Genomic DNA, 57,671 nt, shown 5'->3' with positions numbered 1-57,671 from the left:
TTTAGATAATGAATATGAAAAATTCCAAAAAATTCAAGATGAATATGATAATAAACTTCAAAATATGAAATCTCCAGATATTGATGCTTTATATGGAGAAAATGAAGTTTATGATTTTTTCACTGGTTTAGTAGGAAAACAAGGTTCTTTATATGAAAAAATCAATAGAGAAGAATCATCTTTTTCAAAAGCTAGAAAAGCTTTCACTAAATCATTAGAAATAGATGATGCTAAAAAAGTAGTTGAAAAATTAATTTCCGATTGAGGTAATAGATTAGCTGGTTGAGTTAAAGAATTAGATGATCTTAAAACTTTCTACTATGATTTAATGACTATTAGAAAAGACTTAAGAAATAAAATGAATAAAGCAAATTCTACACCAGAAGAAAAGGAACAAGCAAAACAAGCTTTAGTAGAATTAGCAAAATTTCTTTTAGTTGATGAAAATGGTAATAAAAATGAAAATCGTGAAGTTATAAATTATGATGAATGACTTTCTAATCCCCCTACTTTAACTACTAAAAATAAAGCATATTACACTAATATTATCAATATTTCTGGTATTCAATTAAAAATTATTAGACAAGCAATTAATGATTTAGTAACCCCACAAATGAATAAATTAAATGGGTTAAAACAAGAAATTAATGCTAATAGACATTTCCAAATTTTAATGGATGATGTTCAAAAAGCAGTAGCAGAATTTACTCCTAGAACTACACAAATTGGTTCTTTTAAAAATAGAGAAGAAGTTGAAGAATTTGCTAATCAAATTAAGCATAAATATGAAACTTTAGATAGACTTTTCAAAAATTCTGTTGAAAGATTTAATTTCATTTCTGAATTAAATGCTTTGGTTGAAACTTATTTAACCAAAGTTGATACAAGTAATAATGTTAAAGATTTATATGATCGTGCTAGACAAAAACATATTGATTTGCAACAAAATGGTGTAACTGATACTGATTTAAAGAAATATTACTTACCTTTTGGTTTTATTAAATACTATAAAGATCATCAAGCAGCATTATCTAATGATGCATTTTTAGTGTATAACATTATTAAAAAACAAGAAGATATTAATAAAAACATTACTGGTGCTACTTCACCAATCAGATATACTTTAGAAGAATTAGATAATATTTATAATGAATTTTTAGAATCATTTAAACAAACTATTAAAGAAATTGTAGAAATTGAAATTAAACGTACTGAAGCTAAAAATGAAATTCAAAAAGCACATAATTGAAATAATGGTAATTTAGATGCTGCTCCATATAAATATTCAGCGTTTAAAAAAGAAATAGAAGAAGAATTTTTAAACAAAGACACCAAAATTGTTGGTGAATTTTATGATTACCGTGATTATAAAAATAATTTTGCTACTTTAAATGGAGTGATTAATTTCTATAAAGAAGCTTTAAAAGATAATGGAACCGATCCACATAAAAACTTTAAAATTCGTTTAATTCAATTTAGACAATATGTAGATGAAGCTATTAAAGTTAGAGATTGGATTGGTGGTTTTACTTCATTAAAACCAGAAGAAGCGAATAAAAATCCGTTCAAGAATTTTGATAGTCAAAAAACTTTATTGAGAAATGAAGTATCCGTTTTCTTAACTAATGAAACTAATTGAACTTTTAAAACTTTTAAAGAAAAATTTGGTAATGATGCCAATTCTTTAAAATCAAGAAAAGAAAAAATTAATGAACAATATAATATTCTTTCTAATGGATTTAATGATTTAAAAAATAAAATTACTGAATCTGAAACTCTTATTAGTAATTTAACTAATAATGGTTTTACTTATTTGGGAAATGAATTATCTTTAGCTAAAAATGAAGCAAACCTTGCTTATAATTCTAATGCTTTAACTCTTGAAGCTGCATATTATAAAAATGCTCTCAATAAATTGCAACAAGCTATAGAAAAGAATAATCAAGATAAACTTGTTTATGACCAATTAAAAGTTAAAATGGAAAATAAAAAAGTTGAAGCTGAAAACTTATGAACAGCAAATAAAAGTATTGTTTGATTAGAAAACGAAGAAGCAAAATTAGCCGAAGCTTATACTAATTGATTAGTAAATAAATTTGATCCAATTAAAAAATTAGATCTTCAAGAAGCAACTAATGAAGCGAATAAATTTATAGATTCTTTATCTTCTTTAATGAATATTATTACAAATAGAAAAGAAGTTCACACAAGTTTAGAAAAAGGTATTAACAATGCAAAAACTCTTTTACATAATCCCGATCCCGATAAAAGAGTTAAATGAACTAATGAGGGAACTCCAACTCATTACACTCAAATTGGTAAAAGATATGAAGAATATATTACTGAAGCTCAAAATAATCTTAATGTTAAAGATGTAACAACAGAAACTTGACAAAATTATATTAATGGATTATTAACCAAAAAGAATAAACATGATGAAGAATATACTGAATTATTTAATTTAGTTCAAGAATTCAATAAATTAGTTGCAGATTATACAAATACTTTAAATGCTACTAAAACTAATTCAACTAGTATTAAATTTGGTAATCAATCATCACAAAGTTATGATTTAAAATCAGAACTTTATGACATTATTCGTGATGATGAAAAAAATATTCTAGATAATAGTAAAACAAATTTTAATGTTTTAACTAAAACTATTCAAGAATATCAAAATATTAAAAATGATCTTCAAAACAAATTCAATAATCTTTTAACAGACCAAGGTTTATTATATAAACACTATGATGCTATTACTCAATATAATGAAGTAATAAAAAAATATAATAATTTATTTATAGACAATAATACTAAAGGTATTGAAAAAGATTTATTAGAAGAACTAGAATTAAAACTCGGTAACAAACTTGAACAAGTTAAAAATGGTTTATTTTCAGATATTGAAAGAAGTGCTCAAGCAAATAAAAATAATGTTGCTTTTAGTTCAAATAAAAATACTAGAACTAATGAATATATATCTAAAAAGCAAACTATTCAATCATTAGATATTAATAGCAGAATTCAAGAAAGAAAAGAAATTTATACAAATTTATTAAAAGTACATAAACAAACTAAAACATTTAATAAAGAATTATTAAATAAATCCTGAGCTGAAGAAGCAAATTCAAAATATAACAAGGTATGAAAATCTATTCAAAAGAATAGACAAAATAGAATGAAACATCTTTCAACAGTTTTTGCTGAATATTTTGTTAGTGCAACTAATGATAATTACAATCAAAGTAATCAAATTAGTGGTTATTTCACTGAACAATTTAGTCAAAGCGAAGATGAAAAGAAAGATTTTATTTTAAACAATATGTTTGAATATGCTAAAAGTATCTTTGATGAATATGATACTATATCTAATTGAATTAAAGAAGCTAAGAAAAATGTTGAAGAAACAGGACAAGACCTTGCAAAAGCGTATTCAGATATTGAACAAGTTAAAAATATTTTTGATGGTCATTATGTAAGTAACTATGATAAAACAGTTAAACCTCTTTATGATTTATTAAGTGTTTCTTCATACAAAGAAGACAATTTCTTTGAAGAATTTTTATCTTCAAAAACTAATTTAAATGATGATTTAAATAATTTTCAAGATTTAAAAACAAAAGCAATTCAATTTAAAGATTTAGAAAAGACTGAACTTTGATTAAAAAGTGCATTAAAATGATTATGAAGAGAATATGCTGAAAAAGAAATTTTAACAACAGTTATAGAAGAAGAAATTAAACACGAGTTTTATAATGATAATAATAGTAAAATAAAAGAATTATTTAGTAAAAATTTAATTTCTAAAAATATATTTACTACTATTAGAGAAAAATTAAATAATTTCAAATATTTAAGAAATGCACAATATGTTTTAGGTGGTACTAATATAAATATTGAAGGCATATCTTTGAAAGATCTAAAAATAAATGATATTTATAAAGAATTAAAAGATATTTATAAAAATAAATATAATGCAAAATTATTTAATGGTCAAGACAGTTCTGGAATTGGTATTCAAAAATTTAGAGAAATTATTTATGCACAATCTGCTACTTATTCATATCAGGATAAACTTTTAGATAATTCTGGTCAATATTACAATTCAGGTTCTACCTATAAATATTATATAAACCCAAATAAAAATAATAATAACAAATATGATTTTCAAGTTGAAAATGGTTTACTTGATAATTTTGGTAGTACTTTAAATTATGTTGAACAAAATTTTGATACAGAAATTAAAAAAGAAGCAAAAGAATTATTTAAAAAATATAATAATAATTTAAATTATTTAAATAATGGTAATAGTTCTTCTATTTTAACTAATGATATTTCTACCGTTACTTTCGTTAATTTATTAAAAGTTTTAAATACTTTAAAATCAGAAAAACAATCTTTAAAATCAGAAAAAGATTCAGTTACTCAAAAAGTAAATAAAATTATGAATGACAAAATTAATGAAAATATTAAGAAACAAATTAGCAAAGCATTAAATGAATATATGCAAGCTAAAAATATTAATATTCAAAATAACACAACTGGTATTTGATATGAAGAATATCGTTCTAATTTAAAATCATTCATAGACAAATTTACACAAGAAGCTAATCAACATAATTCTGGTTTAAATTTTGCAAAAGAAACTAGTGAATTCTTTACAGAAATTTATGGAATTAAGCAATATGGTAAAGTTTTTCAAACAATGTTAGAAATTATTGAACAAATAAAAAACTTTAATTTATTGAATGAAGCACATAATAATTTTAATGGTATTATTGAAACATTAAAAAAAGATTATTTAGAACAACTTAAAGCAGTGCAAACTAATTTAAATGCTACTGTTGGGAATGATACTAATTTAAAAGATGATATAGATAATGAACTTCTAGAATTAAAAAATAAGGAAAAAGAATTTATAAACATTTTAAATACTGCTAATAAATTTGATGGTATTAATTTACTTCAAGGAAATAAAAATCAAACAGATATTATTAATAAGTATATAAACAAAATTAAAGAATGAAATACAACGTTCGTTACAAAAATGATTAATAATATAAATACTTTTAATTGAGGTAATAAGAAGTGAGATAATAATAATGTTACAAAATCGATAGATGATTTTAAAAAGAAAGTTGAGGAAATTAATAAATTAATTTCTAATAATTCTAAATGAGAATACATACTTAAAAAAGTTTTAGATAAGGTATTTAATAATGATATTTATTTAAATGCGGATAAAAACAAATGAAGTTATATTAATCCTAATAATCACCTAAATTCTAAAGAATGATTAAAAAATATTAGTGAAACAATTTCAGAATTAAATGAAGCAAAGAATGAAACAGCTAAACTTCACAATAATGGAAAATTAGATTCTGGAAAAATTAATTTATATTTAGAAAAATCTAATAAGGCAATCAATTATTTTGATAATGTTAATAATAGATATACCAAAATATTTGATTCATTAGTTTCATTTGTAAATTTCTTTAATAAGGATTTATTAGATTTTTCAAGTAGAGTAAAATTAGGTTCTCATTTTATTGAAGAAAAATTCTTTGCTAATGATTTTAATGCTAATGATATTTCATATGATTATGATTTAACCAAAAACTTAAAAGTATCTGGAAAAAATGAATTAGTATTTAATGATGTTACATTTAATGTATTAAATTTAAATAAAAATAATGAACATGCTTCAATTAATTATCAACTAAAATTTAAATTTAGTGCTACAGAAGAAACAACATATTATGATCAAAAAATGATAAATTATAAATTTTTAAATTTTGATGAAAATAAATTAAATTCAACAAGTAGTTATTCATTTTTAAATTCACTATATAATGAAGATCAAGACGCTATAAAAAATAAAAGTTTAAATAGTAATATTGATTACTCTATAAATAATTTGAATCAAGTAAATGAAGAAACAAATAAATATGATATTACTTCTTTAATTTATTCTGAATATAGACATTTCTTTAATAATGGTATTAATGATTTCAAATATAAATTAAAATTTAATAATTCTAATTATTCATTAACTAAAAATAGTTTTTTAGGTAACAAAATAGAATTTAATACTTTAAATAATCAAACATTTGCAGTTGATACATTAGGAACAAAAATTGATGGCTCAATAAAATTTAGATTTGAATCATTTATTAATAAATATCATAGAAGATTTTTAGAATTATTTGGACTTTTAAGCTTTATAGAAAAGGAAAAAATAGATATTAAAACTAATAATAATTATTCTTTAATTAATTCTAGTGAATTTAAGGATTTAATGTTTTTATTTAGATGATATTTCTTTGCTGTAAATCACAATACTAGAAAAGTTGTTGATAGTTGATTATTAGACAAAATAACAAGAATTTTTAATAACAATGTTGATTTTGAAAAAAATGTTTTAAATGTAGTTGAAGAAGTGATTAAAAATTCATCTATATTAGATGAAATGTTAGCAAAATTAAATGATAAAAAATTTATGAAATTTTCAATTCAAAATATTGTAAATCCTGGTGATAATAGCCAAAGAATAAAAACAGAAATTAGCTATGAAAATTTATTTAATAGTGATGTTTTAGATCAAAAAGATAGTTATATATTAGCGTATAAAAATATGTCATTACCATCATGAGCAACTGATAAAACAAATTATGATAAATTAATGAATAAAACTTTAATTTATAAAGAATTAAATAGTAATATTTCTACTAATCAAAGTATGATAAATGAATATAATTCACTTTTAGATTATAAAAATGATATGTATCATCATACCATAGCAAATTCAATTAAAGAAAAACCATATGACATTGATTTAAAAGACAATACAGAACTTAATGTTAGAAATTCATATATATCTAATTTAAATATAGTTTCTAATCAAACTAATAGTAAATTTAATTTTGAAATAGTTAATTCATATATTGAAAAATTAACTATAGATGAAAATACTGCTCAAAGATTAAAATCAATGAAATTTATTAATTCTTTTATAGGTAAAATTGAAATTAAAGGATCAAACACTACATTAAACTATATTGATAAATTAGAAATTAATAATTCTTTAATAAAAGATAAAAATTCATTATATGCTTTATTAAAAGGTATAAATAATGCAACAAAAGCAACATCTAATTCTACAGCTTTACATTTATTAAATATGTATCAATTAATAGATTTTAGTGGATTTATGAATACATATAATTATAATTATTACAATGAACAAAATAGAGTTAAATTAGGTTATACTGAAGTTAATAACAATTTTAATTTTATTCCTAAAATTAATAATAATAATTTAGGGAATATTGGTCAAAGAAATGAAAATAATGTTGTGAATAATTTTAATGAATTTATAGTTAAAAATACCACCATTTCTAATACTGAATATATAAAATATGCTAACGGAAAAATAATTAATAAAAACTATGATGCTTCAAATGAATTTCAACATCAACAAAAATTTATGAATTTCTTATTAACAAATAATTTTAATAATTTAGATATAAAAAAATATGTACAAGGAAATAGATACTTTAATAAATATGCTTATGCTTACTTCAAAACCTTAAAATATAAATATCAAAACAGTAAACTAGGTAAATGAGAATATAAACAATATAATTATTTAGATACTAAGGATGAACGTGATAGATTTAATAATTATTCTGGTTATTTACATACATACCCTGATAATGTTTCTGATATGGGATATACAGAAAGTGCTGTTACTAAACAAAAATTAAATTATAATTTAATTGCTGCCCAAGTAAATAAATTATTATTTGATAATGTTTATATCAAAGATACAAAAGATAATAATATATTAAGTTATTTAAAAAACCAAAATACTAAATTAAATATAGATGGAAAAGGTACTTTAGTTACTAAGAATGGTAATGAATGAACTTCAAAAGATAAATCACCTATGCCAGGTAGTCCTTATAGAACATACCCTACTGACCCATTATTAGCTAATTATTTAGTAAATAAATCAGCTATAAATAAAACTGGTGATGAATTATTTAATTTTAATAGAATAACAGAAATTAATAATTTCTATAATCTTTTCTTCTATATGAATGATCAATTAACCTTCAATGAATTTAAAATTGAAAATAGTTTTATATCAGGAGAAGATAATTCACAAATTAAATATAGAAGTAATGATTTACAACAAGAACATTCAGTTGATTGGAAAAATAATAATAACTTTACTGAATTTTAATAAATTAACAAAATTAAAAACACATCAAGTGATGTGTTTTTTTATTTATTGAAGACAATTAAATTTTAGTTTTAATAAAATCTAAAATTTCATCTTTGATATCTTTATTATCTAAAGCATAATCGATATTAGCTTTAACAAAACCTTCCATTGAACCCAAATCATATCTAATACCATCAAAAATTAATCCATAAATTTTTTGATGGTATTTTTCTTTTAAAATTTTAAAAGCATCTACTACTTGTAATTCCTTATTTTTATTAATTTTAATATTGGATAAGATATCTAATATTTCAGGATTAAAAACATATCTTCCTAAAATTGCTTTATTAGAAGGGGCGTTTTTAGGTTCTGGTTTTTCGATAGCGTCTTCTATTTCAAAAAGTTTTGTTTCTTCATTGAGATTATTTATTGGTTTTACAATTCCATATTTGTGAATATCTTTCTCTTTAACTTCTTGCACTCCTAAAATATTTTGACCATTACTTTGATAATATGCCTCTATTAACTGTTTAATAGCTGGAACTTTTCCTTTTATTAAATCATCTCCTAAAATTACAGCAAAGGGTTCATTATGAATGTAAGCTTTAGCACAAGCTAAAGCATGACCTAATCCTAATTGTTCAGTTTGAATAACTTTAGTAATAACGTTTAAATTAGTGTGTTTGATTTCTTCTAATAAATCAAATTTGTTTTTTTCAACTAATTCTGTTTGCAATTCATAATCAACATTAAAATAATCTATAACATTATGTTTTCGATTACTAATAATAATGATAATTTCTTCAATATCAGATTTTAATGCCTCTTCTACCAATAAATCAATTAGAGGACGGTTTAAAATGGGAACTAATTCTTTATGAATAACTTTAGTTAAAGGTAAAAATCTTGTTCCTCAACCAGCAGCAGGAATAATTAATTTTTTTATTTTTTTCATTTTTTATTTTTCCTTTTTTATATTTATTTATAGAGAAAAAAGTAAATTATTTGTTATTATTTTGTTCTTTTAATTTTTGTTGTTTTTTAGATAACATTTTCTTTTCTGTGTGGTTGATTAGTCTTTTAATATTACTATGATGAGAAACAATTACAATTAAAGCAATAATAGAATAAATAATTCCTTGGAGATATCAAAATTTAGTGATTTCTCCACCTATAAAACCTAAGACATTAATTCATTTTCCAGAAAAGTTTAAAATCATTCATGGAATAAAAATAAAAGGAATCATTAAAAAAGCAGTTAAAATTGAAGCTAGTGAAACATATTTTCAAATAAAAAAGACACTAAAAAAGATAATAGCAGCAATTAGAAAGATTAAAGGATTTAAACTCATTAAAAAACCAACACTAGAAGCTACACCTTTTCCTCCTTTAAAATTATGATAAAGAGGAAAGATGTGTCCTATTATTACACCTAAACCAATGATATGTGAAAAAAGATAATATTTGTTAACAAAGCTTGGAATTACATGATTAAAAATAGATACAGTAATGAGAATAGGAATAAGAGATTTTAAAGCATCAAAGATAAAAACAATTAAAGCAAATTTAACTCCATAAGTTCTTAAACTATTGGTAGCCCCAGCATTTCCACTATTATGATTTCTAACATCATCTTTTTTATATCTTTTGCTGAGAATAATTGCAATGTTAAATGAACCTATTAAATAACCTAAAATAGCAAGAGAAAGATTTAATAATATACTATATAAAATAAACATATTTATTTAAATAATTTTAATTTAGGATTATTTCTATAACAACGTCCTTCTTTTGCTTCAGGTTTTCCATTTAATAAAGTTGCATCGGCAGAAAAGTTAGAAACTAGTTTAAACATTGCCTGTCCTACACCATAAAAATCTACTGGAGCATTTTCGTCTTCAAAACTTTTAATTTTTTGAGCATCAAAACCTGAAGAAGCAACAATTTTTACTTCTTTAGCCCCTACATTATCAAGAGCATTACGTAAGTTTTTAACTAATTCTACATTTACTCCATAATGTGGTTCAGTTCCATCAAACATATGATCTATCATATTTTTAGATGTATCTATTCTTACAGCATAAAGTTTATCTTGTAATTTTTCATAAGAAGATAAAGCATCTGCTATCACATTATTGTGGTAATCAACTAAAGAAATGATTTTGTTTTGAGGAAAAATTTTAGCATATGCTTCCATTGCTTTAGTAGTGTTTCCAGCAAAATTTTGAATTAAAATGTGAGGAACTGAACCAAAAGTGTTAATGTGATGATAAACATTTTGTGCTTCAGTAGAAACCATATCGATTCCTCCTAATGCTACAGCTTTACCATCTATTTCTTGCATTAAATAATGGTCTGCACGATCTCCCATAAAAATAACTTTTTTATTTTTCGCTGCTTTTACACATTCATAAGCATTAGTTGCTAAAGAACTACTTCTTGATAAAATCCCATCTATCATTCCTTCATATTTTCCAAAATCTTGATAATGCCCTTCTAATTCAAGAACAATTTCTAAGTTAGAAATTTTAGTTCCTTCCGGTAAATATTTAATAATATATTTACTAGTATCGGTATGTTCTTTTAATAATGCTAAAACTTCATCCATTCCTCCTAAAATTGCTTCATCTTTTCTTTGAAAAAATTGAAGAGTAATGATGTTGTTTGGATTTTCGCTTTTTAAAATTTCAGTAGTTTTATGAAAATAACTAGCAATATATTTGTCCAAATTATTTTTGTTTTTCATATGTCTCATTTCTATGATTTGATAATTTTTAAATAAAATTAGGTTTAACAAAAAATTAAACCTAATAATTATATTAAATTAACCTTTAATTTGCTTATTATAATATACACTTAATTCAGATAATAGGTCATCACTAATAGGTTTAATAGAAATATGTTTACCAGTGATTTCATATAATTTTTTAGCTCTTTGTTCAAAATCTTTATCTTCATTTTCAAAATAATTTTCATATATGTGTTCATATTCCAAGCGATTTGTAGGAGTATAACCAATATAATTAAAATTTTGAAATCCAGGATTAGAATTAGATTCATAAATGGAAGGTCTATTTTCTTCATTAGGATATGTTTTATTTAAGTTATCTTGTAAAATCTTTTGTTCTTGCAAAATTTGTTCTTTAGCAATTTTATATATATTCTTTATTTTATCTAGATGTTCAACACTATTGGGATTGTTTAAAATTTCTGTAGATTTATCTTTATAAACATCTTTAGCAACTTGATAAATTTTGGTATAGTTAGACATTCAAGTTTTTCTTGCTATTTCATATACTTCATTATCAATATTTTTATTCTTATTATTTGCTAAAACAAATCCATCTACTAATAATAAATTTTTACGAGGTTTGATGTATCTAATAGTTCCATTTTTAACATTTTTGAAGTTATCTTCTGAATAAAATGCATCTATCCCATCACCGTTATACATAATTGCAGCATTAATTTTGGAATTAGGATTTAAAAGTAAATTTAATAATTCTAATCCATCAGATTTAAAGTTAATATGCTTATCATCATTAACTGAATATGAAGTTCCATCTTGAATAAGTTTAATAAAGTTTTTAATTAATTCTTCATATGTATCAGGATATACACTTCCTGTAGCTTCAGTATCTTTTTTCTCATCATCTTCTAAGTTAGCTTGATAAGCAGAACCATAAATTAAATTATCTCTAATTGCATTAGTTATAGCTCAAGAGTTATAACCTTCTTCTTTTAAAGTTCTTAAAATGTCAATCATCGGTAAGGTTCCATTAGCATCAACATTTTTAAAATTTACATCTTTTGCAGGTTTTTTGAGTTTGCTTGGATTGTAAGCAATAATAGTATCTTGTGAATAGTATGGTAAAAAATACTCTCATAAATGTCTAGGTTTGGGATTACCATTTTCATCTTTATAAACATTTCCTCAATAATCAGTAGTTAAATATTTATCATAACTTAGCATATGTTCTCATATATCTTTTCTTAAAAAAGCTTCTGGAGATTTAATACCTTTACCAAATATTTTTTCATAATCTATTTTTTTAAGAACATTTTTTTTAATTAAATTAACCGCTTGTGAATCGCTACCTATTCCAGCAACAGCTTTATTAGTTAAAATTGCTTTGGTAAATTCTGAAATTTCACCAAATTCTTTATAATCAAATTTTTGATTAATTTTTTTGATATTTTCAGGTGACATATATGATTGATATCCATAAAATGAAGGTTTAAATTTATTAGATATTTTAATACTAATCATAGAAATTAAAATTGCAAATAAACCTATAATAAAGGCAAAAAAAGCAAAAGTTTTGGTAAAAATTTTATGTTTAAAAAATTTTTTTATTTTAGAATTTTTTTCTTCTTTTTCTAAATCATTATTTTCTTTCATTTTTTTCTCCTTTCTTATTTTTGCTAGTTTTAATTATTATGTAAATTACATTAACAAATAAAGTAATAGTTAATAAAGAAGCCCCTACTACTAATCCTCATGGTTTAAAAGTTCCTTCATATAATTTAGTACCTAATGTAGAAGCATTAGAAACAGTACGCATAATAATAAAATCATCAAAGCTTAAAAAGGTAGAAACCAAAGTAACAAAAATTATAGAAGGAATCATATAAATAAAATAAGTTTTAAATCATGATCTAATTTTTGAATAACCCAAATCTTGTGAAGCTTCTAATAAACTAATGTTAAATTTACTACTACGAGGATACATTAAAGTAATTCCATAAGGTAAAGCCATAATAGAATGAGCAATAATAGCTCTTATGATTCCTTCTCTTGCAAAAGATAAAGTTCCAAAGAATAAACCAAAAATTAAAAACATTCCAATGGCAGTAATATTATCAGGATTGATAAAAGGAATATTGTTAATGCTTTTTACAATTTTTCCATAAGTTTTATTTCTTTGTTTTCACATTCCAAAAACAGTAATTAAAGAAATGGAAACTACAATAATAGAAACAAAAAATGCAATAATAATCGAATTTATTAAAGCAATTCCTCTACCTTCATCTAGAAAATGTTTTCAAGTGTTAGTAGTAAAACCATTTCAAACATTATTTAAATAACCTTTTTCAGTAGGCTTATTAAAAGAAAAAACCACTGCAAAAGTTAAAGGAATATAAGTTAATAATAAAATTAAATAAAGATAGGAGTTTTTTAAAATTTCTTTAAATTTAGACATTTTTTTCTCCTCTATTTTTAATTAATTTAATAATTAATTTAGGTAAAAAAATGATTGCTGAATAAGTACCTATAAAAATAATTGAAACAACTAAAACCAAAGTACTACCTAAACTTAAATCATATTGATTAGAAGGATTAGCATAATCATTAATAATTTCTCCTATCATTTGAAGTTGTGAACCATTAGGTAAAAGTTTTGAACTAATGACAAAAGTGGTAGCAGAAGCTAAAAAGATTAATCCAAAACCACTTAAAATAGCTTTAAACCCATAAGGTAATACAACTCTAAATAAAGTTTGAAAACTATTGTATCCCAAATCTTGTGAAGCTTCAATAATGTTTTTTGGCATATCTTTAAAAACACTATATAAAGGCATAATCATATATGGTAAGTTTAAATAAGTTAAAGCTAAAATCATAAATCACTCAGCATTTAGAGATTCTTCTTCAAAAACTGATAAGAAAAATCCACGGATTGCATAAATTTTAGCAATGGTAAAAATCATCATTGGAGTAAGAATAAAACTTAATCCATAAATTTTTAAAGCTTTACTTTTAGTAGCGGAAATAAAATAAGCATAAGGAAAAGCAATAAAAAGACAAATTATTGCAGAAATAATTCCTATTTTTAAAGAACGCCAAATAATTTTTCAAGTAGTTAATTGTTTAATTAATTGTCAAGAATCAAAATTACCTCTAGGTGTTAAAGCATTAATGATAATTAAAATAATTGGTAAGATGATTAAAAAGATAGCAATTAAAGCATAAGGTAATAAAAAGAGTAATCTTTTATTTAAACCAAGTTTATTTTTAATTTTTGAATTCATTAGATTCATAATCCCATTTGCTATCTTTGTTCATTAAATGTATAGAATCATCAGTTCAACTTAAATAAACAATTTGTCCAACTTCAAATTTTTTAGCAGTTTCAACATAGATAATATCTTTGGTAGGAAGTTCTAATTTAATGTAATAATAACTACCACGGTAAGACATATTTAATATTTTTGATTTAAGTTTTTCATTTTTTTCATCACTTAAATAAATATCAATATCTTCTGGTCTTATTAATACATCTACTTCAGTATCTTTTTTAAATTGCTCATCATTATGAATGGTAGGAAAAGTAAAATTATTAAATAGACTTACTTTTCCATTTCCTAAATAGGTTCCATTATAAATATTAGAATCACCAATAAATGAAGCTACTCATTTATTAATTGGATAATCATAAATTTGTTTAGGAGTATCATATTGTTCTATTCTTCCACCTCTCATAATAGCTATTTTATCTGAAAGTTCCAAAGCTTCATCTTGATCATGAGTTACAAAAATAAAAGTTTTTTGTAGTTTTTTTTGTAAAGTTCTTAGAAGCACTTGCATTTTTTGGCGAATTTTTGCATCTAAAGCAGATAAAGGTTCATCTAATAAAAGAATTTCAGGTTCAATAACTAAAGATCTTGCTAAAGCAACTCTTTGTTTCATACCTCCAGAAAGTTGAGAGATAGATTTTTTTTCTGATCCTTCTAATCCTACTAATTGAATAATTTTATGAAATTCTTTATCCATTTCTTCTTTGGTTATTTTTCTTGTTAAATATTTATTTTCAAACTTTTCAGTTTGTTGTAAAACATAACTATCTCAATAAGAATAATTAAAATCAGATTTATCAAGTCATTTTAATCTTCTTTTATATTGAATAGAATTTGACTTCATTTTTTTCATCTCAGCAGCATATTGTTCTTGTAATTTATCTAATTTAGCCATTTCTGTTTTAGCTTTTTTATCTCAAATTACTTGTTTATCTGCTAAAAGTTTTTCATACTTAGGATTAATTATTTCTTTAGGATATCTTTTGAGAGCAAGACCATATTTAACATTTCCTTCAACATTTAAATGAGGGAATAAAGCATAATCTTGAAAAATAGTTGATAAATCCCTTTTATGAGGTGGTAAATCTTTTATATCAATTCCATAAAATTGAATTTCTCCTCTAGTAGCTCTTTCAAAGCCTGCTATTAATCTTAAAATTGTAGTTTTTCCAGAACCTGAAGGCCCTAATAAGGTAACAAATTGTCCTTTCATAATGTCTAAGTTAACGTTATCAAGAACAACTTTATCATCAAATTCTTTTACAACGTCTTTTAGTTGAATTATGTAAGGACTTTTATTAGTTTTTATCATAAAAATCTCCTTAATTATTATTAATATAGATATAAATAATTATGTGAGGAGGCTAAATCATATAAATTTTGGCTATATTCAATAGTACTAAAAGGAAGATCGGAAGTTAGATCTTCATTATTTATTAAAAGTATAAATTTTGTCTTTTTACTATATAAATTTAAAAACCAAAAATCATTATTCATAATGAAAATTATTATATATTTTTACTTAAAAAATATATTATTTTTCTTTTTTTAATATTAAAAATATTAGTAATTATTTAAGAATAATTTATCAATAATTTTATTATGATAATTTTTTAGTTGATATATTGAATAAAAACTTTTGTCTTAAAAAAAGTAGTTTTTTTAAGACAAAACTACTTATTATTTTTATGATATTCTTGAATTTCTCTAGTATGAAATAATTTTAACATTTTAATATCTTCTTCAATTGGTTTTAATCTTTGATCTAAATATTCTTTAGTAACCATTTGTTGTTTTATTAATGAAATTTCATTTTTAATAAGTTTAATTTTTTCATCAAAAATTTGAATGACATCTTGTTTAGAAAGTGTATTTTCAATCACCACAGTTTTAATAATGTTAGTTAATTCTTTAATAGTTAAGTTTCCTACTGCCATATCAGGTTCCTTTGTTGGTTCTATTACTTTTAATTTATTTAACTTACAATCAATGATAAATCTTGTTAATTGTTTTTCATCAATATTAATCATATTATATTCAACATCATCATATTTAGAAATTTCTTTAAAAAGTGATGTTTTATTTAATTTTTTTGTTTTCTTTTTTTCTCCTTTCAAAAAAATTTTAATTAATTTTAAAAATAGGAATTTTTTTATTTTTTAAATTTTGTTTAAAAAATTCTAGTTCTTCTTTTAAAACAATAATTTTATCTCTATCAATTTTAATTTGTTGTCTCAATTCTAAAATATCTAATGCTTCAATGGTTGACATAGTTGCTATTTCAATTTCTCCTTTTGTATAATTAGGGTCAAAATTTATATAAGTATTTTCAGTAGTTTTAGAATTTACGTGTCCTAATAATTTTGCTACTGTTTTTCTGAATTTCTTAAATTTTTTCATGCTTGAGTAGCAAAATTATATCTAAGAATATGGGTAGAAATAGTATGTTTAAAATTAGGGATTTCTTTTCTTTACAAAGCAAGAAAATTTGTAAAATAAATTTTTAATAGCTTTTGGTTTTAGATCTAGATTTAGTTTTAGAATATTATTTCTTAAATTTTCAAATATTCCATGATTAGGAATGTTAAATATTCTAGTATTACCTTTTTTAGCTACATTAATATTTATATTTCAATTATTTCTTTTTAATTCATTTCAATCTATATTTTTTCATTCACTTACTCTAATTCCATTTGAAAGAAAAATTAAAAAAATATTTTCAAATTTTAAATTATTATAGTTTTTAACTTCTTCTAGAATAAAGGATAATTCATTTTTAGAAAAAGCTGTTCTTGTGCCATTTATTCATTTAAATTTTTTTATTTTAGTTTCAGTAATAAAATCTTTATTAATATTACTCAATCAATTTATAAAAATTTTAAAAATTGATCTTCTTGTGAAATTAGAATTGTCCGAATCATTATTAGTTAAAATTTCATTAATTTGTTCTAGCAAATCATTATAGTTTTTCCAGTTTTTAATTTATTTAAAACTTGTTTATAAGTTTTTAAAGTTACTAAACTTCTACTTTTATTTTTGATTAAAATTTCATATTCAGCATAAAATTTGGTTAAAAAATATTCTTTATTTTGCATTTTAATATTGTTCCTTGCTTGAATAAATAAAAAAATATACTAAAAATCAATATTTTTAATTATTTGAGAGTATAAAAAAATAAGAAATATTATTTCTTATCTATGGTTTTAATAAGTTTTTTTATTATTTTTTTTATCTTTAAATAATCAAAAAATATATTGTTTATGGTTTCATGATATTCGGTTATTAATTGATATTCTATAATAATTTGATTATTAAAATTATTTTTTTTAACAATGATTTGATGATTATTGTTAGTTTTAATTTTAAATAAATAATGAAATAAATCATTTTTAAAATTAATTATTTCAAGAGAAAAATCATTCTTTTTTAAATCATTTTTTTTAAGAATGTCTAATCAATCATTTTTTAATTCTTTAATTTTTACTTCCTTATTTTTAAAGATAATTTCTCCTAAATTATCTTTTAGTTGTTCTCATTTATAAGTTAATAAATTATTTCTATTTAATAAACTATTAAACATTCAAATTAAACAAACTAGAAAGTAATAATTATCATAATAAAAGAAAAATCTAGGGTTAGGTATAAAACGATTTTCATTATAGTAGAATAAACAATTTGGATTTTTTATAAGCTGATCTAGGTCATCATTTTCATATTTAATATTAACTTTATATCTATTTAATAATATTTTCAAAGTTTTTGGAGCATTAACTGGTAGAACAACAAAAAAGTTATTTAAATTCATTTCACCATCAATTTTTAATTCTTGTAAGAAAAAATCCAAATATATAAGAGATAAATTATGGTTATTTAAATATAAATATTTTTCTTTTAGTCGAGTAATAACTGTTAAATTATTATTACTATCAAAGTTGAAAATATTATTAATTTTTTTATTTCTATAAAATAAATTCCCAATTAATTTATTTTTATAAAGATAATGAATATTTTTTTCTTTAATATAGTTTTTTAAAAATTGCTTATTATAACGATTTAAAAGAAATTCTGTCTCATTAAGACAATGAATATTTTTTGAATTAATTAAATTAGTAGTTTTGTATCTTTGTTTAATGTTTCTAAAAGCTTTTAATAAATGGTTATTAGAAGTATATTCATCCAAATAAAAATCATAGTCAATGGGTAAGGTTTTATTTTCCTTATAATCTAAATTATTTAAATCATTATTTTCTAAATATTCAAATAATTCTTTAATTTTTATGTCTAATAAAAAGTTATCAAAACCTCGTTTAAAATTGTAAATTAATATATCAACTACATCTTCTTTTTCATAATAATTAAAATGGATTAAATAATCCATATTCATCTTTTTTGAAGCATAATAAGCAAAATTAAAATTAGAAATATTACTATTATTAAATTGATAAATTTGATGTTCAATTAAAGATAATTTATCTTTAAAATGATTTAAACTTTTAAAATTAAATTTTTCATTTTCTATTGAAATAAAAATTTTTTGGCTTTCATTTTGAAATACAATTTCATTTAAAGCTTGAGCTAATCAAGAAGCTGAATATTCATTAAAATTAGCAAATCCATATTTTTTATTAAAAATAATATGATGGTTTTGATACATTGGTAAACTAAGAAAATAGTCTTCATATTTTACTAAATTAGAAAAAACTCTATTTAGTAATGAAGACTTTTCTTTATTATTTTTAAAAAAATTAATTCATTGTTCAGCTTTTAACTTCATAAAATAATTTTATAACTATTCTTTTTCTTCTATCATTGCATTATCATCATAATCTTCTGAAGATGCTTCATCATCTAGTTGATATTCTTTAGTTTGACTTTTAATGTTATCGATAGTCATAGTTGCAGCTTTTGTTGCTTCTGGATCAGTTTGTTCATTATTTTTAATAATTTCAATAGCTACAATTTCTTCTTTATTTTTAAGGTTCATTATTTTAACACCTTTAGTAGCTCTACCAGTTTCAGAAATTTGACTAATAGCTGTTCTAATTGTAGTTCCATTAGAAGTAATAATTAATAATTCATCTTGTGGATTAACAAAACGTGCAAAGATTAAAGATCCAGCTTTGTTAGCATTTAGACCCATAACCCCTTTTCCACCACGTTTAATTAATCTGAATTGATCAGGACCGGTTAATTTTCCATAACCTTTTTTACCAATAGTTAAAATTAATGCTCCTTCAGAAGAGGTAGAAGATGAAATTACTTGAAGTCCAGGATCTAAACGCATTCCAATAACTCCAGTTGCGGTTCTAGAAATAGGTCTGAAATCACTCGCATTAAATTTAATTACCCGACAATCATTATTAGCTAATAATACTAACTCATCATCAGTTAATATTGAAGCTCTTACTAATTCGTCACCTTCTTTTAAGTTAAATGCATATTTTCCATTAGCATTAATTCTTTGATATTCTAATAGTGAAGTTTTTTTAATAACACCAAATTTAGTAGTAGTGAATAAATAACGATCTTCACTATAATCATCTACCGGTAACATAGATATAATGTTTTCATTATTTTTAGTATCAAGAGAAGGAATAATGTTAATAAATGGGGTTCCTTTTGATTGTTTAGTTAAATCAGGAATTTCATGTGCTCTAATTCTATAAACTCTTGCAAAGTTTGAAAATAATAATAAATCTGTATGAGTGGTAGTGGTTACAATAGAAGCTATATCATCATCAGAATAGGTTTTCATTGTATTCATACCTACTCCACCACGATTTTGAATACGATATTCTTCAAGATCCATTCTTTTTACATAACCTTTTACCGAAGTAGTGATAACAATATCTCTTTGAGGAATTAAATCTTCATCTGTGATGTTTCCTGCGGCTTCGCTATCAATAATTGATTTACGTCTATCATTGTATTTGTCTTTAATTTCTAATAATTCTTGAACAATTAAATCAATTAATTTATTTCTATCTGAAAGAATTTCTTTGATGTGAGAAATTTCTTTCATAAGTTCTGCCATTTCCTCAAGCATTTTATCAATAGATAGACCTGTTAAACGACCTAAACGCATGTCTACAATAGCTTTAGTTTGTTTATCTGATAAATTAAATCTTAAAGCTAATTTTTCTTGAGCTTCAAGATCGGTTTTAGATCCTCTAATAATTTTGATTACTTCATCAATATTTTGGATGGCAATTTTTAAGCCTTCTAAAATATGTAATCTTTCTTCAGCTTTGCCTAAATCGAATTGTAATCTTCTAGTTACAACACTTTCTTGGTGTTCAAGATAAACTTCTAAAGCTCTTTTTAGATTTAATAATTTTGGTTCTCCATTAACTAAAGCAACAAAGTTAACATTGTAATTAACTTGTAGAGGAGTAGTTTTAAATAATTTATTTAAAATGATGTGTGGATTAGCATTTTTCTTAATGTCAATAACAATTCTAATTCCTTCACGTGAAGATTCATCTCTTAAATCAGCAATACCTTCAATAGTTTTATCTTTTACTAATTCTGCTATTTTTTCGATGATTAAGGTTTTTTTAATTTCATAAGGAATTTCAGTTACAATGATTTTACTTTTACCATTTGCTAATTCATCAATACGAGTTTTTGATCTTAAAGGAATTGCTCCTCTACCAGTAGTATAAGCATCATAAATTCCTTTAGTTCCTAAAATAATTCCGCCAGTAGGAAAGTCAGGTCCTGGTAAATGTTTCATTAATTCTTCAATAGTGATTTCAGGATTTTTAGCTAAAGCTACAGCAGCATCAATAGTTTCTCCTAAGTTATGAGGTGGAATACTAGTAGCCATACCAACAGCAATTCCTGTTCCTCCAGATACTAATAAGTTTGGAAAACGAGAAGGTAAAACAGTTGGTTCTTGTTCACTAGCATCATAGTTATCAATAAAATCAACTGTATCTTTTTTAATTCCATCTAACATTTCTGAAGCAATTTTAGCCATTCTTGCTTCAGTATAACGCATAGCAGCAGCTTGATCACCATCAATAGAACCAAAGTTACCATGTCCATCAATTAATGGATATCTCATTGAGAAATCTTGTGCCATACGCACCATTGCTTCATATACAGAACTATCACCATGTGGATGATATTTTCCTAATACGTCCCCTACAATACGAGCACTTTTACGGTGTTGAGTAGAATATGAAATTCCTAGTTCATTCATATCATACAAAATACGTCTATGTACAGGTTTTAAACCATCTCTAGCATCTGGTAAAGCACGAGCTACAATAACACTCATTGAGTATTCAAGAAAAGAATTTTTCATTTCTTTATGAATATCAATTGGTTCAATTCCATTTTCTGGTTTATCTATAATTTGTGATTGAACAATATATTCTGGTTTGTTTTGTGGAATATATTCTTCTTCATCTTCTTCAACTTTTTTTTCTTCTTTAACAAAAACTTTTTTTAATTCGTCTTTGTCATAATTTAAAATATCATCTTCATTAAAATCATTGTTTAAAACTTCATTTTTTTCTGCAATTTTAATTTCTTTTTGTTTTGCTTTAGCCATAAAACTCCTCATCTTTTTTAAGGATATTTATTAATAATAAATATGATTTTTATTATAACATATAAGCAAATATAAGCAAAAAAATGAGATTTTTTAAGGTTTTTTAAACCTTATTTTTGGTTAGTTTTTGTTTAATATTTGGAAAAATAGGAATTTTTAAAAACAATAATTTTTTATAAATTATTTAGTTTTATAACACATAGATTAAATAAATTGCCCCCTATTTATAGCAATAAAATATTTTTTGGTTATATTTTTTTATGTATTAAAATATATATAAATTATTAATGAATAAAAAAGACACTAGTCTAATGTTAATAATTTAGTTTTATTTAAATTAAAATTTAGGAGATTTTTATGTCTAAAAAAACTCAAGAAAATTTATTGGCTCCGGTAAATAATCAAGCACCCGCACCTTACCAACCAATGAATAATATGATGCCTGCTACACAGGTGCCAACTCAAATTACCCCCTTTGTTCCACAAACAAATTTAATGCCTATGATGCCTATGACACCAACAGCATTTCCAGCTGTGAATACTCAATCAAAGGAAGATATTGAAGCAAATGCTAGATTTAAATCTGGTTTATTTTGAACTTTAACTGCTGTTGCTTCATTAGCAGTTTTAGGTGCCGGTACTTTTGCTATTATCAAGACCATTAAATCAAATTCTGTTGACCCAAATTCTAACTTAAAACATTTAATCAATCATGTTGAACAATTTACTCAAAATTCTTTAACTTCTGTTGCTTTTGAAGATAAGAAAAAAGTTTTAGAAGATTTAGTTAAAGAAGCAAAAGAATTGTTATCTGAAAATAAAAGTGGTACTCAAATTATAGAAAAAACTAAAGCATTATACAAAGAATTTAGCGAAACCTTGGTTTTATACAATAAACAACATTTAAGCATTGAAAAAATTGAAAACTATATTGCATCAAAAGAAGTGCAAGATTTTAGAAATACTTTAGCAGGATATAATGAATATAATGACTTCTACCAAGAATTTAAAGATGCTTTAACAAAACTTGAACAAAAGAAAAATACAAAAAATGAAAATATTGAAGTTAAAGATTATGAAAGTGCTTTAGCAGAATTTATTACCACTTTTGAAAAATTAAAAGAATCTAAAACTAAAAGAGATAACAAAATAAATGCTTATAGACAATTAGAAGCATTATGAAAAAGAGCAGAAAATTGAAAACTTGAAGCAACAAAAAATATCAATTCAAATGGATATACATTAAATTTTGAAGAATGAACAAGTATTTTGGATAATGCTTTAGAAAAAGCAAATACAAACATTTTATCAAATCCAAATGTTAAAATTAAACAAAATGATTACAAGGACAATACAGATATTTCAAAAATTGAACTTGAAGCTAGAGATTTAGGTAATGCATTTTTTAATGCACAAAGAATTTACAATACTAGAATTGACTTGGGTAATAGAAAAACACAATTAGGTTTAGACATAGAAAAATATAAAAGTGAATTTCAAATTAATAATCAAAATATCTTTTTCACAGAATTTACTAATTCAAGTGTGGAAAGAGATTTTAACTCATTACATACATTCTTTAATAGTCAAAATCAAACAAATAAAGAATTAGAAACAAAATTAAATGATGTTTTTAATAAATTTAAAAATTTAAAAGATAAATCAGAAAAATTAAGAGAAGATATTGAAAAAACAAAACCCGAATATCAAAAACTTTTAGATGATTTATTAAGATGAAGATCTCAACAAAAAGATAAAAATGAAATTGAATATTTAGATCCTAGACATGACCAATATGACTTTATTTCACCATTATTCGGCGAAAATAATGATTTATCAACCGGTTTATACAGTGATATAAAAAATGTTTTAGAAAATATTGTATCTAAATGAAAAATGCAATTAAGTCAAATTAATGGAACTGATGAAAATTCTATTAAATTTTTCCAAAATAAAATTTCTAATTATAAAGAAGAAAAGAAACAAAAACATTTAGAAACTAAAGCAATAGTAAAAGAAATAGATGAATTTAAATCATTAATTTTAAAAAATTCTCCAGAAAAATCTACTCCTACTGGAAATGAAGAACATGATGTTAAATTTGTTTACAAATTAGTTAACACAAAATATGAAGAAATTATTGAAAGATATATAGAAAATATATCTGGACAATACATTTACAAAAATGATTCTAATGGAAGAATTGGAATTAAAAATGTTCTAAAAAGCAAAATTATTTCAAGTAGAGAACAATATAATAAGGATATTACTCAATTACAGTCTGATTTAAGTAATTTTATTAAATCACAAGTACAATTTTAAAACCTGGCACTAATGATGCTATTGATTTAAATGATTCTTCAGAAAAAGAAAAAATAACTCCAAGTAAAATTAATCAATATAAAGCTCCAGTTTTTAGTCCTACCTCACAATTATTAAATAATAACTTACAAGCAGATGTAACAATGTATGCAGATGATGTAAATGGTGTTTTATATTATGATGTGGAATTTTGATATGGTAAATTAGAATTAATTGATCCTAGTGATCCTACTAAAGGATACAAATCATTAGAAAAATTTGTCTTCCATAAAACTAAAGATTCTCGTTCAATTAATGGATTTAAAAAATTTGCTTTTGATGAATCAGAAGATGGAGTAGACAAATTAGGGTTAAAAGCGCACTATGCAATGAAAAGTGATGGATCATACCAAAGTATTGATACCATTGTTACAACTATTAGAAATTCTCAACATGGTTTAACTGGAGAATTAGATTATATTGGCAAAAACGATAATGATAAACTTATAAGTATTAATTACCCAACAAATAAAGAATTTAATACTTATAAATATATTTCGGTTTCTAAAAAAGATTCAAATACATTGATTTTTGAATATGAAATTTCAAGAAAATTAAAAAATGGTAAAAAAGGCGATATTACCAAAACACTTAAAGTAAGACAAGAAATTAATTTTGAACAAATTATTAAATTAAATAAAAACAAATCTGATTTAAAACAAAAACAAGATTACATTAAATATTTAATTTCTAAATTAAATGATTTTTCAAGTAAAAATTTCAAAAATGGTGCTTTAAATGAATTTAAAAAAGAATATGATGGTTTAGGAAAAGAAATAGAAACTTCTATTCAAAATCCAGATGTAAATAAAGTAATAACTACTAAAGTTGAAGAAATTCCTAGTGAAGATTCTGGTGATCCAGATGCAAAAGAAAAAAGACAATCATTTTTAGATGCTTATATTAAAGCAAATAAATTGTTATCTCCTTTATTAACCAAAATGATTGCGGAAAAAAATAAAATTGATCTTGCTTTTGTTAAATTGATAGATTTATTAGCTAAAGTAAATTCTTTACATCAAAATATGAGTACTAGTGAATATAAAGAAGCAGACAAAGAACAATCAGAAGACTTAAAAAATAATGTTATTGAAAAAATAACTACTTTATTAAAAAAAGAATCATTTAAAAAATCAGAAGAATTACAAAAAGATTTTAATGATTTTGAAACAAAATTCAAAAATATTTACAATAATTTTGAAATAATGAATGAAAAACGTACATCATTTAAATTAGTTATTGAACAAAGAAAAAATTTCTATTTTGATGTTGAATATTTAAAAAAATATTTTGATGAACAACTTAAAAAAGTTTTAGATGATGCTAATAATGTTTTAACTAAAACTGCTAAAGATACTAATACTTTAGAAAAGGCACAAAAAGACTTTGAAACAAAAGCTGTAGAAGTAATAAATAAATATACAAAAGCTAAGCAACAATATGAAGAAATTTTAGAATGAAATGCAAAAATTTCTAATTATATAGAATTTAATTTAAGTGATAAAAAATACATTCAAGGTATTATTGATAAATTAATTGAATTAAAAAATAAAGGTATTGCTGCTGTTAATGGTAATGAGGCAGATGAAAACAAAATTAATAATTTCACTACTATAATAAAAGAATTAGAAAAAACTTATAATGATTTAACAGTAGAAATTGCAAAAGAATTAGAAAAATTTAGAAAATTAAATGATTTTATTGATGAAGTTCAAAAATATGCAAATGGTATTACTTTAACCAAACAAGCTGAAGGTGATAAACCATTTGTTGAAGGTTTAAAAGCTCAAGATTATGAAGATATTACTAAACCTTTGGAACAAGCATTAAAAGATGCAAAAGATAAATCAATATCAGAAAATGCTTACACTACTCCTGGTTTTGATTCATTAAAAGAAACTTTAAAAACAGCATATGTACAAGCTAAAAATCATAAAATTGCTAAAAATGAATCTAAAATTGCTTTATTAAAATTAATTAATGAAAAAGTAGAATTTTTAAATAAATGATTTACTAATGTAAGTTTTGTTAATGTTACAGAACTTCAAAATATAATGATTGAATCAATTAATAGAGCGAAAACTGCTTATGATTATGTTGGTGATGAAAATAACAAGAGTGATAAATCATATTTAGATGCTGAAATTAAACACTTACAAGAAACTACTAATGCAGAAAAAAATGAAATAAATAATTTCAAAAATAAATTTGAAGAAGCTAAACAACTTGCTGCTCAAAAAATTATAGAATTTGAAAGTGAAATTAAAAAATTTGAAGAAACAAATAAAGAAGATGCTACTAATATAACAATTACTAATGATTCTGAACTTTTATATGAAGAAAAATATGTAGAAGCTAAAAAAGCTTTAAGTGCTACTCATAATAGTGGAACTATTACTGGAGAAAACACATTTAAAATTGTTTCAGATAAATATGATGAATTGAAAAAACAACAAAATAATTTAATTATTAATAAAAAACAAAAAATTCAAGAACGTAATGATTTTGTAGAAGCAATCAAAAAAATGGCTTACTATATGAATCATGCTCGTAGAAATCGCAATGAAGCAGAATTCCAATCTGAATATACAAGCATTACCTCTAAATTCCCTGGCTTCACAGCAGAAGATAAAAGTTATGATAAATTAAGTTTTATCAATAGTAGTGAAGATAAATTTAGCACAACTGATCAAGATAAAATTAATACATATAGAAAATCATTAGATGCTAATTGAGTTTCAACTTTATCTGCTAATGGTAATGATGAAAAAACTTATAAATATTGAACTGATAAAGCTAATGCTTTTGTTAATGATTACATTAGTAAAAACTTAGAAAAACTTCAAAAAGCTAAAAAAGCTTATGATGAAATATTAGCAAAATGAGTAGATTTAAGAAATCGAGCTTCAGAAAATGCCGTTTACACCACCGTTAAAGATAAAATTGCTGCAATTATTACAGAAGCTAATACTAAAGAATCCAAAGCTGAAGAAGATTTAAACCCTAGTGATATTGACAAAGTTACTAAAGAATTATCTTCTACATATGATGCTAATAATGATGCTTTAAATGCTCTTGTAAACAAAGTTGGTGAAATTCAAAAACTGGTACAAGATGCTAAATCTAAATCTACAGGATATTATTCAACACATTCTGATTTATCAAGTATTGATAATGAATTAGTGGCTAAATATAAAGCGGCAGAAAAATCTGCTTCTGGTCAAGAAGGTGCTAAGACTCTTGATGAATTAAATAATATCAACAGTGATATTAAAGGTTCTATTGATGCGGCTTGATCTAAATATATAGATTTAATGAATGGTTATATTAATAGATTAAATACATTTACTTCTGAAGTAAATAATTATGCAGATAAATTAAGAGAAGGTAGAGATGGTAATACTGGTATCGTTGAATTAAAAAGATTAAAAGATACATTAACTTCTCCTTCAATAGAAAAAACTTCTTATAGTCAATTAAAATCACATGTAGAAACTTGCGAATCTTTATTAAATAATTCAAGAGGAACTATTAATAGTAGAATTACTGTTATAAATGATTTAACTTCACAAATTAATACATCAATACCACACAAAGATAGACAATACAATACCGGTCATCAATGTTGTAAAGTTTGTGGTGGTGGTTGAAAACGAAGAGGTTATTATAATCTTTCTCAATCAACTTCTGCTAAAGCTGAATTTGAAAAAGCGTTAAAAAATGCTGAAGATTTGTTAACTTCAAATGAAGTAAAAACTGATGATGAAATTAAATCAGCTACACAGACTTTATCTAATTCAACAGATCATTGAAATAATAATAGTGGTGGTAGTTCTATATGTACAAGAAATTCCACAAATGGTTGAGATTGTGCTTGTGTTGTTTGATATTAAAAACAAAAAAATAAGTTGGGGTTTCCAACTTATTTTTAATATCATGTAAATCCTATGGACATCAATATGTAACATTACGACAATATGAACTTCCTCTTCTATTACTAATTCAATATTGAGAAGAGGAGTTTAATAAATTAATTGCTCCAGCAATAGTATCATCATCTATAGGTGAATTTGCATTTAATATATTTTTGCTTCTTCTAAAGCTTTTTCAAATTGATTTTTTGATTCAATAGATACAGAGGCATTTTCATAATTATAAGTTTTTTGTATTGAGTCTTATTTCAATTTCAACAAGCTTCATGACTTTGATTATATGCTCTTTTTGTTTGAGGTTCTAATTCAGTATACAATTTATTTAATTTTCCAATTTTTTCAATTCTTGCATCCATTGTTTCTCTTGAATCATCTGTTTTTTTCTTAATTTCAGCTGTATGATTTATTAACTCTAAATATGAAATATTTTTTGATCAACGATACCTGTATTATTATCTCTACCTTCTCTTAATTTGTTAGCATAATCATTAATGAAAGATATGTAAGAATTTAATTGATTTATATACTCATTCATTTTTGTTTCATACTTTGCTGAAGCATTTTTAATAGAATTATCTAAATTATTATAAATGGTGTTTAAATCATCAAGGGTTTTAGGAACTGCTTGATCAGAGGAAGATTTTTCTGCTTCTTAATAAGATTTAATTATGTCATCATTAATATCACTTAAATGAGAATGTGTCGAATAATATTTATTAAAATCATCTTTAGTATTTGTTATTAGTGTTTTTATTTCATTAACTTTGTTTTCAAGACTAGTTAAATTTTTATTATTATCTTCATATGTAGAAGATAATTCTTTAGTAACTTTGTCAATATTAATAGGATTTAAATCTTCTTCAGCTTGTAATTCTCTTTGATTTGCATTATTTATAATATTAGTTATTTTTTCATTAATGGTAGTATATACATTATGATAATGAATTATAAGTAAGTAAGGATGTGAAAGGAGAAGGATAAGTTCAGCAAAATTAAAAATATTTTTTGATTATTTTATTTTTAAAAACTAAAATAGAATAATCAAAATTTAAAAACCCTTCATTTTTCTTTTTATTCTTATTTATAGATTTATAAATTAAAATATGGATATAAAAAAATGCACTTTTAATGCATTTTTAAATTATTTTTTGGTTGTAATTTCCTTTAATCTAGCTGATTTACCACTACGTGTTCTCATATAGAATAATCTTTTACGTCTTACTTTGTTTGAACGTAGAACTTCTATTTGTGCTATTAGAGGAGAGTTGACTGGGAAGGTTCTTTCAACACCAATACCATAAGAAATTTTTCTAACTGTAAATGTTTCTCTTGTTCCTGATTCTTTTTTGTTAATTACTAAACCTTCAAAAATTTGAATTCTTTCTTTTTCACCTTCACGAATACGAACGTGAACACGAATATTATCACCTGTTGTAAATTCTGGTAAGTCTTTTCTGATTTGACTTTCTTCTACTATTTCTAATAATTTATTTCTCATTTTTTATCCTTTCAATAATGTCTGGTCGATTTTTTAAAGTTTTTTGGTATTTAGCTTCTTCTCTTCATTCATTAATTATTTTATGGTTACCATTTAATAATTCTTCTGGAACAGATAATGTTTTATTAAGAGTTAGAGAATAATATTCTCTTGGTTGAGTATATTGTGGATAATCCAACATTCCATCTTCTTCAAAAGATTCATACATATGACTTTCTTTTTTAATTACATTAGGTATTAATCTTGTAATGGCATCTGCTATTACCATAGAAGGAATTTCTCCACCTGTTAAAACATAATCTCCAATAGATAATTCCATATCAACAAGTTCAGATATTCTTTCATCAAAACCTTCATATCTTCCTGAAATAAATGTTATTTCTTTTTTTTGTGAAAGTTCTTTAGCAATTTTTTGATTGAAAGTTTTTCCTTGAGGTGAAACTAAAATTTTATATCCACCTTTATTTTCTAAACTATTGATAGCAATATCAATTGGTTCTATTTGTAGAAGCATTCCTTGTCCACCACCAAAAACTGTATCATCAACTTTTTTATGTTTATCCCTACTATATTCTCTTCAATCAATTACATTAAAAGATATTAAATTTTTATTTATAGCTTTTGAAATAATCGATTCTTCTAAAAAAGGTTTAAAGTAATTTGGGAATAAAGTTAAAAAATTTATTTTCATCAATTATTTAGTAGTTTTTTTAGCAACAGTTTCTTTTTTAGTAGAAGGTTTTTTAGTAGTAACTTTTTTTGTTTCAGTTTTGCTTTCTACTTTTTTAGTAGTTTTTTTGGTTGAAACATTTTTGTTATTTTTACTAAATTTAATATTTAGTTTGTTTTTTCTAAATAAAGCATAAACAGTATCAGTTAATTGAGCACCCTGTTCAATTCATTTTTTAGTTGCTTCTTCATTTAAAGTAAAAGCTTTTGATTGAGGGTCATAATTTCCAAGAGCTTCAATAAATTTTCCATCTCTTGGAGCACGAGCATCGGCAGCAACAATTTTGTAGTTAGCATTAAATTTGCTACCCATTCTCTTTAATCTTATTTTTACCATATTTCTCCTTATTTTTAATTTAGTCTGTCAAGCAATAGTGCTTGACACCGCTAATATAAATATTGTAATAGATTTTTTCATTTTTTTTATTAAATATTTATATTTAATATATATTTATAATTATTAATATAAATATATAAATAGACAAGTTAATTTTATTTTTTGAGGATTTAAAATATGAATGAAATTGAAAATGAATTAAATGAAAAAAAAGATGTTGTATCTGCTAATAATCAAATTAAAGTAAATAATCAAGCACAATTAGAAAATAATGCTGGTGTTTCTCATTCTACTAAAATTTTATTAGATACAAAAAGTCAAATATTAGTTTTAAATGAAAATAGATTTATTTTGAAAAGAAATAAATTTTATGATTTTTTAACTTCAACAAAAGTTTATTTTCAATATTTTTTTAAAGCATTATCTTTATTACAAAAAAATTTAAATAATGTTAAAGTTAAAAAAACAAAAGCAAAAAAAATAGATACTATTACAAATGAAATCAACTATACTCCTATTTCTCATACAATAATTGTTGATAATCCAATAGAAGAAGATATAGTAGCTGCTCCTGCATCTGTTTATGAAGCAGAAAATAAAAAATATGATATTTCAAGTCAAACTAATGTTACTGATGCTGCTTTATTAGCAAAAAGTTTTGAATTAGAAAGAGCATTTGGATTTAAACAAAATGAAGTTAAACCTTTTGAAATTTCTGAAGAAGAAATGAAAGAAATAGAGTTAAAAAATAAATTAAATGATGAAGCAAATAATGAATTAGCTTTAGTAAACAATGATAATTATTTACCTGGAACTAATATTTTTGAATCATTAGTACCTGAAAATAATTCATTAGTTCGTTTTGTTAAAAAATCAAAAAATAAATTATGATGAAAATTATTAATCTTTTTTGGTTCAATTGCTGCTGTAAGTGTTATAGGTTATTTTGCTGGTCAATCTATTTATAACATTGTAAAAAACAAAAAAAGTAATGATTTGAAATTTGAATATCAAAAGCTTATTTCTAATGGGATTAAATCAGCAGAGGATTTTAAAAGTGAAATTAAAAGAAACAATCGTTTAACTAGAGATTCAGAAATAGTTTATGCAATTGAACAAGCAATTTTTTCTGCTGTGGTAGAAAATGCTAAAGATCAAGGATGACAAGAATATAAAAGAGCATATGATGAATTAGAAAAAATTCTTTTATTTAATAAAGGATTACAAAAAGAAAAAATTGAATTAGAAAATGATATCGTAAATAAATCATTATTTAATATTAAAAAAATTGTTAAAAATTACACAGATGATATTATTGAAGAAAAAAAATATTTAGATTTACTAAGACCAATTCAAAAACAAATTAATGAATGGGATAATGAATATAGAGTTAATGCTAAAAAAATAAGTATTACTTTAGCTAAATTAAAAAATATTAAAAAAATTATTGATGATTTTTATGGACAAAGTAATGAAACTTTAAATAATAGAAAAAATTTATTTTCTTCAATTGAAAGTTTCAACCCTAATATTTCTAATGGAAATAATGTTTTTCCGTCAGAAATATATAAAAAATATTTTTATGAAAATAAAGAAATTTTTTCTTTTAATGAAGCACAAAAAAAGATTTTAAAAGATAAAAAAATAACTTATTCAGTAGATATTGATCCTAATGATGAAACAGGGATAGCAACTTTCAAATTTTCCTATTTTATAGATATTTTTGGAGAAAAAGTTAAAATCCATAATTATGAAATTAAGAAAGAAATTAACAATCTTAAAAAGTTTGAATTTGAACATGAAAAATTACCTGTTTTAACTCCTAAAAATAATTATGAATTTGATACTACTAATTTTATAGAGTTTGTTAATACCTTATTAAGAGATGTTAACTCTGATTATTTCAATAGATTACAAAGTGGTATTAACATAACTTATCCTGATTCTAATTTTAAATATAAGTTATTCTTTGATAGAAATAGCATTGTAAGTAACACTGAAACTTCTATAACCATTAAATATAAATTAGTTTATAGTATACCTTGAAGATTTGATCCACTTACCAAAAATTTAGAGTATAAAGAAATAAAATCTTTAACTGAATATGAACAAATATTAGATTATAAAGATATTGCGGAATTAAATTTCAGATATAAAAACTTTAATGCAAAAATTAAATCAATTAATGATAAAAATGAAAAATTTTTAAATGATATGAATAAACAATTAAATAGTTTTTCTGATTCTGATTTATTAAAAATTGTTTATGAAAAATACAATTCAGTTAGTGAACAAATTTCTAAATTAAATGAAAAATATGCTCCAACAAATGATTTGGAAGGTTTAGAAAAAGAAATAGCTAAAATTGATAAAGAAATTACTAATTTAAAAAATGAAATTTTGGAAAAATTTAATGTTAGAAAATTAGCAAAAGAAGAATTAGGAAGAAATATTGAAGAAATTAATTTATTTGCAGAAAATAATATCAAAAAATGAATTAGTAGTGAAGATAAATATAAAGAAGTTAGAAAACAAATAGGTGAAGCCTTAGAAATTCTTTCTCGTGTTGAAACAGATGTTAATGTATATAGGAATGAAAGTAATAAGTTAATCAATTATTTACAAAAAATTAAAGATTGATCAAGAATTAAAGATGGTTACTTAGATGATATGCAAAAAGATATTGATAATTTTGTAGATAATTGAGTAATTAAAAATATTACCGCTGATTTAAATAGAGAATATTATAGTGAAGTTTATGCTTTTGTCAATAAATGACAAGATAAAATTAGATATCAATTAGGAAAATCTATTGATAGTGCTACTATTGAACAAGAATTAGATAAAGCATTTAAAGAATTGAAAGAAAAAATTAGAGATTGAAAATCTAAAATTGATGATAAAAATGATTTTAAAGATAAATTTAAAAAATCTATTGCTGAATTTAGAAGTTTAATTTTAAGAGAATATAATTATCAAAACGATCAAAGTAAATTAGTTTATAAAACCTTATTTGATCAAGCAAATACTTTTATAGCTTCTGCTAATGAAAGCATTAGTCCAATTTTAGATAAAAGTTTTGATGAAATAAAACAAGCAAGATTAAAATTTAATAAAGAAGTTCAAGAATTTAATCGAAAAATTATTGAATTAACTAATCAAAAGAAACAAGAAGCCTTAAAAAATCTTAATGATTTAAAAAATCTTTTACTTTCTTCAATTACTGGAGTAAATATTAAACAAGATTCTGAAGATATTATTGAACCATTTAAAAATGAAATGGATAATATGAAAGAAATTATTGAAGGTGAACAAAATAATAAAGCCCATCTCCATGTACAAAATAATGAAAAAGCTTCAAAAATTCTTAATAAATATATGAATTTATACAATGAAAAACAAAATGTTAGATTGAACATTATTTCAAAAATAAACAAAGCTAAAGCCAGATATGATCAAATTCAAAATGATGAAAAATACAAAGATAAATTAAGTAGTTTTAAACAAAGTATTGATGCTACTGAAGCCTTTTTACAAAAAGAAATTTATATCAACATTTCTGTTCTAAAAGCAGAAGAAAATAAAATGGATCAGTTATTACAACAAATGAATAATTAGTATGAAAAAATTTACTATTAAACATAATGATTCTATTGTGAAGGTTGCTGAATTTGTCTTAAATATAGCGAAAAAAGAACAAAAACAATTTATTTATTTAAATGGAGAATTAGGTAGTGGCAAGACAGAACTTACTAAGCAAATAGCTAAATTATTAGGTATTAAAGAACCAATTACTTCACCTACTTTTAATTATTTAAAGATTTATGATCCGTTAGTACATATTGATGCATATCATCTTCAAAATAATTTAGATGAATTTGAAGATTATTTTGAAGATAAACTTGTAATTATTGAATGGGCAGAACTTTTAGATTTACCTTATCAAGATAAAATAGTTGTTCAATTACATATTAATGATAAAAATGAACATATTTTTTCTATTACTTATTAAAAAATAATAAAATAAAAATGGAGAAAAAATGAAGCAAATATCTAAAGAAGAAGATTTTAAAAAAGTTTATATAGCTTTTTGGATTTTAGCTTTTATATTTTCTTTATTGTTCTTAATTTTATGACTTACAAAAGTTATAAGTTATGCATATTTATTAGGTTTTTCTCTAGGTTATTTAATATCTTTTTTAATTTTTTACCTAAAAGATATTTTTAGTATTAAAATATTACTTAAAAATAATAAAAGCACTTCAATAGCTATGATTTATTTACTTTTTTTAGTGGATGTCATAGTTATTGCTTTTATTTCTTTTTATATTTTTTGAATCAATTCTAAAGTATCTAAAAATAAAATTGGTATAGCGACTTCCATTTTTAACGTTTTTTGTTTTTTAGTGGGTATGACGCTATATCCAATTTCTATTTTTGTAGCAAGAATTAAAATCAAAAGAAAGGAGGTGATTATTGAGCATAAATAATTTAAATGTTAACGTTATAGAACAAATGCAAAAAGAAGAAATTAATCCATTATTTCAAAATTGAAATCAATGAAATCAACCCCAGTTATTTTCTTTATTTGTTGTAGTGACCTTTTGTTTTATTTTTTCTTTATATATTTATATAAAGTTAAAAATTTATTCAAAAGCTGATAAAGCCCCCAAGGGAATTTTATTAATTATGGAAGAATACTTAGTTTATGTCACTGATACTTATGATGATATAACTGAAAAGAAAATGCCTCATTTGAAGTTTTATATTTTTTCTTTAGTTTCTTTTCTTATTGTGGGTAATTTAATTTCTATTTTTGGATTAGAACCTATTGCTTCCTCTTATTCTATAACTTTAACTTTAGCTCTTATTACTTGATTAGGAATCTATGTTATAGGAATTTGATTCCAAAAATGAAGGTTTTTTAAAAAGTTTTTAATGCCTACAGATTTAGTTGGACAATTTGCTCCTTTAATTTCCTTAAGTTTACGTATGTTTGGGAATATTGTAGGAGGTGGAACTATTGTTTTCTTACTTTATTATTCATTAGGAAGTTTATGAACTTTAATTTTTAAAACTAGTGATACTCATTGAGCTAGATTCTTGTTTGCTCCTTTATTAGCACCTTTCTTTCATATGTATTTTGATATTTTTGGTGCTTTTATGCAAGCAATGGTTTTCACCATTCTAACTAGTATATATTGAGCTTCAGAAGCAGTTAGAATTGAAAAAAAAGTTAAGAAGATTTCTAAAACTGAAACCAAAGTAGTCAATGTTTTAGAAACTCAAAAAAATATTTATTAATTTTTATATAAGGAGAAAAATATGATTGAAACAGTAATGAAATTAGCAGAAAATAAAGTTGACAATTACAATGTTGGTAGAGGTTTAGTAGCTCTTGGTGTTGGGATTTCTATGATTGGTTGCCTTGGCGTTGGACTTGGGCAAGGTATCACTGCTGGTAAAGCAGTTGAAGCTGTAGGTAGAAATCCTGAAGCTATGAGTAAAATTAGAACTTTACTATTATTAGGTTGTGCTATTTCTGAATCATCTGCTTTATATTCACTTGTGCTTGGAATTTTATTATTATTTGTTTTCTAATAAATTATTAAAATGAATATAGAAAAATATCAAGAAATTTTTCAAGAAATGTTGCCAAATGCTGATTTAAAATCAGAAATTTCTGAAAAATTTAAGGCGATTTTTCCTTCTTTACCAATGATGCTTGCTACAGTTATTTCTTTAATTTTAGTAATCATCTTTTTAACTTTTCTTATTTATAAACCTTTAAGAAAAGCAATAAAAAAACGCCATGATTTTATTCAAAAAAATATTGATGAAGCTAAAGAAAATCAAAAATTAAGTTTAGAAAAATTAGATTTAGCTAATCAACATTTAGAACAAGCACACAAAAGTGCTGATGATTTAATAAAAGATGCAAAATTAAAAGCAGAAAAAGTAATGAATGTTTATACCGAAAAAGCAAAAATGAATGCTAAACAAATCATTGAAGAAGCAGAACTAGATATTAATAATCGTAGAATTACTATGGAAGAAGAAGCTAAACAAAACGTAGTAAATACAGCTTTAGAATTAACCAAAAAAATCTTAGAAAAAGAAATTTCTAAGAAAAATGAAGCTGAAATTATTGATAAATTTTTAGCTGAAGAATAAGATGTATTTTAGAAATAATATACAAGGTTATGCTATTGCTTTATACGATTTAGTTAAAGAAAGCAAAAAACAAAAAGACATTCATTATCAATTAGCATCTTTATCAGAAAATATGGAAAATGGAAGAGAACTTATTAATTTTCTTTCTTCTTATGATTTAACTTTAGAAAAGAAAAAGAAATTTATAGATGAAGTTTTTGAAGATTTTGATGAAATTGTCAAAAATATGATGAAACTTTTAGTAGATCGTCAAATGTTTGCTACTTTTCCTAGAATTTTAAAACATTATTTTAAATTTTCTGATAAAGAATTAAATATTAAATTTGGAATTATTTATACAACAATGCCTTTATCACCTAACAAAATTAAAGATATTGCTAAAAAAATTAGTAATCTTTATAAATTTGATTGTGTTTTAATAAATAGAATTGATCCTACTTTAATTTCAGGATTTAAAATTAAAATTGATAGTTTAACAATTGAAAATAATATTCAAACTTCTTTAAATGAACTTAAAGACATTATGTTGACCAGAGGAGAAGAAAATGATTAATAAAGTAACTGATATTAGTTCCATTATTAAGGATAAAATAAAAAATTATAATAGCAAAACTAATTTTTCTGAAACTGGAAGAGTTATTACTATTGGTGATGGAATTTCTTTAGTAAATGGTTTAGATAATGTAAAAAATGGAGAAATTGTAATTTTTCCTAATAATGTATATGGTTTAGCATTAAATCTTGAAGAAGAAGCTGTTGGAATTGCTTTATTTGGTGATGCTGATTCAATTGTTGAAGGTGATATTGTAAAAAGAACTGGAGAAGTTATTTCTACCAAAGTTGGAGATGAACTTTTAGGAAGAGTTGTAGATGGATTAGGTAATCCAATTGATGGTAAAGGTGAAATTAAAACCAAAAAAACTTCAGAAGTTTTTAAAGTTGCTCCTGGAGTTTTAACTAGAAAAAGTGTTGATCAACCTTTAGAAACTGGAATTTTAATTATTGATTCTATGATTCCTATTGGTAAAGGCCAAAGAGAATTAATTATTGGTGATCGTCAAACTGGGAAAACTACTATTGCTATTGATACCATTATTAATCAAAAAGGTAAAAATGTTAATTGTGTTTATGTGGCTATAGGACAAAAAAATTCTACTGTGGCTCAAATTGTTAAAAAATTAGAAGATCATCAAGCAATGGATTATACTACTGTAGTTATTTCAGGGGCTAGTGAACTTGCTCCATTACAATATATTGCTCCTTATACAGGCTCTACTATTGCTGAAGAATGAATGTCACAGGGGAAAGATGTTTTAATTGTTTATGATGATTTATCAAAACATGCGATTGCTTATCGTACCTTATCATTGCTTTTAAGAAGACCTCCTGGTCGTGAAGCTTATCCAGGTGATGTTTTTTATTTACACTCTCAATTATTAGAACGTTCGGCAAGAGTTACTAAAAAATATGGTGGTGGTTCTATAACTGCTTTACCTATTATTGAAACTTTACAAGGTGATATTTCTGCTTATATTCCTACGAATGTTATTTCAATTACTGATGGTCAAATTTTTACAAGTGAAAATTTATTTAATACAGGTCAAAGACCGGCAGTTGATGTTAATTTTTCAGTTTCACGGGTAGGTTCTACGGCCCAATATAAAGGAGTTAAGAAAGTTTCTTCTTCTTTAAAACTAGAATTAGCACAATATAATGAAATGCAAAGTTTTGCCCAATTTGGTTCTGATTTAGATGAATCCACCAAAAGAATCTTAAAACACGGTTCTAAAGTTTACGAACTTTTGAAACAAGAACAAGGATTTTCAATTGCTGAAATTTCACAAATGGCTATTTTATTAGGAGTAAAAGAAAAAGTTATTGATCCATTACCTAAAAATAAAATTCATAAGTTTAGAGATAAAATCATCAAATTTATGGAAAATGATCCTAAAGGAGTTTCAATAGCTTTAGAAATTCAAAAAAATAATTATGCTTTAACTCCTGAAATTGAAGAAGAAATTTTACAAGTTTTAGTTGAAATTGTGGTTAAAATCATTAAAGCTATTCCTAACTATGATGTTAATGATCATAATCCACTACCTGAAAAATTAAGAAAATATATTCCACAAAATTAAATTTAAATATGGAAAGTCTCCAAAATACCAAACAAAGAATAAAACTTGTATCTTCAATTAAAAAAATTACTCATGCGATGGAAATGATTTCCATTGCCAAAATTAGAAGAACTAAAAATATTTTTAATAATATTTCTCCTTATAGTGAAGAAATGAATTTAACTTTCAATAAAATTATTAGTAAGTTAGATCGAATTGATTTTGAAAATATTTTTTCTGCTAATAATGCCACCGCTAATCTTTATATTATTATTACTAGTGATTTAGGAATGGCAGGTAGTTATAATTCAAATATTTTTAAATTATCAAGAAGTTTGTTAGAAGAAAATGACAAAATTATTGTTTTAGGTCATAAAGGTAATAGTTTTTTTAATGATAAAAAATGAGATAGTCAAATTATTGATTCTTATCCTTTTCCTAACGAAGATATTGATTATCATATCATTAAAAAAATTACTAAAGAAATTTTAGATATGTATAAAAATAATGAAATAGGAAAAATAAAAATTTTATATACAGATTTTGTGAATAATTTAGTTCAAAAAGAAGTAGAAAAAACTATTTTTCCTATTGAATATACCCCTGATAAAAGTGAAAAGAATTTTGAATTTATAGAAATTGAGCCTTCACCTTATGAAGTTTTAAAAAATGCTTTTCCTTTATATGTAAGTAATTATATTTATACTTGTTGTATTGTTTCTAAATTAAGTGAAAATGCTGCAAGAAGAATGGCTATGGAAAATGCTACTAATAATGCCAAAGATATTATTTTGCAACTTAAAAAAGATTTTAATAGAAAACGTCAAGCAATTATTACTCAAGAATTAAATGAAATTATTGCTGGAGCAGATGCAATATAGGAGAAAGTTATGGAAAAAAATAAAAAGACAATCAATAAAGAAGAATTAGGAACTATTGTTCAAATTTTAGGTCCCGTAGTTGATGTACGTTTTCCTAAAAATAAACTTCCTAAGTTGCATAATGCTTTAAAAACCACTTTAAATGGTCAAACTTTTGTTTTTGAAGTAGCACAACATATAGGAGATGATACTGTAAGAACTATTTCTATGGTTTCAACTTCTGGTTTATATAGAGGAATGGAAGTAGAAAATACTAAAAATCCTATTATGGTTCCAGTTGGTGAACAAGTTTTAGGAAGAATGTTTGATGTTTTAGGAAACCCTATTGATGTTGAAGATCCTTCAAAAGAAACTTTTGACCAAAAATTGATGATGCCTATTCATGCTAAGGCTCCATCATATGAAGAACAAAAAACCACTAGTGAAATTTTAGAAACTGGAATTAAAGTTATCGACTTATTAATTCCTTATGCTAAAGGTGGAAAAATAGGGCTTTTTGGTGGTGCTGGAGTTGGTAAAACTGTTTTAGTTCAAGAACTTATTAATAATATTGCTACTGAACATGGTGGTCTTTCAGTTTTTGCTGGAGTTGGAGAAAGAACACGTGAAGGTAATGATCTTTATTATGAAATGAAAGAATCAGGAGTTATTAATAAAACTGCTTTAGTTTTTGGACAAATGAATGAACCCCCAGGGGCAAGAATGAGAGTAGCTCTTTCAGGGTTAACTATGGCTGAATATTTTAGAGATGTTCAAAAACAAGATGTTTTATTATTTATTGATAATATTTTCAGATTTACTCAAGCGGGTTCTGAAGTTTCAGCTTTATTAGGAAGAATGCCTTCAGCTGTTGGTTATCAACCAACTTTAGCTACAGAAATGGGACAATTACAAGAAAGAATTACTTCTACTCGTAATGGTTCTATTACTTCAGTACAAGCAGTTTATGTACCAGCAGATGATTTAACCGATCCTGCTCCTGCTACTACTTTTGCTCACTTAGATGCTAAAACAGTTTTAGATAGAAATATTGCGGCTTTAGGAATTTATCCAGCTGTAGAACCTTTAGAATCTTCTTCAAGATTATTAGATCCTTTAGTGGTAGGAAATCATCATTATGAAGTAGCACAAGGGGTAATTAGTTTATTACAAAGATTTAAAGAATTACAAGATATTATCGCTATTTTAGGTATGGGTGAATTATCTGAAGAAGATAAAAGGATTGTGGCTAGAGCAAGAAGAATAAGAAACTTTTTATCACAACCTTTCTTTGTGGCAGAAAAATTCTCAGGTTTAAAAGGTAAATATGTTCCTTTAATTAAAACTATTGATAGTTTTAAAGCTATTTTAGATGGACAATATGATCATTATCCAGAAGAGTTATTTTTATATGTAGGAGATATTGAAGAAGTTACTGAAAAATATAATGCTTTAATGGAAAAAGAACATCCTCAAGAAAAAACTTCTACAATAACTAATACTAAAGAACAAGAAAAAGAAGATTCTACTTCTGAAGAAATAATTAAATAATATGTCAGAAAAAACTACACATTTAAGAATTATTACTACTGATAAAATCTTTTTTGAAGATGATGTAAGAATTGTTACATTAAACACTAGTAATGGTTATACAGGGATTTTACCTAAACACACTCCTTTTTTCACCAATATTGAAATAGGTAAATTAACTATTAATTATGAAAAGGATCCTGATTATAGAGTTTGCACTATAAGTAATGGACTTTTATATGTTGATCCTGAAAAAATTTCTATTTTAACTGATGATATTATTTTTGCTGATGAAATTGATATTGAAAAGGCAGAAATAGATCGAAGATTAGCTTTAAAGAATTTAGAAGTTTACAAAAATACTCATGAAGCTTTAAAATATGAATTAAAATTGAAAAAAGCTTTAAATAGAATTGATGTATTTTATTCAACAAGAAAATAAGTAAAGGCAAGTTTTGCTTTTACTTTTTTATTTATTTAACTATAAAATAGACTAATAAATAAAATTTAATTATTTAATTGAACTATGAAAAAATTTGGTTAAAAATTAAAAAAATAAATAAAAGTTTATAATTCTATTATTAAAAGAAAGGGACTTTTATGAGAAATAAACCTCTTAAAATAAAAAATTTTGTAAGTGTTGGAATTGTGATGTTAATATTTATTCTTTTGCTTACTATTCCTTTATTTATGAAAAATAATTGACAATATTTTGGTAAAGATTTTCAAAATATAGGAGATATAAATTTATTTTTTAAAACTATTATTTTAACTAATACTTTACTTTTATCTATTGGAAATGCTTTATTTAAACCTAGTGATTTTAAAACTATTTATACTCAAATTGTAGAATTGGTTAAAACATTAGGTAATGATGGTAAATATAAAGTTTTAGCATCTTTAATTTTTTCTATAATTTTAGCATTTATATTTTTATTGCATTTATTAATATTACTTATTAATTGAATTGTAATTTTCATTAATGCTATTATTAAACGTTCAATTGTGGGTTCTATTTTTATAGGTATCTTTTTAATTACTTTTATTATGCATTTATCATTGGTTTATGCTGCTTCTATATGAAAAGAAGCAGGTGTAAAACTTATTGTTTGATTATTTAATAAAAAATTAGTTTCTGTCTTTATTTTAACATTATCATCTCATATAGTATTAACAATAATTTTTGTTATTGTAGCTAAAATAGAAGCAAGAAAAAGAGCAAATAAAGGTACTGTTGAAATTGATTAATTTGAATTATGAATTTAAAAATATAGGTTGGAAATAACAACCTATATTTTTATTTTAATAAATTGCTTAAATTATTTAATGCAGTTAAAACATTAAGGGGGCTAATTGAATCTTTTATATTGTTTTGTAATTTGGTGATTAGAAGATCTAAATCTTTTGAAATTTCTTCTTTTTGTTTTTCGTTGAAGAAAGGAGAAATTTTAGTAATGATTTGTTCATAGATAGGTTTAAAAATAGTTTCAACTTTATTTTTAATTTTTTCTTTATCTTTATCATCTGCATCAAGTTTAAAAAGATTAATTTTTTGCATAACTTGATCTAAAATTTCTTTATTTCATTCTTTATCAATCAAAATGTTAATAAGTTCTTTTTCTTTGTTAGGTTCTAATTGAATATTTTTATTTTTAAGAATTTCTTTTAAAAAGTTAACAATAAGATTAGGTAAAACTTCTAAAGATTCTTTTTTAAATTCTTCACTAGTAATTTGTTCTTTAATAATTGCAAAATATTTATTTAGGTATTCATTTTGTTCAAATTGAGCAATTTTTGCCAAATCAATTTTTTCTTGTATATAATCTATGATAATTTGATCTAAGGCTTTAATACCATTTTTTGTAAAGATTTTTACAAAAAGGTTATTAATAATTTTAACAATTTCTGTATTTTTTATTTCTTTAGATAAAGCTTCAAAAATAGGATTATAAATTTGTTGAATTAATTTAACTTCTTGGTCTTTAAAATCACTTTTATTTTTTTTAAATTTTTCAAGTTGGTTAGGAGTTAATAATTTTTGAAATTCTTCTTTATCTAAATATTCTTCTACAGCTTTTTTAATTTTTTCTAATCCTATGTTTTTTTCTTTAGAAAGAATGGTCCCAAAACCACTAATGGTAGTATGACTTTTTTCTGTAGAAAAAATGTTTAAATCTTTGAATTTATCTAAAGTTGATTCTAACTTGTAATAAATCTTAGCAATTCCATTTTTTTCGTCTATATCCAATTTATAAACATTAATTTTTAAATTTTTATAATTTGCTTTATTTTCTAAATCAAAATCTTTTGTAGTTAAAGCGGATATATCAGTATCTTTTTTACTTGCTTCACCTTTACTAAAAATTGCATTAGTTGCTTGTATAGTTTCATTCAGACGAGCAATTTCTTCTTTTACTTCTTTTCCAAAAGAAGTATAAGTGTTAGAAATAGCATTTAATTCATTCTTTAATTTTTCAATATTTTTTTCCAAAATATCAGCTTTTGTTTCCAAAAGATTGTTTAGTGCAATAATAATTTTATTAACTTTATTTTCAAGATTTTTGTAATAAGGTTCTCTATGTTTGTTTTTTAGTTCATTACATTTAATTAATAAATTGTCTCTTTTTTTTAAAAGAGTGTTGATTTTTTCTTTTTCATTTTTACATGAAGAAGAAGTAGCAACTATTCCTAATGTAGGAATAAGAGCTAAATAAGATAATTTTAAATATTTTTTCATATAAATCCTTACTTATATTACATAGTAATTATAAAATTCTTTTATACCATAAGAGAAAAATAATACTTTATTTATACATAAATATATAATTATTTATTATATGAAGAAAAAAAATAAAGTTATTTTAGGAATGTCAGGTGGAGTTGATTCTTCAGTTTGTGCTTATTTACTTTTAAAACAAGGTTATGAAGTAGAAGGTTTATTTATGCGCAATTGAGATTCTTTTGCTAACAATGATGTTTTAGGTAATAAATCTATTCAAGATGATCAATGTCCGCAAGAAAAAGATTATCAAGATGCTTTAAAAGTGGCTAATCAATTGAATATCAAGTTGCATCGGGTAGATTTTGTAAAAGAATATTGAAATGATGTTTTTAAAAACTTTATTGAAGAATATAAAAAAGGAAGAACTCCTAATCCAGATATTTTATGTAATAAATATATAAAATTTAAAGCTTTTGCAAATTATGCTTTTGAAAAATTAGATGCTGATTTTATAGCAATGGGTCATTATGCAAAAGTGGAAAATGGGAAATTATATCGGGCTAAGGATCAAGGAAAAGATCAAACTTATTTTTTATCTCAATTAACAACAGAACAATTATCTAAAGTTATTATGCCGTTAGCAGAACTTGAAAAATTAGAAGTAAGAAATATTGCTAAAAAACTAAATTTAGAAACAGCTAATAAAAAAGATTCCACAGGAATTTGTTTTATAGGAGAAAGAAATTTTACAGAGTTTTTAAAAAATTATATTCCTATGCAAGAAGGTAATATAGTTTCAATTATTGACAAAACAGTTTTAGGTAAACATCAAGGTTGTTTTTATTATACTATTGGACAAAGAAAAGGTTTAAATCTTGGAGGTATGAATGAACCACATTATGTTTGTGGACATAATGTTAAGCAAAATATTTTGTATGTAGCACCTATTTCACATATGGAATATTTAGATTCAGATTCTCTAATAGCCTCTAATTTTAATTTTAATAATCAAGATTATGATGAAAATAATTTAACTGCTAAATTTAGATATCGTCAAAAAGATATTAAAGTAAAAATTAAATTTTTAAGTAATAGCGAATTAATGATTTCTTATCCAAAAAAATCACAAAGTGTAACCCCTGGACAACAAGTGGTTTTATATGATGGACAAAAATGCTTAGGTGGTGGAATCATAGAAAAAGTATTTTTAAATCAAAAAGAAAAAGATTTTATTTAATAAGGAGAAAATATGAAAAAAATGACTTCAAAAGAAATAAGACAAAGTTGACTAGATTTTTTTCAATCTAAGCAACATTTATTAGTTCCTTCAAAATCTTTAATTCCAGTTAATGATAATTCATTATTGTGAATAAATTCAGGAGTAGCAACTTTAAAAGATTATTTTAGTGGAAAAAAAATTCCGCCTTCTTTTAGATTGACAAATAGTCAAAAAGCTATAAGAACTAATGATATTGAAAATGTTGGGGTTACTGCTAGACACCATACTTTTTTTGAAATGCTAGGTAATTTTTCTATAGGAGATTATTTTAAAAAAGAAGCAATTGCTTTCGCTAGTGAATATCTTTTAAATGTTTTGAAATTACCAAAAGAAAAATTATATTTTACTTATTTTAAAGATGATTTAGAAACTAAACAATTATGAGAAAGTCATGGTTTTTCTTCTTTACATATGATACCAGGAGATAAAAGTACTAATTTTTGAGAAGTTGGTTCAGGTCCTTGTGGTCCTAATACTGAAATCTTTTTTGATCGTGGAGAAAAATATGATCAAAGAGGTATTGAAATTTTACAAAAAGATATTGAAAATGATCGTTATATTGAGATTTGAAATATTGTTTTTTCTACCTATAATTCAGATGGAGAAGGAAATTACACTGAACTTAAACAAAAAAATATTGATACAGGTGCTGGATTAGAAAGAATTGTTTCAATTATGCAAGATGCACCTACTAATTATGATAGTGATTTATTTTTACCAATTATTAATGAAATAGAAAAATATGTTTCAAATGAATATAGATATAGAGTGGATAATTATTTTGTAAGTAAAGAAAATCTAATTCAAACCCAAATTAATACTAATTTTAAAATTATTGCTGACCATATTAGAACTGTAGTTAATGCGATAGCAGATGGTGCTAAACCTTCTAATGTTGGTAGAGGTTATATTATAAGAAGATTGATTAGAAGATCTATTTATAAAGCTATGCAGTTAGGAACAAATGAATTATTTTTATATAAATTAGTTAAAATAGTTCATGATACTTTACCTTTTGAATATGACATTCAAAAAGTTTCTGATGTTATAAAAGAAGAAGAAGAATTATTTAATAAAACTATTCAAAATGGGGAAACTATTTTAAATAAATTTTTATCAGAAAATCAAGGAAAAATTTTTGATGGTTATTTAGCTTTTAAATTATTTGAAACTTATGGTTTTCCTATTGAATTGACCGAAGAAATTTTAAATCAAAAGCAAATTAAAATTAATATGCAAGAATATGAACAAGCTAAAGAAGAACACATTAATAAATCTCGTGGTGAAAAAGTTTTAGGAATGCAAATAGTTATTAATTCTTTAACTTTAATCAATAAAAAAATCGATCATTTTACTGGATATGAAACTTTAAAAGGCAAAACCAATATTTTAAAACTCCTTGATACAGAAAAAGAAATTGAAAAATTAAATGGCAAAGGTTATGTAATTTTAGAAAATACACCTTTTTATGCTACTAGTGGTGGACAAAATCATGATTATGGATATTTAGTCCAAGGAAAAAATAAAATTAAAATTTTAGATGTTTTTAAAGATAAACATACTAATCATATTCATTATGTTGAAGGAAAATTAGACAAAAATAAACCTGTAGAATGTTTTGTAGATGAAGATAAAAGATTAAATTTAGCAAGAAACCATTCAGCAACCCATTTAGTTTTTTCAGCATTAAGAAAAGTTTTAGGTTCTCATATTGAACAATTAGGTTCTGATATAACTTATGAAAGATTTACTTTTGATTTTCCAGCAGAAATTAAACCTAGTGATGAGCAAATTAAAGAAATTGAAGATATTGTTAAAGATATTATCAAAAAAGATATTAAAAGAGAATATATTATTACCGATATAGAAAATGCTAAAAAATTAGGTGCTATTATGACTATTGATGAAACTGAATATTTAGATCCAAAATGTGTCAGAGTAGTTAAATGAGGTAATATAACTAGTGATTTATGTGGAGGAACGCATTTACCTAATAGTTCTTTATTAGAAAACTTTAAAATAATTAGTGTTGATAGAAAACAAGCAGGTGTTTTTAGAATAAGGGTAGTTACTTCAAATAAATTAGTAAATGATTATTATAAAGAACAAATTTCTTTACATCAAGAAGAATTAAATAATTTAGTATTAAAATGTAAAGAAATTGATCCTAATTATCATTTAGATATCAAATTAAACAAAAAAGATTTAGAAAAAACAAATCAAATTTTATTAGATAATATTTTAAAAGTAAGAGATGATTATAAAAAACTAAATAAAGAAAATTCCAAAATTGATTTTGATTATGAGAATTTAGAATTTTTCAAACATAACAACATTAAAATGTATATTAATTTTAATTTAGAAATTAAAGAGTTAAAAAATATCACTTGTTCAATAAGGGAAAAAGCCTTAGATGCTTTGGTATTATGCGGATCTAAAATAGATCAAAATCATATAATGCTAGCAATTGCTTCTAAAAAATATGATTCTTTAGGAATTTTTAATCAAATAACTAAAGCTTTTATTGGAAGAGGTGGAGGAAATAAAATTTTAGCAATGGGTAAAATTGAAGCTTCAGTTGATAAAATCATTACTTTTTTGAAAGAAAAAATAAATGCGTAAATTAGCTTTGGATATAGGAACTGCTAGTTGTGGTTTTGCTATTTCTGATGAATTAAATATTATTGCTACAGGATTAGAAAATTTTAAATTTCCATTAAATGATTTTGAACAAATGTTTTTAAGAATAAAACATTATTTAGAAAATTATCAAATAGATAAAATTATTATAGGTCTTCCCTTAAGATCGAATGGAACTGATAGTGAAAGAACTATTTTGATAAGAAATTTAGCAAAAAAAATTCAAAATAAATTTCAAAAAGAAGTTATTTTTCAAAATGAATATGGTTCTACCATTGCTGCTGAATCAATTCTTATTGCTTCAGGGATGATGAGAAAAAAACGTAAGAATTTTAAAGATAAATTAGCTGCTCAAATTATTTTGGAAGATTATTTAAATTATCATCAATAAAAATGAGGAAATATGCAAATTGAACCTTTTTATAATTATTCACAATTAAGCGAATGAATAGCAAGCAAAAAAAATCCAATTTTAGTCAAATGATTATTAATTTCTATTCCTATTGTTATGGGAATTTCAATGTTATCTTATTTAATAATTTGAATTATTACAAGATATTTGAGAAAAAAAGCGTTACAAGCAAATTTAGATAAAAAAGATCTACCTATTATTAATCAAATTAATGAACAATTTAATCAAATGGATGCTAGAGTTTTAACTTTATTTCATAATGCTTACCATTTTAATGATATTAAATGAATAGCTTCAACTATTAAAATTAATGGTTTTAAAAATATTTTATTAATAGGAAAATATTTAGAAACCCCTCTTTTGCTTTTACAAGGAAATTTAAAAATTCAAATTGATGTTTTTAAAAATACTTTAAATGTTAAAAAATGAAATCAAAAAGTTAAAGAATATCCAGAGCTTTTTTCAATGCCAGTTAATTTAGTAGAACAAAAAAATGATAAAAAATATGATTTAATTATTGACTTATCAACTACTGATAATTATGAAGATTATAAAAACTATTATCCTATGTTAAATAATGACGGATTATTAATGATTAAACAAAGTTTAATTTTTGATAAAAATAATTTAAGGATTTTAGAAAAAGAATTACAAAATCAAAATATTAAATATGAAATTTCTTTTGCTCATTCAAAATTTTTATATATAGTAAAGAAAATCAATGAATAAAATCAAATAATAAAGTAAAATTATTTACATAATAAAGGAGAAAATTATGGCTAAGACAACAATTAAAGGAAATGAAATTGTTTTAACAAAAGAAACTCATCAAAAATATAAAGAAGAATATGAAAATTTAATTAAAATAGAAAGACCAGCAGTTCAACAAGCTTTAAAAGAAGCTAGAGCACAAGGTGACCTTTCAGAAAACGCTGAATATGATGCTGCTCGTGACCGCCAAAGTGTTGTTGAAGGAAGAATAGCGGAATTAGAAAATATTTTACAAAATTGTGTAGTTATTGATAAAAAAGATATTTCTAATGATACTGCTGGAATTGGTTCGAAAGTTAAATATTTAGATTTAAAAGAAAACAAAGAATATGAAATTATAATTATGGGTTCTCATGATGCTAACCCTTTTGAAAATAAAATTTCTAATGAATCTCCTTTAGCTAAAGCAGTTTATGATGCTAAACCAGGACAAGTAGTAGAAGTAGAAACTGCTGAAAAATATAATATTAAAATTATTGATATTAAACATTAATAAATAACTTCTTTTTTATAAAAAGAAGTATTTTTATAATTAAGAGGTAAAAATGTATAGTATTCATCCATTGATTAAAAAAATAGTTTTTTCACAAGAAGAAATAGAAAAAGCAACTTTAGATTTATCAGAATGAGTTAATCAAACATATAAAGATTCTAAAGATTTAATAATAGTGGGATTATTAAAAGGTTCTATTCCTTTTTTGGCTCAATTAATTAAAAATGTCACTGTTGACCATTCTTTAGATTTTATGACTACATCATCATATCAGGGAGCAACTAGTTCTAGTGGCTCAGTTAAAATTATTATGGATTTAGCTCAGGATATCAAAAATAAAGATATTTTAATTGTTGAAGATATTATAGATTCTGGCATTACTTTATCTAAAATAAAAAATTTACTTTTAACTAGAAAACCAAAAAGTTTAAAAATTTTAACTTTAATGGATAAACCTACTGGGAGAAAAATAGAACTAGTACCAGATAAATTTGGTTTGCTTGCACCAGATGAATTTTTAGTTGGTTTTGGTTTAGACTATGATGAAAAAATGAGAAATTTACCTTATATAGGAGTTTTTGATATAGAAAAAGTTAAAAAATAAAATTCATTTTTATAAATAGAAATTAAATAATAATTTAACAAAAGTGTAAAAAATACCTTCTTTTTGTTAAATTATTATTTTTTTATTACTTTTTTCATAAAAAAAGACATAGATAAGTGAATAAAGAATCTTTTTCTAAAATTTATTTTTATTTGGAGGACCTAATGCAAAAATATAACAATGATGAAATTTTAGTGAATAAAAAAGAATTTAATAAAAAAATTGGAGAATTTCAAAATCCAAAGTTTACAATTAGATATATAAAAGATTTGGGAATAATCAAATGTGAAATAACTTGCGATTTAAATGATTTAAAAGTTCCTAAACCTCCAAAGGAGACTGATATGAATAACCTTGGAAATTTAACTATTGAGCAACTAACTTCTATTATTAAAACTGTAGTTGTGAAAAACACACTTTCAAAAGAAGATGTTATTCAAATCGTTGATGAAAAATTAAAACCTATTCAAGAACAAATGGTTACTAAACAAGATGTTATTGAAATCGTTGATCAAAAACTCAAACCTATTCAAGATGATATAAAAGAAATGAAAGAAGACATTAAGATGCTCAAATCTTTTCACACTAAGGACATTGAAAATTATTACAAAAATAAATAATTGCATTTTTTTATTAAATTTATCTAATTTAAATATTTATCCTTAAACTAAAATTTCATATCTCTATTTCAATAATTTAACAAAAGTGTAAAAAATACCTTCTTTTTGTTAAATTATTATTTTTTTATTACTTTTTTCATAAAAAAAGACATAGATAAGTGAATAAAGAATCTTTTTCTAAAATTTATTTTTATTTGGAGGACCTAATGCAAAAATATAACAATGATGAAATTTTAGTGAATAAAAAAGAATTTAATAAAAAAATTGGAGAATTTCAAAATCCAAAGTTTACAATTAGATATATAAAAGATTTGGGAATAATCAAATGCGAAGCAACTTGCGATTTAAATGATTTAAAAGTTCCTAAACCTCCAAAGGAGCCTGATATGACAGTTGGAAGTTTGACAATTCAAGAATTAACTAATATTATTAAAAATGTGGTAGTTGAAAACACTTTGTCAAAAGGACAAATTGTTCAAATAGTTAAAGAAAATACTTTGTCAAAAGAAGATGTAATCGAAATTGTTAGACAAGAAATAAAACCTATTCAAGATGATATAAAAGAAATCAAAGAAGATATCAAAATGCTTAAATCTTTCCATGTTCAAGACATTGAAAATTATTACAAAAATAAATAATTTTATTTTTATTAAATTTATCTAATTTAAATATTTATTCTTAAACTAAAATTTCATATTTTTTAACCAATAATTTAAGAAAATAAAAAAGTAAGATTGCAGTCTTACTTTTTTATTAAAGATTTATTTTATATTTTTTAAACATTTTAAAAAATATAAAATAATTAACTGTTATTTTGTTTAATAATTTCATTATATAAAGTTTCTCAATATTTTCCTATTTCAATATCTTTGTTTTTACTTTCTTGTTTAAATCAAGAAACATTTTGATATGGATTTTCAATATTTAAATTTTCAATTTCTTGTTTTCATTTTTTAAAAATTTGCAATGAATTTTAAAAACTTTGCGCTCATTTATGATATATACGATCATTAAAAATGTTTATTTTAGGAGGTAATTTTTTTGAAGTATAGTCAAATAATTTTTTATAAAAAAGAAATTCATTTTCAATATAAAGATATTCTTTTTTTCTTTTATCATCATTTTTTAAATGCTTTGATTTAGGATTATCTAAAATGTTTTTTTTAAATTCATTTACTTCTTTTTTGATTTTTTCGCTAAAATTTTTACCTTTGTATTCGCATGATAAAGAACTAAAAACAAGAGGCAAAGAACTAAAAATAACAAATCCTAAAGATCATATTTTTTTATTTTTCATTACTAATATACTTTAAATACAAAACAATTTTTTCCTAATTTTTTAATATAAAAATGTGAAAAATTTCCATATTGAGGTTTTACACTTTTTTATATTTTTTGCTCTTTATAATTAAAGTGTATTTTTATTTATATATATTAATAATATGTAAATAATCAATATGTAATTTACAAGATATGAAGGGATTTTATAAAATGACTAAATTTAAAAAGAATGTTATTTTGATGTCATTGATTGGTGCTACTTTAGGTTCCACCTTAGCTTTATCATCTGCTTGTCCAGGTAAAGATAAAAATAAAACTTATGATGTAGCAAATAATAAATATGCTAACAAACGTTTTGAACAAGCTAATGATAAAAAAGTTATTTTTGGTGTTACCTTTTCAAAAGGTAAACCTCAATGAAATGCTTTAGAAAACGTTATTAAAGAATACAATAGTCAAAATGAAGGTAAGCCAGGATTTTTACCTGTGGAATTAAAAAATATTGGTTCTGGTTATGGAGCTGGTGCCTCTTTTGTTAGAACAGCTTTAAACACCAAAGATAAAAATGGTTTTGTTAATTTAGTAGCAAATTATTCTCCTGTTGCTTCATTACTTGCTGAAAATGGTATGTTAATGAATTTTGAAGATAAAGATAAAAATGTTTCGACTAAGGGTAGTGATGTTTTTGCTCCTGAATTTAATGAATTAACTGAAAATATAGCAAGTGTTGTTAATAAAGGAACTTGATTATTACCAGCTATGAAAAGTACTACAGCCTTAGGTGTTGATGGGCCTGTTATGGGTTATATTATGAAAACTATGGTAGAAAAAGGTGCTAAAATTCATCCTAATTTTCAAGAAAAATATAATCAAATTGTAGCTTCTATGACTAATGATGCAGAATATGTTAAAAAAGAATGAGGTGAAGTGGTTGATGATGCTAGTTTAGCAAAATTAAATTTAAGTCAATTCACTATTTCAAAAGAAACATTTTCTTCATTTTCTAATTTATTAGATTTTGGTATTAAAGCACAACAATTGTTTAAAAAATCTTCAGATACTAAAAATTCAAGTGTTCACTTTTTAGGAATTGATGATATAGCAGGTGTATTAGAAAATGTAGCTTATTCTTCTGTTGATGCGGATGAAGATAAATATTTAGTAAACAAAGTAACCAAAAATGGAGATAAATTAATTGATTACACTCCTTTTACTAGAACTGATTCAGAAGTTGGAAAAAATATGACTTCTATTTACAACAAAATTAAAGAAGCCATTAAAGTTGGAGCATTAACTTTATTTGGTGGTGGAGAATATACTTCTAACTATTCAGTAACCCATAAATATGGTTTATCAATAGGTTCAACTGCTGGTTATTCATATAACTTTAAAAAATCAGGTAATAAAGCATATGTTTATCAAACAATAAAAAATGGTAATGTAACTGCTGAATTCGCTACTTCAGATATTATTAGTGCTAAGGCTGATAATGATCATTTATTTACTTCTACTGATGATGGAAAACATTGAAATAAGATTTATTATTCTTCAGATAACAAAGAAGAAAAAGATAAAGCAAAAGAAATAGGATATTCATTCTTCTCAACAAATGAAGAATCAGATAAAAAACTTAAAGAATATTTATCTAAACCAGAATTAAAAGCTGGTACTGCTAAATTAGTTAGAGCTAATGATGAAGGTAAAGTAAAAGCATTAAAAGATTTAGGCTACCAACCAATTGAAGGTCTTCAAAATGCTAAAGGTCAACCTTTGACTTTATTTTATGTTGATAAATTTGAAGATACTAAATTTAAAAAAGTTGAATTAGGTGATAATTCAGTTTTAAATGAAGAAGAATTTTTCTCAATGATAGCTCCTTCAAAATGACAAGATGCTAATAAAAAACATGTAGTTTATTCTCAAGGCCCTTCTATTATGGGTATTCATGCTAACACTGAAGAAGATTATGCTACAAAAATGTTTATTAAATGATTAACTTCTGGTCAAAAATATAAATTTGAAGATGATATAGAAGAAACACCTACCGAACATATTTCTAGAGTTGCTTCATATATTTTCCCTACAAAAGGTTATGATAAAACTGATTTAAGTAAAATTAAAAATAAATATTTAAGTTTAGCATATGAATATTACGCTAAGGCTGGTAAAACTCCAGATCAATATGCTATTTTTGAATCACCTGCTGATACTAGATCTGATTCATTTAGAGAAAGTTTGGGACAAAGATTTGTTGCTGTTTACAATATATTAAAATCTGGAAAAGATGTAACAGACTATAAATCAAATATTGTTGATCCAGTAGTTCAATCTAATGAAGGTTTATTCAAATAAAATAATTAAAATTTAATATCCAACAAAAGCAATCTTTTATCTTGCTTTTGTTGTTTCTTTTATAAAAAAAGAAAGGAAAATATGAAAAATAAAAAAATTGTTTTGTTTAGTTTAATGCCTTTAGCTGCTATTCCTGTTGTTATCTCTTCAACAAGTTGTACAGATAAAACAACAATTAATGGTGCTAGAAAAGTTTTTAATAAAATAAAAGACCCTTTATCAAAATTACAATTAAATAATTCAAAAGATGCTAATAATTATGATTTAGATGTAAATGACTATAAAGAAAAAAGTAAAACCATTGTAACTAAATATTGAAAATTCGAATTAGTTTCTGTTAATTTAGAAAAAACCTTAAGTAGAGATTATGCTTTAAATGAAGGAAATAATGTAATTGAAACTAATAGAGTTTATGAATTTTTAGCTTATAGAAAAAGTAATGATTCTTCTGATGGTTGAGAACCTTTAATTGGAGATAATGAAAAAATTCAATATAAAGTTCCAGTTAAAAAAACTTTAAAAACAATTAATCAAATAGATACTAAATTAGATTTATCAAAAGCAGAAAAATTACCTGTTGATTGATCAAAAAACAAAAAATGATTAGATGCAGAAATTGTTGATTGAGCTGATGGTGATACCCCAAGAGTTAAAATTTTAAATAACCCTAACAATTTATATCCAGGTTTAGTTGATACTAATAAAACAAAACCTGATGGTCAACCTAATCCACATTATGGAATGTTTAAAGTGAAGAAAAAAGATGGATCTCTTGTTTGAGAATATCCAAAAATTAGAATTGCTGGTATAGATACTCCTGAAAAAGCTGTTGGAACAACTCCTTCAGATCCCTTTGAATATGGTTTTGCTGAAAAATCTTCAGAATTTGCTAAAAAGAATTTTTTACCAGAAAATAAAGCATAAGGAAAAGAAGGAAGAAAAGTTAGATTATTAACTGAAGATTTAGATGCTTTTTCTCGCATTACTGCTGATGTATTTTTTGCTGAAGATCCCAATAACACAAACCCAGAAGATAAAGATTATGTTTATTCTTATGCTACAGAAATAACAAGAGCTGGTTTAACTTTACCTTATGGTAAAAATGTAGATTTACAAAAAATGAAAACCAAAGGTTCAATTCCTTACTATACATTTTATGCTCTTGGTAAAGCTTTAACTTATGCACAAGACAATAGAAAAGGATTTTTTAGTGTATTAGATAATCCAAAAACTGTTTCTAAATATGTTTATACAGCTAAACCAAATAGAGATTATCTAATTTTTGATAAATATCATCCATTAGATTACTCTAATCCTAATAATGTTTTTACCGCTTTTGATAAATGAAAAGATGAAAGTGGAGATCCTCTTTTCCCAAAAGAAGGATGAAAAGAATAGATAAAGAAAGGAAATATGAAATTATTTGACAAGATTAAAAATAAAATCAAAAAATCTTACAAAAATTATTCAGATGAAGATAAAGAAGAATATGTAAGATTAGTTGAAAAAATTAAAGAATCAGAAAAATTTGGTGATTCTTTACCTGCTATTGAACTTAAAAATGTCTTTATTGACTTTGGTGAAACTTTAGCAGTTGATGATGTTAGTTTTAAAATTCCAGAAGGAACATTAGTTACTTTATTAGGACCTTCTGGTTCTGGTAAAACCACTACTTTAAATGCTATTTCAGGTTTATTAACCATTACTAGTGGTAAAGTATTTTTCTATGGTAAAGACGTTACTAAATTATCACCTCAACAACGTAAATTAGGTTTTGTTTTCCAAAACTATGCTTTATATCCACATATGAGTGTTTATGATAACATTGCCTTTCCTTTGAGAAACGATGCTGATTGACAAAATCAAGTGATTGTAAAATCTGAAACTGCTAAAGTTAATATCAATGTTGTATATTTGAAAAAATTAGGTGCTACTAATGAAGAAATTCAAATGTACAAAGATAAATGAAATTACTATACTAAAATTCAAAAAGAAACAGATTCAGAATATGCAAACTATGTTGCTGAATTAAAGAGCAAATTAGAAAAAGCTATTACTGATCATAAAATGGCAAAGGTTCACTATCAAGCTGAATTATCATCTGTTTCAAAATTGATTTTGAAAAACTTTGATAACTTGAAAAAAGATATTAGAGAAAAGAAATATCAATTAGAAGAAAAATTCAATTTATTGAAAAATACCAATTCTTTATTATCGGAAGAAGAATATAAAAAATCTGAATTTTTAGCAAATTTTGATTATTCAATTTTAAAAGCTAAAAAGTTTAAAAAAGAAGAAATTGAACTTGCTCAACAAGAAGTGGAATTGATACAAGAACAAATTGTTAAGTTAACTTCTGAAGATAAAAAAGACTTTTCAATGTCTGAAACTAAAAAATGTTATGAATTAGAAAAGAAATTAGTAAAATTAACTCTTTTTTATAAATACTTTATAAAAACTAATCAAGCAACTTTAAAATTTGTTCCTTTGATTAAAGAAACAAAAGAAAACTTGATTATCGCTAAGAAAGAATATCTTGATGCTGTTAAATCAAATGAAAAATTGTCAAGATTAAAAAGAAATAAAGATTGAATGAGATTTTATGCTCTTTCTGAATTTCATAAATATGAAGATGAATTGATAGCAAAATATAATTTATTACAAGTTATTGCTGATGATAAAAAGACAAAATCTGCTGATTTATCTGTTGAAGAAAGAAATGAAATTATTGAATTATCAAAAAACATTTTATCTATTAAAAAAGCAATTCACAATGAAGTACTTGAAGTAGGTAAAAGAGTTGAAATTTCTTCTATTTTACAAAAGAAACCAACCAGATTATCTGGTGGTCAACAACAACGGGTAGCTATTGCTCGGGCAATTGTTAAAAAACCTCAAATCTTGTTAATGGATGAACCTTTATCAAACTTGGATGCAAAATTAAGAATTTCAACTCGTCAATGAATTAGAGAAATTCAACAAAAATTAGGTATTACCACAGTTTTTGTTACCCATGATCAAGAAGAAGCTATGTCAATTAGTGATATTGTTATTTGTATGTCAACTTCTAAAGTTCAACAAATTGGTTCACCA

Annotated in this window: 47 protein-coding genes and 1 pseudogene (2 of these 48 only partly in view); 27 read left to right on the top strand and 21 right to left on the bottom strand. The window is 23.5% G+C overall.

From position 1 onward, the window contains the following. A protein-coding gene (locus ACJA27_RS02295) for a hypothetical protein (RefSeq protein WP_406617688.1) crosses the window boundary here: on the top strand, positions 1 to 8,248 show its 3' portion. Its footprint begins 737 nt before the window's first position; only the last 8,248 of its 8,985 coding nucleotides appear in the window; its start codon lies beyond the left edge, outside the window; it ends in the stop codon at positions 8,246 to 8,248. Between the two features lie 58 nt (positions 8,249 to 8,306). Here the strand turns inward: ACJA27_RS02295 and ACJA27_RS02290 are convergent, their stop codons facing one another. From ACJA27_RS02290 to gyrA, 13 genes are all read right to left on the bottom strand, one after another. After that, positions 8,307 to 9,185, bottom strand: a complete 879-nt coding sequence (locus ACJA27_RS02290; RefSeq protein WP_406617687.1) for a UTP--glucose-1-phosphate uridylyltransferase — start codon at positions 9,183 to 9,185, stop codon at positions 8,307 to 8,309. 46 nt (positions 9,186 to 9,231) lie between these two features. Next, positions 9,232 to 9,969, bottom strand: a complete 738-nt coding sequence (gene plsY, locus ACJA27_RS02285) for a glycerol-3-phosphate 1-O-acyltransferase PlsY (RefSeq protein ID WP_406617686.1) — start codon at positions 9,967 to 9,969, stop codon at positions 9,232 to 9,234. Between the two features lie 2 nt (positions 9,970 to 9,971). Next, complete coding sequence (locus tag ACJA27_RS02280; RefSeq protein ID WP_406617685.1) at positions 9,972 to 10,976, bottom strand: nicotinate phosphoribosyltransferase; 1,005 nt, start codon at positions 10,974 to 10,976, stop codon at positions 9,972 to 9,974. 78 nt (positions 10,977 to 11,054) lie between these two features. After that, the gene (locus ACJA27_RS02275) at positions 11,055 to 12,632 is read right to left on the bottom strand and encodes a hypothetical protein (RefSeq protein WP_406617684.1); all 1,578 of its coding nucleotides are present in this window, start codon (positions 12,630 to 12,632) and stop codon (positions 11,055 to 11,057) included. Beyond that, positions 12,619 to 13,434: an ABC transporter permease gene (locus tag ACJA27_RS02270; protein ID WP_406617683.1), complete on the bottom strand. Its 816-nt coding sequence runs from the start codon at positions 13,432 to 13,434 to the stop codon at positions 12,619 to 12,621. The genes ACJA27_RS02275 and ACJA27_RS02270 overlap by 14 nt, the downstream gene beginning before the upstream one ends. Then, positions 13,427 to 14,263, bottom strand: coding sequence for an ABC transporter permease (locus ACJA27_RS02265; protein WP_406617682.1), 837 nt, complete (start codon positions 14,261 to 14,263; stop codon positions 13,427 to 13,429). Before ACJA27_RS02265 ends, ACJA27_RS02270 begins: the two co-directional genes overlap by 8 nt. Then, positions 14,247 to 15,620, bottom strand: coding sequence for an ABC transporter ATP-binding protein (locus ACJA27_RS02260; RefSeq protein ID WP_406617681.1), 1,374 nt, complete (start codon positions 15,618 to 15,620; stop codon positions 14,247 to 14,249). Before ACJA27_RS02260 ends, ACJA27_RS02265 begins: the two co-directional genes overlap by 17 nt. A gap of 361 nt (positions 15,621 to 15,981) precedes the next feature. Next, complete coding sequence (locus ACJA27_RS02255) at positions 15,982 to 16,425, bottom strand: hypothetical protein (RefSeq protein ID WP_406617680.1); 444 nt, start codon at positions 16,423 to 16,425, stop codon at positions 15,982 to 15,984. A 7-nt stretch (positions 16,426 to 16,432) separates the two neighbouring features. Beyond that, positions 16,433 to 16,708 (bottom strand): hypothetical protein, encoded by a 276-nt coding sequence (locus ACJA27_RS02250; RefSeq protein WP_406617678.1) that lies wholly within the window; start codon positions 16,706 to 16,708, stop codon positions 16,433 to 16,435. A gap of 54 nt (positions 16,709 to 16,762) precedes the next feature. Beyond that, positions 16,763 to 17,263: a hypothetical protein gene (locus tag ACJA27_RS02245; RefSeq protein WP_406617677.1), complete on the bottom strand. Its 501-nt coding sequence runs from the start codon at positions 17,261 to 17,263 to the stop codon at positions 16,763 to 16,765. Then, positions 17,257 to 17,403, bottom strand: coding sequence for a hypothetical protein (locus ACJA27_RS02240; RefSeq protein ID WP_406617676.1), 147 nt, complete (start codon positions 17,401 to 17,403; stop codon positions 17,257 to 17,259). Before ACJA27_RS02240 ends, ACJA27_RS02245 begins: the two co-directional genes overlap by 7 nt. A gap of 89 nt (positions 17,404 to 17,492) precedes the next feature. Continuing rightward, entirely contained in the window at positions 17,493 to 19,082 is a 1,590-nt protein-coding gene (locus tag ACJA27_RS02235) for an MAG5620 family putative phospho-sugar mutase (RefSeq protein WP_406617675.1), read from the bottom strand. 15 nt (positions 19,083 to 19,097) lie between these two features. Continuing rightward, positions 19,098 to 21,869, bottom strand: a complete 2,772-nt coding sequence (gene gyrA / locus ACJA27_RS02230; protein ID WP_406617674.1) for a DNA gyrase subunit A — start codon at positions 21,867 to 21,869, stop codon at positions 19,098 to 19,100. A 357-nt stretch (positions 21,870 to 22,226) separates the two neighbouring features. On the opposite strand from gyrA, the gene ACJA27_RS02225 reads away from it, so the two are divergent. After that, entirely contained in the window at positions 22,227 to 24,191 is a 1,965-nt protein-coding gene (locus ACJA27_RS02225) for a hypothetical protein (RefSeq protein ID WP_406617673.1), read from the top strand. A 143-nt stretch (positions 24,192 to 24,334) separates the two neighbouring features. Then, the gene (locus tag ACJA27_RS02220; protein ID WP_406617672.1) at positions 24,335 to 28,123 is read left to right on the top strand and encodes a hypothetical protein; all 3,789 of its coding nucleotides are present in this window, start codon (positions 24,335 to 24,337) and stop codon (positions 28,121 to 28,123) included. Between the two features lie 203 nt (positions 28,124 to 28,326). Here ACJA27_RS02220 and ACJA27_RS02215 read toward each other — a convergent pair whose 3' ends face one another. From ACJA27_RS02215 to rpsP, 5 genes and pseudogenes are all read right to left on the bottom strand, one after another. Next, positions 28,327 to 28,518 carry a hypothetical protein gene (locus tag ACJA27_RS02215; protein ID WP_406617671.1) on the bottom strand — a complete coding sequence of 64 codons (192 nt, stop codon included), beginning with the start codon at positions 28,516 to 28,518 and terminating at the stop codon, positions 28,327 to 28,329. Positions 28,519 to 28,574: 56 nt separating this feature from the next. After that, the gene (locus ACJA27_RS02210; protein ID WP_406617670.1) at positions 28,575 to 28,697 is read right to left on the bottom strand and encodes a hypothetical protein; all 123 of its coding nucleotides are present in this window, start codon (positions 28,695 to 28,697) and stop codon (positions 28,575 to 28,577) included. A gap of 606 nt (positions 28,698 to 29,303) precedes the next feature. Continuing rightward, positions 29,304 to 29,660 carry a 50S ribosomal protein L19 gene (gene rplS / locus ACJA27_RS02205; RefSeq protein WP_406617669.1) on the bottom strand — a complete coding sequence of 119 codons (357 nt, stop codon included), beginning with the start codon at positions 29,658 to 29,660 and terminating at the stop codon, positions 29,304 to 29,306. Then, positions 29,650 to 30,351 (bottom strand): tRNA (guanosine(37)-N1)-methyltransferase TrmD, encoded by a 702-nt coding sequence (trmD, locus tag ACJA27_RS02200; RefSeq protein ID WP_406617668.1) that lies wholly within the window; start codon positions 30,349 to 30,351, stop codon positions 29,650 to 29,652. The genes rplS and trmD overlap by 11 nt, the downstream gene beginning before the upstream one ends. A 93-nt stretch (positions 30,352 to 30,444) precedes the next feature. Next, a pseudogene (gene rpsP / locus ACJA27_RS02195) lies at positions 30,445 to 30,726 on the bottom strand (30S ribosomal protein S16); the annotation flags it as partial. Between the two features lie 177 nt (positions 30,727 to 30,903). Between rpsP and ACJA27_RS02190 the strand changes: the two are divergent. The 12 genes from ACJA27_RS02190 to ACJA27_RS02135 all read left to right on the top strand — a co-directional run bounded on the left by ACJA27_RS02190 (position 30,904) and on the right by ACJA27_RS02135 (position 42,652). Continuing rightward, positions 30,904 to 34,344 carry a hypothetical protein gene (locus tag ACJA27_RS02190; protein ID WP_406617667.1) on the top strand — a complete coding sequence of 1,147 codons (3,441 nt, stop codon included), beginning with the start codon at positions 30,904 to 30,906 and terminating at the stop codon, positions 34,342 to 34,344. A 1-nt stretch (position 34,345) separates the two neighbouring features. Continuing rightward, positions 34,346 to 34,738, top strand: coding sequence for a tRNA (adenosine(37)-N6)-threonylcarbamoyltransferase complex ATPase subunit type 1 TsaE (tsaE, locus tag ACJA27_RS02185; RefSeq protein ID WP_406617666.1), 393 nt, complete (start codon positions 34,346 to 34,348; stop codon positions 34,736 to 34,738). Positions 34,739 to 34,766: 28 nt separating this feature from the next. Then, positions 34,767 to 35,216, top strand: coding sequence for a hypothetical protein (locus ACJA27_RS02180; RefSeq protein WP_406617665.1), 450 nt, complete (start codon positions 34,767 to 34,769; stop codon positions 35,214 to 35,216). Beyond that, entirely contained in the window at positions 35,203 to 36,030 is an 828-nt protein-coding gene (locus ACJA27_RS02175; RefSeq protein WP_406617664.1) for a F0F1 ATP synthase subunit A, read from the top strand. Before ACJA27_RS02180 ends, ACJA27_RS02175 begins: the two co-directional genes overlap by 14 nt. A 36-nt stretch (positions 36,031 to 36,066) precedes the next feature. Further along, positions 36,067 to 36,327, top strand: a complete 261-nt coding sequence (atpE, locus tag ACJA27_RS02170; protein WP_406618302.1) for an ATP synthase F0 subunit C — start codon at positions 36,067 to 36,069, stop codon at positions 36,325 to 36,327. Between the two features lie 12 nt (positions 36,328 to 36,339). Continuing rightward, the gene (gene atpF / locus ACJA27_RS02165) at positions 36,340 to 36,900 is read left to right on the top strand and encodes a F0F1 ATP synthase subunit B (RefSeq protein ID WP_406617663.1); all 561 of its coding nucleotides are present in this window, start codon (positions 36,340 to 36,342) and stop codon (positions 36,898 to 36,900) included. Between the two features lies 1 nt (position 36,901). Then, positions 36,902 to 37,453, top strand: a complete 552-nt coding sequence (locus ACJA27_RS02160; protein WP_406617662.1) for a F0F1 ATP synthase subunit delta — start codon at positions 36,902 to 36,904, stop codon at positions 37,451 to 37,453. Further along, a complete protein-coding gene (gene atpA, locus ACJA27_RS02155; protein WP_406617661.1) occupies positions 37,446 to 39,035 on the top strand; it encodes a F0F1 ATP synthase subunit alpha in 1,590 nt (529 codons plus the stop codon). The genes ACJA27_RS02160 and atpA overlap by 8 nt, the downstream gene beginning before the upstream one ends. A gap of 8 nt (positions 39,036 to 39,043) precedes the next feature. Next, entirely contained in the window at positions 39,044 to 39,895 is an 852-nt protein-coding gene (gene atpG / locus ACJA27_RS02150) for an ATP synthase F1 subunit gamma (protein ID WP_406617660.1), read from the top strand. Between the two features lie 9 nt (positions 39,896 to 39,904). Then, on the top strand, positions 39,905 to 41,425 hold the full coding sequence (gene atpD / locus ACJA27_RS02145; RefSeq protein ID WP_406617659.1) for a F0F1 ATP synthase subunit beta: 1,521 nt from the start codon (positions 39,905 to 39,907) through the stop codon (positions 41,423 to 41,425). A 1-nt stretch (position 41,426) separates the two neighbouring features. Then, positions 41,427 to 41,846 carry an ATP synthase F1 subunit epsilon gene (gene atpC, locus ACJA27_RS02140; protein ID WP_406617658.1) on the top strand — a complete coding sequence of 140 codons (420 nt, stop codon included), beginning with the start codon at positions 41,427 to 41,429 and terminating at the stop codon, positions 41,844 to 41,846. A gap of 158 nt (positions 41,847 to 42,004) precedes the next feature. Next, a complete protein-coding gene (locus ACJA27_RS02135; protein ID WP_406617657.1) occupies positions 42,005 to 42,652 on the top strand; it encodes a hypothetical protein in 648 nt (215 codons plus the stop codon). A gap of 49 nt (positions 42,653 to 42,701) precedes the next feature. Here ACJA27_RS02135 and ACJA27_RS02130 read toward each other — a convergent pair whose 3' ends face one another. Then, positions 42,702 to 44,141, bottom strand: a complete 1,440-nt coding sequence (locus ACJA27_RS02130; RefSeq protein WP_406617656.1) for a hypothetical protein — start codon at positions 44,139 to 44,141, stop codon at positions 42,702 to 42,704. Between the two features lie 100 nt (positions 44,142 to 44,241). Here ACJA27_RS02130 and mnmA point away from each other — a divergent pair, with 100 nt between their 5' ends. From mnmA to ACJA27_RS02090, 8 genes are all read left to right on the top strand, one after another. Then, positions 44,242 to 45,363: a tRNA 2-thiouridine(34) synthase MnmA gene (gene mnmA / locus ACJA27_RS02125; RefSeq protein WP_406617655.1), complete on the top strand. Its 1,122-nt coding sequence runs from the start codon at positions 44,242 to 44,244 to the stop codon at positions 45,361 to 45,363. A gap of 21 nt (positions 45,364 to 45,384) precedes the next feature. Further along, on the top strand, positions 45,385 to 48,027 hold the full coding sequence (gene alaS, locus ACJA27_RS02120; RefSeq protein WP_406618301.1) for an alanine--tRNA ligase: 2,643 nt from the start codon (positions 45,385 to 45,387) through the stop codon (positions 48,025 to 48,027). Further along, positions 48,020 to 48,436, top strand: a complete 417-nt coding sequence (gene ruvX / locus ACJA27_RS02115; RefSeq protein WP_406617654.1) for a Holliday junction resolvase RuvX — start codon at positions 48,020 to 48,022, stop codon at positions 48,434 to 48,436. Before alaS ends, ruvX begins: the two co-directional genes overlap by 8 nt. A gap of 12 nt (positions 48,437 to 48,448) precedes the next feature. Then, positions 48,449 to 49,186 (top strand): BC85_0335 family putative methyltransferase, encoded by a 738-nt coding sequence (locus ACJA27_RS02110; protein WP_406617653.1) that lies wholly within the window; start codon positions 48,449 to 48,451, stop codon positions 49,184 to 49,186. Positions 49,187 to 49,232: 46 nt separating this feature from the next. Then, positions 49,233 to 49,721, top strand: coding sequence for a transcription elongation factor GreA (gene greA, locus ACJA27_RS02105; RefSeq protein ID WP_406617651.1), 489 nt, complete (start codon positions 49,233 to 49,235; stop codon positions 49,719 to 49,721). A 52-nt stretch (positions 49,722 to 49,773) separates the two neighbouring features. Beyond that, the gene (hpt, locus tag ACJA27_RS02100; RefSeq protein WP_406617650.1) at positions 49,774 to 50,325 is read left to right on the top strand and encodes a hypoxanthine phosphoribosyltransferase; all 552 of its coding nucleotides are present in this window, start codon (positions 49,774 to 49,776) and stop codon (positions 50,323 to 50,325) included. Positions 50,326 to 50,489: 164 nt separating this feature from the next. Beyond that, positions 50,490 to 50,945 carry a hypothetical protein gene (locus ACJA27_RS02095; RefSeq protein WP_406617649.1) on the top strand — a complete coding sequence of 152 codons (456 nt, stop codon included), beginning with the start codon at positions 50,490 to 50,492 and terminating at the stop codon, positions 50,943 to 50,945. Between the two features lie 206 nt (positions 50,946 to 51,151). Then, positions 51,152 to 51,583: a hypothetical protein gene (locus ACJA27_RS02090; protein ID WP_406617648.1), complete on the top strand. Its 432-nt coding sequence runs from the start codon at positions 51,152 to 51,154 to the stop codon at positions 51,581 to 51,583. Between the two features lie 164 nt (positions 51,584 to 51,747). Here ACJA27_RS02090 and ACJA27_RS02085 read toward each other — a convergent pair whose 3' ends face one another. Further along, on the bottom strand, positions 51,748 to 51,912 hold the full coding sequence (locus ACJA27_RS02085) for a hypothetical protein (RefSeq protein WP_406617647.1): 165 nt from the start codon (positions 51,910 to 51,912) through the stop codon (positions 51,748 to 51,750). 6 nt (positions 51,913 to 51,918) lie between these two features. Next, positions 51,919 to 52,242 (bottom strand): hypothetical protein, encoded by a 324-nt coding sequence (locus ACJA27_RS02080; protein WP_406617646.1) that lies wholly within the window; start codon positions 52,240 to 52,242, stop codon positions 51,919 to 51,921. 194 nt (positions 52,243 to 52,436) lie between these two features. Between ACJA27_RS02080 and ACJA27_RS02075 the strand changes: the two genes are divergently transcribed. The 4 genes from ACJA27_RS02075 to ACJA27_RS02060 all read left to right on the top strand — a co-directional run. After that, complete coding sequence (locus tag ACJA27_RS02075; protein ID WP_406617645.1) at positions 52,437 to 54,578, top strand: P68 family surface lipoprotein; 2,142 nt, start codon at positions 52,437 to 52,439, stop codon at positions 54,576 to 54,578. A gap of 81 nt (positions 54,579 to 54,659) precedes the next feature. Next, positions 54,660 to 55,502, top strand: a complete 843-nt coding sequence (locus tag ACJA27_RS02070; protein WP_406617644.1) for a hypothetical protein — start codon at positions 54,660 to 54,662, stop codon at positions 55,500 to 55,502. A gap of 195 nt (positions 55,503 to 55,697) precedes the next feature. Continuing rightward, positions 55,698 to 55,976, top strand: a complete 279-nt coding sequence (locus tag ACJA27_RS02065; RefSeq protein ID WP_406617643.1) for a hypothetical protein — start codon at positions 55,698 to 55,700, stop codon at positions 55,974 to 55,976. Positions 55,977 to 55,991: 15 nt separating this feature from the next. Next, positions 55,992 to 57,671: the 5' portion of an ATP-binding cassette domain-containing protein gene (locus tag ACJA27_RS02060; RefSeq protein WP_406617642.1), read on the top strand. 426 nt of this gene lie beyond the right edge of the window; 1,680 of the gene's 2,106 nt are visible here — the first part of the coding sequence; its start codon is at positions 55,992 to 55,994; the stop codon falls past the right edge of the window.

The organism is Mycoplasmopsis lipophila, from assembly GCF_045276895.1.
GTDB classification, from domain to species: Bacteria; Bacillota_I; Bacilli_A; order Mycoplasmatales; family Metamycoplasmataceae; genus Mycoplasmopsis; species Mycoplasmopsis lipophila.
This window is presented reverse-complemented; position numbering and strand designations above follow the sequence as displayed.